59 protein-coding genes and 2 tRNA genes (1 of these 61 only partly in view) are annotated in these 54,637 nt (G+C 70.0%); 15 read left to right on the top strand and 46 right to left on the bottom strand.

Annotation, left to right across the window (positions count from 1 at the left end; translation table 11 throughout):
* From atpD to ACZ4UB_RS21070, 8 genes are all read right to left on the bottom strand, one after another.
* A protein-coding gene (atpD, locus tag ACZ4UB_RS21105; RefSeq protein WP_468072141.1) for a F0F1 ATP synthase subunit beta crosses the window boundary here: on the bottom strand, nt 1-921 show its 5' portion. The gene continues 519 nt to the left of window position 1, outside the view; the window shows 921 of its 1,440 coding nt (coding positions 1-921); the start codon lies at nt 919-921; its stop codon lies beyond the left edge, outside the window.
* Nucleotides 921-1,838 (bottom strand): F0F1 ATP synthase subunit gamma, encoded by a 918-nt coding sequence (locus ACZ4UB_RS21100; protein WP_354382866.1) that lies wholly within the window; start codon nt 1,836-1,838, stop codon nt 921-923. The genes atpD and ACZ4UB_RS21100 overlap by 1 nt, the downstream gene beginning before the upstream one ends.
* A 20-nt stretch (nt 1,839-1,858) precedes the next feature.
* On the bottom strand, nt 1,859-3,454 hold the full coding sequence (gene atpA, locus ACZ4UB_RS21095; protein ID WP_354382865.1) for a F0F1 ATP synthase subunit alpha: 1,596 nt from the start codon (nt 3,452-3,454) through the stop codon (nt 1,859-1,861).
* Nucleotides 3,455-3,583: 129 nt separating this feature from the next.
* Nucleotides 3,584-4,399, bottom strand: a complete 816-nt coding sequence (locus ACZ4UB_RS21090; protein WP_468072139.1) for a F0F1 ATP synthase subunit delta — start codon at nt 4,397-4,399, stop codon at nt 3,584-3,586.
* Nucleotides 4,396-4,941: a F0F1 ATP synthase subunit B gene (locus ACZ4UB_RS21085; protein ID WP_385774273.1), complete on the bottom strand. Its 546-nt coding sequence runs from the start codon at nt 4,939-4,941 to the stop codon at nt 4,396-4,398. The genes ACZ4UB_RS21090 and ACZ4UB_RS21085 overlap by 4 nt, the downstream gene beginning before the upstream one ends.
* Before the next feature lie 41 nt (nt 4,942-4,982).
* Nucleotides 4,983-5,231 carry an ATP synthase subunit c family protein gene (locus ACZ4UB_RS21080; RefSeq protein ID WP_351762174.1) on the bottom strand — a complete coding sequence of 83 codons (249 nt, stop codon included), beginning with the start codon at nt 5,229-5,231 and terminating at the stop codon, nt 4,983-4,985.
* A gap of 72 nt (nt 5,232-5,303) precedes the next feature.
* On the bottom strand, nt 5,304-6,155 hold the full coding sequence (gene atpB, locus ACZ4UB_RS21075; RefSeq protein WP_354382862.1) for a F0F1 ATP synthase subunit A: 852 nt from the start codon (nt 6,153-6,155) through the stop codon (nt 5,304-5,306).
* Between the two features lie 188 nt (nt 6,156-6,343).
* Nucleotides 6,344-6,757 carry a hypothetical protein gene (locus ACZ4UB_RS21070; RefSeq protein ID WP_354382861.1) on the bottom strand — a complete coding sequence of 138 codons (414 nt, stop codon included), beginning with the start codon at nt 6,755-6,757 and terminating at the stop codon, nt 6,344-6,346.
* Between the two features lie 595 nt (nt 6,758-7,352).
* Between ACZ4UB_RS21070 and ACZ4UB_RS21065 the strand changes: the two genes are divergently transcribed.
* Together ACZ4UB_RS21065 and ACZ4UB_RS21060 are read left to right on the top strand one after the other, a co-directional pair.
* Entirely contained in the window at nt 7,353-8,195 is an 843-nt protein-coding gene (locus ACZ4UB_RS21065; protein ID WP_468072201.1) for a metallophosphoesterase family protein, read from the top strand.
* 3 nt (nt 8,196-8,198) lie between these two features.
* Nucleotides 8,199-8,924, top strand: coding sequence for a 4'-phosphopantetheinyl transferase family protein (locus tag ACZ4UB_RS21060; RefSeq protein WP_354382860.1), 726 nt, complete (start codon nt 8,199-8,201; stop codon nt 8,922-8,924).
* 20 nt (nt 8,925-8,944) lie between these two features.
* On the opposite strand, the gene ACZ4UB_RS21055 is transcribed toward ACZ4UB_RS21060, so the two are convergent.
* The 15 genes from ACZ4UB_RS21055 to ACZ4UB_RS20985 form a co-directional block, all read right to left on the bottom strand.
* Nucleotides 8,945-10,291 (bottom strand): MraY family glycosyltransferase, encoded by a 1,347-nt coding sequence (locus ACZ4UB_RS21055; protein ID WP_468072136.1) that lies wholly within the window; start codon nt 10,289-10,291, stop codon nt 8,945-8,947.
* 116 nt (nt 10,292-10,407) lie between these two features.
* Nucleotides 10,408-11,640 (bottom strand): serine hydroxymethyltransferase, encoded by a 1,233-nt coding sequence (locus tag ACZ4UB_RS21050; protein ID WP_468072134.1) that lies wholly within the window; start codon nt 11,638-11,640, stop codon nt 10,408-10,410.
* A 539-nt stretch (nt 11,641-12,179) separates the two neighbouring features.
* A complete protein-coding gene (locus tag ACZ4UB_RS21045) occupies nt 12,180-12,818 on the bottom strand; it encodes an arsenate reductase/protein-tyrosine-phosphatase family protein (RefSeq protein ID WP_385774264.1) in 639 nt (212 codons plus the stop codon).
* Nucleotides 12,815-13,462, bottom strand: coding sequence for an L-threonylcarbamoyladenylate synthase (locus ACZ4UB_RS21040; RefSeq protein ID WP_283448545.1), 648 nt, complete (start codon nt 13,460-13,462; stop codon nt 12,815-12,817). Before ACZ4UB_RS21040 ends, ACZ4UB_RS21045 begins: the two co-directional genes overlap by 4 nt.
* Nucleotides 13,463-13,523: 61 nt before the next feature.
* Nucleotides 13,524-14,405 carry a peptide chain release factor N(5)-glutamine methyltransferase gene (prmC, locus tag ACZ4UB_RS21035; protein ID WP_354382856.1) on the bottom strand — a complete coding sequence of 294 codons (882 nt, stop codon included), beginning with the start codon at nt 14,403-14,405 and terminating at the stop codon, nt 13,524-13,526.
* A 46-nt stretch (nt 14,406-14,451) separates the two neighbouring features.
* Nucleotides 14,452-15,531 carry a peptide chain release factor 1 gene (gene prfA, locus ACZ4UB_RS21030; protein WP_354382855.1) on the bottom strand — a complete coding sequence of 360 codons (1,080 nt, stop codon included), beginning with the start codon at nt 15,529-15,531 and terminating at the stop codon, nt 14,452-14,454.
* Between the two features lie 135 nt (nt 15,532-15,666).
* The gene (gene rpmE, locus ACZ4UB_RS21025; protein ID WP_354382854.1) at nt 15,667-15,885 is read right to left on the bottom strand and encodes a 50S ribosomal protein L31; all 219 of its coding nucleotides are present in this window, start codon (nt 15,883-15,885) and stop codon (nt 15,667-15,669) included.
* 147 nt (nt 15,886-16,032) lie between these two features.
* Entirely contained in the window at nt 16,033-17,136 is a 1,104-nt protein-coding gene (locus tag ACZ4UB_RS21020) for an LCP family protein (protein ID WP_468072131.1), read from the bottom strand.
* Between the two features lie 321 nt (nt 17,137-17,457).
* A complete protein-coding gene (gene rho, locus ACZ4UB_RS21015) occupies nt 17,458-19,578 on the bottom strand; it encodes a transcription termination factor Rho (RefSeq protein WP_468072129.1) in 2,121 nt (706 codons plus the stop codon).
* A gap of 429 nt (nt 19,579-20,007) precedes the next feature.
* Nucleotides 20,008-20,934 (bottom strand): homoserine kinase, encoded by a 927-nt coding sequence (gene thrB / locus ACZ4UB_RS21010; RefSeq protein WP_351037667.1) that lies wholly within the window; start codon nt 20,932-20,934, stop codon nt 20,008-20,010.
* 350 nt (nt 20,935-21,284) lie between these two features.
* Nucleotides 21,285-22,355, bottom strand: a complete 1,071-nt coding sequence (gene thrC, locus ACZ4UB_RS21005; RefSeq protein WP_468072127.1) for a threonine synthase — start codon at nt 22,353-22,355, stop codon at nt 21,285-21,287.
* A 7-nt stretch (nt 22,356-22,362) separates the two neighbouring features.
* Nucleotides 22,363-23,667: a homoserine dehydrogenase gene (locus tag ACZ4UB_RS21000; RefSeq protein WP_468072125.1), complete on the bottom strand. Its 1,305-nt coding sequence runs from the start codon at nt 23,665-23,667 to the stop codon at nt 22,363-22,365.
* Nucleotides 23,668-23,817: 150 nt separating this feature from the next.
* Nucleotides 23,818-25,209: a diaminopimelate decarboxylase gene (gene lysA, locus ACZ4UB_RS20995; protein ID WP_354382849.1), complete on the bottom strand. Its 1,392-nt coding sequence runs from the start codon at nt 25,207-25,209 to the stop codon at nt 23,818-23,820.
* A 51-nt stretch (nt 25,210-25,260) separates the two neighbouring features.
* Nucleotides 25,261-26,247, bottom strand: coding sequence for an ArgS-related anticodon-binding protein NrtL (nrtL, locus tag ACZ4UB_RS20990; RefSeq protein WP_468072123.1), 987 nt, complete (start codon nt 26,245-26,247; stop codon nt 25,261-25,263).
* A gap of 10 nt (nt 26,248-26,257) precedes the next feature.
* A complete protein-coding gene (locus ACZ4UB_RS20985) occupies nt 26,258-26,752 on the bottom strand; it encodes a response regulator (protein WP_468072199.1) in 495 nt (164 codons plus the stop codon).
* 105 nt (nt 26,753-26,857) lie between these two features.
* On the opposite strand from ACZ4UB_RS20985, the gene ACZ4UB_RS20980 reads away from it, so the two are divergent.
* A tRNA-Arg gene (locus tag ACZ4UB_RS20980) sits at nt 26,858-26,929 on the top strand.
* Nucleotides 26,930-27,116: 187 nt separating this feature from the next.
* A complete protein-coding gene (locus ACZ4UB_RS20975) occupies nt 27,117-27,878 on the top strand; it encodes a hypothetical protein (protein ID WP_468072121.1) in 762 nt (253 codons plus the stop codon).
* A gap of 4 nt (nt 27,879-27,882) precedes the next feature.
* Here the strand turns inward: ACZ4UB_RS20975 and ACZ4UB_RS20970 are convergent, their stop codons facing one another.
* From ACZ4UB_RS20970 to ACZ4UB_RS20900, 15 genes are all read right to left on the bottom strand, one after another.
* A complete protein-coding gene (locus ACZ4UB_RS20970) occupies nt 27,883-29,334 on the bottom strand; it encodes a tyrosine-type recombinase/integrase (protein WP_468072120.1) in 1,452 nt (483 codons plus the stop codon).
* A complete protein-coding gene (locus ACZ4UB_RS20965) occupies nt 29,331-29,522 on the bottom strand; it encodes a helix-turn-helix transcriptional regulator (protein ID WP_354382845.1) in 192 nt (63 codons plus the stop codon). Before ACZ4UB_RS20965 ends, ACZ4UB_RS20970 begins: the two co-directional genes overlap by 4 nt.
* A gap of 224 nt (nt 29,523-29,746) precedes the next feature.
* The gene (locus ACZ4UB_RS20960; RefSeq protein ID WP_468072118.1) at nt 29,747-30,940 is read right to left on the bottom strand and encodes a DUF3631 domain-containing protein; all 1,194 of its coding nucleotides are present in this window, start codon (nt 30,938-30,940) and stop codon (nt 29,747-29,749) included.
* Nucleotides 30,937-31,296, bottom strand: coding sequence for a hypothetical protein (locus tag ACZ4UB_RS20955; RefSeq protein ID WP_468072116.1), 360 nt, complete (start codon nt 31,294-31,296; stop codon nt 30,937-30,939). Before ACZ4UB_RS20955 ends, ACZ4UB_RS20960 begins: the two co-directional genes overlap by 4 nt.
* Entirely contained in the window at nt 31,293-32,198 is a 906-nt protein-coding gene (locus tag ACZ4UB_RS20950) for a bifunctional DNA primase/polymerase (RefSeq protein ID WP_468072114.1), read from the bottom strand. The genes ACZ4UB_RS20955 and ACZ4UB_RS20950 overlap by 4 nt, the downstream gene beginning before the upstream one ends.
* On the bottom strand, nt 32,195-32,923 hold the full coding sequence (locus ACZ4UB_RS20945; protein ID WP_468072112.1) for a DNA methylase: 729 nt from the start codon (nt 32,921-32,923) through the stop codon (nt 32,195-32,197). Before ACZ4UB_RS20945 ends, ACZ4UB_RS20950 begins: the two co-directional genes overlap by 4 nt.
* Nucleotides 32,924-32,999: 76 nt before the next feature.
* The gene (locus ACZ4UB_RS20940) at nt 33,000-33,179 is read right to left on the bottom strand and encodes a hypothetical protein (protein WP_468072110.1); all 180 of its coding nucleotides are present in this window, start codon (nt 33,177-33,179) and stop codon (nt 33,000-33,002) included.
* A gap of 11 nt (nt 33,180-33,190) precedes the next feature.
* Nucleotides 33,191-33,676: a hypothetical protein gene (locus tag ACZ4UB_RS20935; RefSeq protein ID WP_468072108.1), complete on the bottom strand. Its 486-nt coding sequence runs from the start codon at nt 33,674-33,676 to the stop codon at nt 33,191-33,193.
* A 199-nt stretch (nt 33,677-33,875) separates the two neighbouring features.
* Complete coding sequence (gene traB / locus ACZ4UB_RS20930) at nt 33,876-35,942, bottom strand: plasmid transfer protein TraB (RefSeq protein WP_468072106.1); 2,067 nt, start codon at nt 35,940-35,942, stop codon at nt 33,876-33,878.
* Nucleotides 35,943-35,971: 29 nt separating this feature from the next.
* A complete protein-coding gene (gene traA, locus ACZ4UB_RS20925) occupies nt 35,972-36,625 on the bottom strand; it encodes a plasmid transfer protein TraA (RefSeq protein ID WP_468072104.1) in 654 nt (217 codons plus the stop codon).
* Nucleotides 36,625-37,164, bottom strand: coding sequence for a hypothetical protein (locus ACZ4UB_RS20920; protein ID WP_468072103.1), 540 nt, complete (start codon nt 37,162-37,164; stop codon nt 36,625-36,627). The genes traA and ACZ4UB_RS20920 overlap by 1 nt, the downstream gene beginning before the upstream one ends.
* A gap of 26 nt (nt 37,165-37,190) precedes the next feature.
* Entirely contained in the window at nt 37,191-37,529 is a 339-nt protein-coding gene (locus tag ACZ4UB_RS20915) for an RRQRL motif-containing zinc-binding protein (RefSeq protein ID WP_468072101.1), read from the bottom strand.
* The gene (locus tag ACZ4UB_RS20910) at nt 37,529-38,383 is read right to left on the bottom strand and encodes a hypothetical protein (RefSeq protein WP_468072099.1); all 855 of its coding nucleotides are present in this window, start codon (nt 38,381-38,383) and stop codon (nt 37,529-37,531) included. Before ACZ4UB_RS20910 ends, ACZ4UB_RS20915 begins: the two co-directional genes overlap by 1 nt.
* Nucleotides 38,380-38,661, bottom strand: a complete 282-nt coding sequence (locus tag ACZ4UB_RS20905) for a DUF6303 family protein (protein WP_468072097.1) — start codon at nt 38,659-38,661, stop codon at nt 38,380-38,382. The genes ACZ4UB_RS20910 and ACZ4UB_RS20905 overlap by 4 nt, the downstream gene beginning before the upstream one ends.
* On the bottom strand, nt 38,658-38,930 hold the full coding sequence (locus tag ACZ4UB_RS20900; protein WP_468072095.1) for a DUF6284 family protein: 273 nt from the start codon (nt 38,928-38,930) through the stop codon (nt 38,658-38,660). Before ACZ4UB_RS20900 ends, ACZ4UB_RS20905 begins: the two co-directional genes overlap by 4 nt.
* Nucleotides 38,931-39,683: 753 nt before the next feature.
* Between ACZ4UB_RS20900 and ACZ4UB_RS20895 the strand changes: the two genes are divergently transcribed.
* Both ACZ4UB_RS20895 and ACZ4UB_RS20890 read left to right on the top strand, forming a co-directional pair.
* A complete protein-coding gene (locus ACZ4UB_RS20895) occupies nt 39,684-40,397 on the top strand; it encodes an XRE family transcriptional regulator (protein WP_468072093.1) in 714 nt (237 codons plus the stop codon).
* A gap of 2 nt (nt 40,398-40,399) precedes the next feature.
* Nucleotides 40,400-40,873 (top strand): NUDIX domain-containing protein, encoded by a 474-nt coding sequence (locus tag ACZ4UB_RS20890; RefSeq protein ID WP_468072091.1) that lies wholly within the window; start codon nt 40,400-40,402, stop codon nt 40,871-40,873.
* Here ACZ4UB_RS20890 and ACZ4UB_RS20885 read toward each other — a convergent pair.
* The 3 genes from ACZ4UB_RS20885 to ACZ4UB_RS20875 all read right to left on the bottom strand — a co-directional run bounded on the left by ACZ4UB_RS20885 (nt 40,866) and on the right by ACZ4UB_RS20875 (nt 42,564).
* Entirely contained in the window at nt 40,866-41,429 is a 564-nt protein-coding gene (locus ACZ4UB_RS20885) for an HD domain-containing protein (RefSeq protein WP_468072089.1), read from the bottom strand. The genes ACZ4UB_RS20890 and ACZ4UB_RS20885 overlap by 8 nt on opposite strands.
* A 25-nt stretch (nt 41,430-41,454) precedes the next feature.
* Entirely contained in the window at nt 41,455-41,892 is a 438-nt protein-coding gene (locus tag ACZ4UB_RS20880; protein ID WP_468072087.1) for a GntR family transcriptional regulator, read from the bottom strand.
* Between the two features lie 165 nt (nt 41,893-42,057).
* Entirely contained in the window at nt 42,058-42,564 is a 507-nt protein-coding gene (locus ACZ4UB_RS20875) for a hypothetical protein (RefSeq protein WP_468072085.1), read from the bottom strand.
* A 790-nt stretch (nt 42,565-43,354) separates the two neighbouring features.
* On the opposite strand from ACZ4UB_RS20875, the gene ACZ4UB_RS20870 reads away from it, so the two are divergent.
* Both ACZ4UB_RS20870 and ACZ4UB_RS20865 read left to right on the top strand, forming a co-directional pair.
* A tRNA-Arg gene (locus tag ACZ4UB_RS20870) sits at nt 43,355-43,424 on the top strand.
* 143 nt (nt 43,425-43,567) lie between these two features.
* On the top strand, nt 43,568-44,029 hold the full coding sequence (locus ACZ4UB_RS20865; protein WP_468072083.1) for a hypothetical protein: 462 nt from the start codon (nt 43,568-43,570) through the stop codon (nt 44,027-44,029).
* Between the two features lie 10 nt (nt 44,030-44,039).
* On the opposite strand, the gene ACZ4UB_RS20860 is transcribed toward ACZ4UB_RS20865, so the two are convergent.
* From ACZ4UB_RS20860 to ACZ4UB_RS20850, 3 genes are all read right to left on the bottom strand, one after another.
* Complete coding sequence (locus ACZ4UB_RS20860) at nt 44,040-45,554, bottom strand: RICIN domain-containing protein (RefSeq protein WP_468072081.1); 1,515 nt, start codon at nt 45,552-45,554, stop codon at nt 44,040-44,042.
* Entirely contained in the window at nt 45,551-46,000 is a 450-nt protein-coding gene (locus ACZ4UB_RS20855) for a hypothetical protein (protein ID WP_468072079.1), read from the bottom strand. The genes ACZ4UB_RS20860 and ACZ4UB_RS20855 overlap by 4 nt, the downstream gene beginning before the upstream one ends.
* A gap of 209 nt (nt 46,001-46,209) precedes the next feature.
* On the bottom strand, nt 46,210-47,232 hold the full coding sequence (locus ACZ4UB_RS20850; protein ID WP_468072077.1) for a LuxR C-terminal-related transcriptional regulator: 1,023 nt from the start codon (nt 47,230-47,232) through the stop codon (nt 46,210-46,212).
* Between the two features lie 154 nt (nt 47,233-47,386).
* On the opposite strand from ACZ4UB_RS20850, the gene ACZ4UB_RS20845 reads away from it, so the two are divergent.
* Nucleotides 47,387-47,611, top strand: coding sequence for a hypothetical protein (locus tag ACZ4UB_RS20845; protein WP_468072075.1), 225 nt, complete (start codon nt 47,387-47,389; stop codon nt 47,609-47,611).
* 67 nt (nt 47,612-47,678) lie between these two features.
* Nucleotides 47,679-47,900, top strand: a complete 222-nt coding sequence (locus ACZ4UB_RS20840) for a response regulator transcription factor (protein WP_468072073.1) — start codon at nt 47,679-47,681, stop codon at nt 47,898-47,900.
* 73 nt (nt 47,901-47,973) lie between these two features.
* Here ACZ4UB_RS20840 and ACZ4UB_RS20835 read toward each other — a convergent pair whose 3' ends face one another.
* Complete coding sequence (locus tag ACZ4UB_RS20835) at nt 47,974-48,402, bottom strand: hypothetical protein (protein WP_468072071.1); 429 nt, start codon at nt 48,400-48,402, stop codon at nt 47,974-47,976.
* 91 nt (nt 48,403-48,493) lie between these two features.
* Nucleotides 48,494-49,255: a hypothetical protein gene (locus ACZ4UB_RS20830; RefSeq protein ID WP_468072069.1), complete on the bottom strand. Its 762-nt coding sequence runs from the start codon at nt 49,253-49,255 to the stop codon at nt 48,494-48,496.
* Between the two features lie 174 nt (nt 49,256-49,429).
* Here ACZ4UB_RS20830 and ACZ4UB_RS20825 point away from each other — a divergent pair, with 174 nt between their 5' ends.
* The 5 genes from ACZ4UB_RS20825 to ACZ4UB_RS20805 all read left to right on the top strand — a co-directional run bounded on the left by ACZ4UB_RS20825 (nt 49,430) and on the right by ACZ4UB_RS20805 (nt 54,592).
* Nucleotides 49,430-50,170: a Crp/Fnr family transcriptional regulator gene (locus ACZ4UB_RS20825; protein WP_468072067.1), complete on the top strand. Its 741-nt coding sequence runs from the start codon at nt 49,430-49,432 to the stop codon at nt 50,168-50,170.
* A gap of 46 nt (nt 50,171-50,216) precedes the next feature.
* Complete coding sequence (locus ACZ4UB_RS20820) at nt 50,217-52,757, top strand: ATP-binding protein (protein ID WP_468072065.1); 2,541 nt, start codon at nt 50,217-50,219, stop codon at nt 52,755-52,757.
* 41 nt (nt 52,758-52,798) lie between these two features.
* A complete protein-coding gene (locus ACZ4UB_RS20815; RefSeq protein ID WP_468072063.1) occupies nt 52,799-53,038 on the top strand; it encodes a hypothetical protein in 240 nt (79 codons plus the stop codon).
* A 159-nt stretch (nt 53,039-53,197) separates the two neighbouring features.
* Complete coding sequence (locus ACZ4UB_RS20810; protein WP_468072061.1) at nt 53,198-54,196, top strand: XdhC family protein; 999 nt, start codon at nt 53,198-53,200, stop codon at nt 54,194-54,196.
* A gap of 63 nt (nt 54,197-54,259) precedes the next feature.
* The gene (locus ACZ4UB_RS20805) at nt 54,260-54,592 is read left to right on the top strand and encodes a DUF6479 family protein (RefSeq protein ID WP_468072059.1); all 333 of its coding nucleotides are present in this window, start codon (nt 54,260-54,262) and stop codon (nt 54,590-54,592) included.
* Nucleotides 54,593-54,637: the final 45 nt, after the last annotated feature.

Below are 54,637 nucleotides of genomic sequence, written 5' to 3'. Positions count from 1 at the left end.
GATCGAGTGACCACGGGTCGAGGTGATGCGCTCCTGCAGCAGACCCATCTCGTCAGCCAGGTTCGGCTGGTAACCCACGGCGGACGGCATGCGACCGAGGAGGGTCGACACCTCCGAACCGGCCTGGGTGTAACGGAAGATGTTGTCGATGAAGAAGAGCACGTCCTGCTTCTGCACATCGCGGAAGTACTCCGCCATGGTCAGACCCGCCAGGGCGACGCGCAGACGGGTGCCCGGGGGCTCGTCCATCTGGCCGAAGACGAGGGCCGTCTTGTCGATGACGCCCGAGTCGGCCATTTCCTCGATGAGGTCGTTGCCCTCACGGGTACGCTCACCGACGCCCGCGAAGACCGACACGCCGTCGTGGTTGTTGGCGACGCGGTAGATCATTTCCTGGATCAGAACGGTCTTGCCGACACCGGCACCACCGAACAGACCGATCTTTCCACCCTTGACGTACGGGGTGAGGAGGTCGATGACCTTGACGCCGGTCTCGAACATCTCCGTCTTCGACTCGAGCTCGTCGAAGTTGGGCGCCTTGCGGTGGATCGGCCAGCGCTCGGTGACGTTGGCGTTCTCCTCCGGGTAGTTCAGCACCTCACCGAGGGTGTTGAACACCTTGCCCTTGGTGAAGTCACCCACGGGGACGGTGATGCCCTCGCCCGTGTTGACCACCGGGGCCTGGCGGACCAGACCGTCGGTGGGCTGCATGGAGATGGTGCGGACCACGCCGTCACCCAGGTGCTGGGCGACTTCCAGGGTCAGCGTCTTCAGTGCGCCGTCCTCGGCCGGGTCGGCGACCTGGACCTTGAGGGCGTTGTAGATCTCGGGCATGGCGTCGACGGGGAACTCCACGTCGACGACCGGGCCGATGACCCGGGCGACGCGGCCCGTGGCGGCGGCCGTCTCAATGGTCGTCATTACTTGTCACTCCCCGCGGTCGCGTCTGCCATGGCGCTGGCGCCACCGACGATCTCGCTGATTTCCTGGGTGATTTCGGCCTGGCGGGCCGCGTTGGCAAGCCGGGAGAGGCTCTTGATGAGATCCCCGGCGTTGTCGGTCGCCGACTTCATCGCGCGGCGGCGGGCGGCGTGCTCGGAAGCGGCCGACTGCAGCAGTGCGTTGTAGATGCGGCTCTCGACGTAGCGCGGCAGCAGGGCGTCGAGGACGTCCTCCGCCGACGGCTCGAAGTCGAACAGCGGAAGGATCTCGCCCTTCGCCCCGTCCTTCTCCGCAGCCTTGTCGAGGCTGAGCGGCAGCATCCGGCCGTCGACCGCGTTCTGCGTCATCATCGACACGAACTCCGTGTAGACGATGTGCAGCTCGTCGACGCCACCCTCGGCCGTGTCGGCCTGGATGGCTTCGATCAGCGGCGCCGCGACGCGCTTGGCGTCGGCGTAGGCCGGGCTGTCGGTGAAGCCGGTCCACGAATCCGCGACCTTGCGCTCGCGGAACCCGAAGTAGGCGACACCCTTACGGCCGACGATGTAGGTGTCGACCTCCTTGCCCTCGCCGCGGAGCCGCTCGGTGAGCCGCTCCGCCTGCTTGAGGGCGTTCGAGGAGTAGCCGCCGGCCAGACCGCGGTCGCTCGTGATGAGCAGGACCGCGGCGCGGACCGGCGCCTCGACCTCGGTGGTCAGGGCGTGCTTGGTGTTCGAGCCGGTCGCGACCGCCGTCACCGCACGGGTGAGCTCGGTCGCGTACGGCATCGATGCCGCCACCTTGCGCTGCGCCTTGACGATGCGCGAGGCGGCGATCATTTCCATCGCCTTGGTGATCTTCTTGGTCGCCGTGACGGCACGGATGCGACGCTTGTAGACCCGGAGCTGCGCTCCCATGAGTCAGGTCCCTTCCGTCGTCACTTGGAGACGTTGACGGCCGGCGCGTCCTCGCCCAGGAGCTTGCCGTCCGAGGTCTCGAACTGCAGCTTGAAGCTGGCGATGGCGTCGGCGATCGCCGTCAGGGTGTCGTCCGACATCTTGGCGCCATCGGCGATGGAGGTGAGGAGGTCCTTGCGCTCGCGGCGCAGGTGCTCCAGCAGCTCCGACTCGAAGCGACGGATGTCGTTGACCGGGACGTCGTCCATCTTGCCGGTGGTACCGGCCCAGACGGAGACGACCTGCTCCTCGACGGGCATCGGCTGGTACTGGCCCTGCTTCAGCAGCTCGACGAGGCGCTTGCCGCGCTCCAGCGAAGCCTTCGAGGCGGCGTCCAGGTCGGAACCGAAGGCGGCGAACGCCTCCAGCTCACGGTACTGGGCGAGGTCCAGACGCAGACGGCCGGACACCTGGCGCATGGCCTTGTGCTGGGCCGAACCACCGACGCGGGAGACCGAGATACCGACGTTCAGCGCCGGGCGCTGGCCCGCGTTGAACAGGTCGGACTCCAGGAAGCACTGGCCGTCGGTGATGGAGATGACGTTGGTCGGGATGAACGCCGACACGTCGTTCGCCTTGGTCTCGACGATCGGCAGACCGGTCATCGAACCGGCGCCCATGTCGTCGGAGAGCTTCGCGCAGCGCTCCAGCAGACGCGAGTGCAAGTAGAAGACGTCGCCCGGGTAGGCCTCGCGGCCCGGCGGACGGCGCAGCAGCAGCGACACGGCGCGGTAGGCGTCGGCCTGCTTCGACAGGTCGTCGAAGATGATCAGGACGTGCTTGCCGGCGTACATCCAGTGCTGGCCGATGGCGGAACCGGTGTACGGCGCCAGGTACTTGAAGCCGGCCGGGTCGGACGCCGGGGCGGCGACGATCGTCGTGTACTCGAGCGCGCCGGCCTCTTCCAGGGCGCCGCGAACGGACGCGATGGTCGAGCCCTTCTGGCCGATGGCGACGTAGATGCAGCGGACCTGCTTGTTCACGTCGCCCGAGCGCCAGTTGTCGCGCTGGTTGATGATCGTGTCGACGGCCAGAGCGGTCTTGCCGGTCTGACGGTCGCCGATGACCAGCTGACGCTGACCACGGCCGATCGGCACCATCGCGTCGATGGCCTTGTAGCCGGTCTGCATCGGCTCGTGGACCGACTTGCGGACCATGACGCCGGGGGCCTGCAGCTCGAGGGCGCGGCGGCCCTCGGTCGCGATCTCGCCGAGGCCGTCGATCGGGTTGCCGAGCGGGTCGACAACGCGGCCGAGGTAGCCCTCGCCTACGCCGACGGAGAGCACCTCGCCGGTGCGCTGCACCGACTGGCCCTCCTCGATACCGCTGAACTCGCCGAGGACGACCGCACCGATCTCCCGCTCCTCAAGGTTGAGGGCGAGACCGAGGGTGCCGTCCTCGAACTTCAGCAGCTCGTTCGCCATGGCGGAGGGAAGACCCTCCACCTTCGCGATGCCGTCGCCGGCAACGCTGACCGTTCCGACCTCCTCGCGCGAGGCCGCGTCCGGCTGGTACGACTGGACAAAGTTCTCCAGTGCGTCCCGGATCTCCTCCGGCCGGATCGTGAGCTCCGCCATCTGGGTTCCCTGCTCTCCTTGTTGGGCCTGAAGCTTCTTAGGGGTCTGGGGGCGACCCCCAGGAATCTTCTGCAAGTTCTGCACGGCCCAACCGGGCCGCTGGAAATGCTTCTTGTGTTGGGTGGCCGGTCAGCCGGCCATGCGGCGGGTCGCCTCGCTGAGGCGGTCCGCGATGGTGCCGTCGATGACCTCGTCGCCGACCCGCACCACGATCCCGCCGAGGACCGTGGGGTCCACGTCGAGGTTCAGGTGCATCTGGCGGCCGTACAGCTTGGCCAGGACGGCGCCGAGGCGCTGCTTCTGCACGTCGCTGAGCGGAACCGCGGAGGTCACCGTGGCGACCATGCGGCTGCGGCGCTCGGCTGCGAGCTTGGAGAGGGACTCGAGTCCCGCTTCCAGGCTGCGGCCACGCGGGTGCGTGACGAGGCGCGCGACCAGACGCTCACTGACCGGGTTGGCCTTGCCACCGAGGAGGCTGGCGAGCAGCGCACCCTTGGCGGAACCGGGGGCCGTACGGTCGGTCAGCGCGGCGCGCAGCTCGGTGCTCGATGCGACGATCCGGCCGAAGCGGAACAGCTCGTCCTCGACGTCGTCGAGCGCGCCGGACCGGTGTGCACCGGTGAGCTCGGCGGTGTCCGCCAGCTCCTCCAGCGCGTCCACCAGGTCACGCGGCCGCGACCAGCGCGAACGGACCATGCCGGACACCAGGTCGAGGGTCTCCCCGCCCACCTGGCCGTTCAGCAGACGACCCACCAGCTCGGCCTTGGCCTCGCCGGCCTGCGCCGGGTCCGTGATGACCCGACGCAGCGAGACCTCACGGTCGAGCATCGCGGTGACGGCAGCCAGCTCACCGGCGAGCTTCGCCACGTCGACGGACGTGTTGTCCGTCAGCGCGTCGAGACGCTCGCGTGCGGCGGCCAGAGCCTCGCGGCTCGCTCCGTTCATCGGGCAGCCTCGGCCTTCTCCTCGAGCTCGCCGAGGAAACGGTCGATCGTGCGGCTCTGCCGGGCGTGGTCCTCGAGGGACTCGCCGACGAGCTTGCCGGCCAGGTCGGTGGCGAGCTTGCCCACGTCCTGACGCAGCGCCTGAGACGCGGCCTTGCGGTCGGCCTCGATCTGGGCGTGGCCGGCAGCGATGATCTCCTCACGCTGCCGCTGGCCCTCTGCGCGCAGTTCTTCCTTGAGCGCAGTGCCCTGCTCCAGCGCGTCCTGGCGCAGGCGGGCAGCCTCGTGCCGGGCCTCGGCGAGCTGAGCCCTGTACTGCTCCAGCACGCTCTGGGCCTCGGTCTGGGCCGACTCGGCCTTCTCGATACCGCCTTCGATGGCCTCGCGACGCTGTTCCAGAACCTTGTTGATGTTCGGGAGGAGCTTCTTCGCGAGGACGCCGAAGACGATGACGAAGGCGATCAGACCGATGACGAGCTCGGGGATCGGCGGGACGAGGGGATTCTGAATCTCCTCGGCTGCCAGCGGTACCAGGGCGATCACATCAGTGCCTTCCGTCGAAAATGTTTCTCAGTCGCGAGAGATCAAGAAGGGACCGGGTAGACGAAGCCCATGACGAGACCGATCAGGGCGAGCGCCTCACAGAGGACGAAGCCGAGGATCTGGTTCTGGCGGATGAGGCCGGCGGCCTCGGGCTGACGAGCCAGAGCCTGGGTACCGTTACCGAAGATGATGCCGACGCCGACGCCGGGGCCGATCGCGGCGAGGCCGTAGCCGATCGCTCCGAGGTTGCCCTGGAGGTTGACCGCAGCGAGGGTCTCGAGAGCAGACATGCCGTTTCTTCCTTCTGTTTCACGTGCCGGTGGGGGTTGGCCACCGGATGTATATGGGGGGTGTCGCGACCGTCAGTGGTGGTCGGCGAGAGCACCCTGGATGTAGCTGCACGAGAGCAGGACGAAGACGTACGCCTGCAGTGCCTGGATGAACAGCTCGAAGACTGTCATCACGAGGACCATCACGAACGAGACGCTCGCGTAAGCGATACCGATGCCGTTGAGCAGGTACCAACTCGCGATGGTGAAGATCAGCAGCAGTACGTGACCCGCGAACATGTTCGCGAAGAGACGGACAGCGTGGGTGAACGGCCGGATGATCATGTTCGACAGGAACTCGAACAGCATGACCACCGGGAACACCGGCCCGAGCGACTTGTCGTAGGCGGTCAGGTTCTTGAGGCCACCGACGAAGCCGTGGCGCTTGAAGGTGAGGCTCACCCACAGCACGTACACGATCGCGGCAAGACCGGCCGGGAATGCGATGACCGACGTGACCGGGAACTGGGCCAGCGGGATGATGGACCAGATGTTCATCATCCAGATGAAGAAGAACAGCGAGACCATGAGCGGGACGTACTTTTCGCCCTCGCGCTTACCAAGCGTCTCGTAGACCACTCCGCGGCGGACGAAGTCGTAACCGGCCTCGCCGACCATCTGCAGCTTGCCGGGGATCAGCTTCGGCTTACGGAAAGCCGCCCAGAAGAACCCCACGACGATGAGCGAGCTCAGCAAAGCCAGGACAATCGGCTTGTTGACCTCGATACCGCCGACCGTGAACATCGGCTTGAACAAGAAGGAGTGCAGGCCGGGGGTCGGGAAGCCGCACCCTTCGAAGATGTGACAATCAGTCTCGAAGGCGAGCGTCGTGGCGTCACTCACCGCGAGCTCCTTCAACTTGACGCATGGGTACGGCAACCTCATTGTGTCGGCGCGGCCTGCGACCGCGGAACGGCACTGGACTGGACTGGCGGATACCTATGTGCGGCGATTGAGTACCAAGGGCCGACAACGCTCATCTGTCGCCCCTGCACGCCGCCCGCGCAAACCTGCCGCAGTTGTGGCGAGACGATAGCAAACGAGCGGAAGCCTCTTTACACCCGGCCTACACACTACGAGGGCGTGCTGGCCCCTTCTGGCTCCACATAAAGGATTTTCGACTTCATGTGCGCCCGCACTTGCGCTGCCATCCAAACGAGCGTGGCCGCGAGCAGGGTGAAGGCGGTGCACTTCGTATCGAAGACCGCGACGCGCTTGACGATGCTCAGCACGATCATCAGTACAAGGATCTGCGTCGTGTAGAGCAACAGACCCATCATCTGGAAGAGATGGGGCAAGGAACGAGCGGTCCGCTGAAGGGCGATCAGCCCTCCCCCCATGAACACGAGGACGAGTGCCGCGCCGAAGGCGGCACCCAGCGCGCCCTTGCCGCCCGCGAGGGCAGCACTGACCGCGATCCCGATACCGCCGACGACGGTCGTGGGGACGAAGCAGTACAGGAGTGTTCGGGCGTCGTTGGACTGCATGACGGCAGCTCCTCCGGCGAGGTGTTGGTGGGGTCTGGTCACCGCCAGTGGACGGATGTGACCGGGAGTAACTTGCGTGTGAGGGAAGACGGTTCGCACTGCACGGTCTTCGCGCACTCATCCCGGGCGCTTGCGAACGGTATCACAAAGTATTTGATGCAGACTTTACTCAACTATTATGCCGCTCGTCACACGGATGGGTCAACGCTCGCTCACCTGAGCAGTCGCGCGCGGGTCCAGGAGCACGACGAGGGCCTGTCCGGGACCAGTATCTACGGTCCCGGACGAGCCGCCGCCCAGGTGGTCGGGTGTCGGCGCGCACCGAACTTCGTGCGAATGATTCGGCGGGACCGTCGGCCGCACTCGATCACCCGCGCGGGGCGCCGGCGGCGATGGCCGGAAAGGGGGTGGCCGATCTCTTATCCGGCCTCTTGCCCGGCCGACCCCTTACTGTCCGCCCACTCCCCCCTGGGTATGTTGTGCGGGGGCGGGCCGGTGTTTCGGGGCCATCAGTCCCGAACCCGGGAGGAGCGACCAGCAGTTGAGTCACCAGAACCACGCCGTGGCCCCCCGCCCCGCACGCGCCGGGCGGCTGATGGCCATCAGCGACCTGCACGTGCGCTACGAACGCAACCGGGAGATCGTCCGGGACCTGCGGGCGGACTCGCCCGACGACTGGCTCATCGTGGCGGGTGACGTCGGCGAGGTCGTGTCCGACATCCGGGAATCCCTCTCCCTTTTGAAGGAACGATTCGCCCAGGTGATCTGGGTGCCCGGCAACCACGAATTGTGGACCGACCCGAGCGACCCGGTGCAGCTGCGCGGCGAGGCGAAGTACCGACACCTGGTGGACGTCTGCCGGGAGCTGGGCGTCATCACCCCGGAGGACCCGTACCCGGTGTGGCACGGGGAGAACGGCCCCGTCGCCGTCGTCCCGCTCTTCGTCCTCTACGACTACACCTTCCGGCCCGCCGGAGCCGTGTCCCAGGAGCACGCCCTCGAACTGGCCGACGAGGCCGGGGTGATCTGCACCGACGAGTTCCTGCTGCACCCCGATCCGTACCCGAGCCGCGAGGCGTGGTGCCGGGCCCGGCTGGAGGAGACCCGCGCCAGGCTCGACGCGCTGCCGCCCGACCTGCCCACGGTGCTGGTCAACCACTTCCCCCTGGTCCGCGAACCCACCCGCGTCCTGCGCTACCCCGAGTTCGCGCTGTGGTGCGGCACCGAGGAGACGGCCGACTGGCACCGCCGGTACCGCGCGGCCGCGGTGGTCTACGGCCACCTGCACATCCCGCGCACCATCCACTGCGACGGAGTGCCGCACCACGAGGTGTCCCTCGGCTACCCGAGGGAGTGGGAGCGCCGCGCGACCCCGCCGGGCCGACCGGTCCAGATCCTGGCCGGCGCCGCCACGACCGACGGGAAGAGCAAGAGGTAGGTCATGATCGAGTTGCTGTTGCCGCCGCACGTCCGGTCCTTCGATTCCTTCGAGGACGTGCCGTTCTCGTCGCTGTACCCCGCGGAGGCGGCCCTCGTCCGCAACTCGGTCGAGCACCGCCGCCGCGAGTTCGCCACCGCGCGGTACTGCGCCCACCGGGCGCTGGCCGCCCTCGGCGTCCCGCCGGCCCCCCTGCTCGCGACACCGCGGGGGGCTCCGCTGTGGCCCGCCTCGGTACGGGGCTCGATCACCCACGCCACCGGCTACCGCGCCGCGGTCGTCGCCGACGCCTCGCGGGTCGCCGCCATCGGCATCGACGCGGAACTCGACCGCCCGCTGCCCGACGGCGTGCTCGAAAGCATCGCCCTCCCGCTGGAGCAGGCACAGGTGAAGCGGCACACCGCGCTGCACCCCGGCATCAACTGGGGGAAGCTGCTCTTCAGCGCCAAGGAGTGCGTCTACAAGGCGTGGTTCCCGCAGACCGCGCAGGAGCTGGAGTTCGAGGACGCCCTCATCCGGATCGATCCGCTGGCCGGGACCTTCTCCGCGCGCCTGCTCCCGCCGGCCCTGGTCTCCGCCGAACCGGAGCTGAGCGCCTTCGCGGGCAAGTGGGCGGTGCGCGACGGGATCATCGTCACCGCGATCGTCCTGGACGCCCCGCCGTCCGACCACGACGCGCGGGCCCACGATCCGGGCCGGCCGCGCGCCGCCGCACGTTCGCTTTCCTGAGCCTGCGGGAAGCGGCCCGGTCAGGCCCGCTCGCGGTCCCTCGTACGGCCGTTGGCCGGGCGGCTGGACAGTGCGGTGGCGCCGTGCAGACCGTAGGAGGCCGGGGTCCGCTCCAGGGCCTCCTCCGACGGTCCCGAGGGGGACCCGCCGCGCACGGCCTCGACGGCGGTCGGCGCGGCCGCGCCGGCCGCCGTCGTGCGCCGACGCCGGTAGCGCGGCGGCAGGAAGGACTCGGCCCAGCGCGGCGCGCGCGGGGTGAAGCGCGGCAGCAGGAGCAGGACGAGCCCGACCGCACTCAGCGCGACGATCACGAGGACGATCAGCATCGAGGCGGAGTGCACCGAGTACGCCAGCGCCCCGAAGGCGATCAGCGCCGACCAGAAGTACATGATCAACACGGCGCGGCTGTGCGAGTGCCCGACCTCCAGCAGCCGGTGGTGCAGGTGTCCGCGGTCGGCGGCGAAGGGCGACTGGCCGTTCCAGGTGCGCCGGACGATGGCCAGGACCAGGTCGGCCACGGGGATCGCGATGATCGTCAGCGGCAGCAGCAGCGGGATGAAGACGGGCAGCATCGCGTGGGTCGCGTTGCGCTCACCACCGGCGAACAGGGCCATCGCGTCCGGGTCCACCTGCCCGGTGATGGAGATGGCGGAGGCGGCCAGCACGAGGCCGATCAGCATCGAGCCGGAGTCGCCCATGAAGATCCGCGCGGGGTGCATGTTGTGCGGCAGGAAGCCGATGCACATGCCCATCAGGATCGCCGCGAAGAGCGTCGCGGGCGCGGCCGCCTCGATCGCGTAGCCGAACCAGATGCGGTAGGCGTAGAGGAAGAAGGCGGCGGCGGCGATGCAGACCAGGCCGGCGGCGAGACCGTCGAGGCCGTCGACGAAGTTCACGGCGTTGATGGTGATGACGACGAGCGCGACGGTGAGCAGGTTGCCCTGCCACTGGGTGAGCGAGACGGTGCCGATGCCGGGGACCGGGATCCACAGGACCGTCAGGCCCTGCATGACCATCACGCCCGCGGAGATCATCTGTGCGCCGAGCTTGATCAGGGCGTCGATCTCGAACTTGTCGTCGAGGACGCCGATCAGCCAGATCAGCGCCGCTCCGGAGAGCAGCGCCCGTGGTTCGTTCGACAGCTCGAAGACGCCGTTGAGGTTCGGCAGGTGGTCGGCGACGAGCAGGCCCGCGCACAGTCCGCCGAACATCGCGATGCCGCCGAGTCGCGGAGTGGGCTCGCGGTGCACGTCGCGCGCGCGGATCTTGGGCATCGCACCGGCCGCGATCGCGAACTTCCGTACCGGCCCGGTGAGCAGGTACGTCACCGCCACCGTGACGCAGAGCGTCAGCAGATATTCACGCACGGGCTGCCCCAGATGTATCGCCGGCCATCTCAGCCCCACACATTAGCCGCGATGTCCCCCCGTAAGGGGACGCAGGCTGACCCCGAACCGGTTGCACTACCCGCTGTTCTCGCCGGTTACTCCCCGTACGGGGGAAATCCCAGGGCCAGTTCGGCGATCTCCGCCCGGACGCGGGTGGGCTCGCCCCCGGTGAGGGCCGCCGTGAAGAGGGTGGCGATCCGGGCCATCTCCGTCTCCCCCATGCCCTGGGTGGTCACCGCCGCGGTACCGAGCCGCAGGCCGCGCTGCTCCCCGTACGGCAGGGCGCAGGTGTCCAGCACCAGACCCGCGGCGGCCAGGCGGCCCCGCGCGGTGGGGCCGTCGACGCCGAGGGGCGCGGGGTCGGCCGTGATCAGGTGGGTGTCGGTGCCGCCCGTGGTGATCGCGAGTCCGCGCACGCGCAGTGCTTCGGCCAGGGCGCGGGCGTTGGCCACGACCCGGTGGGCGTAGGTGGTGAAGGCCGGGGTCGCGGCCTCGCCGAAGGCGACCGCCTTGGCGGCGATGGTGTGCATCTGCGCGCCGCCCTGGGTGAGGGGGAAGACGGCGCGGTCGATCCGCTCCGCGAACTCGGCGCCGCACAGGATCATGCCGCCGCGGGGGCCGCGCAGCACCTTGTGGGTGGTGGCGCAGACGACGTCCGCGTACGGGACCGGGCTCGGGGCGGCGCCGCCCGCGACCAGCCCGATGGGGTGGGAGGCGTCCGCGATGAGGAAGGCCCCGACCTCGTCGGCGATCTCGCGGAAGGCCGAGTACTCGGGGTGGCGGGGGTAGGAGATGGAGCCGCACACGATCGCCTCGGGGCGGTGCCTTCGGGCCAGCTCCTGGACCTGGAGGTAGTCGATGAGCCCGGTCCGGGCGTCTACCCCGTAGCCGACGAAGTCGAACCAGCGGCCGGAGAGGTTCGCGGGGGAACCGTGCGTGAGGTGGCCGCCGTACGGGAGCCCCATGGCCAGCACGGTGGCGCCGGGGCGCAGCAGCGCGGCGTAGGTGGCGAGGACGGCGGCGGAGCCGGAGTGCGGCTGGACGTTGGCGTGCTCGGCGCCGAAGAGGGCCCGGGCCCGCTCCACCGCGATGCGTTCCGCCTGGTCGGCGTACTCGCAGCCGCCGTGGTGGCGGGCGCCGGGGTAGCCCTCGGCGTACTTGTTCGCGAGTGCGGAGCCGAGGGTGGCGAGGACGGCGGTGGAGGTGAAGTTCTCGGCCGCGATGAGCTGGAGGCTCTCCGCCTGACGCAGTGCCTCGCCGGCGAGGACGTCGGCCATCAGCGGATCCTGGCGGCGCAGGGTGTCCGTCGGCTGGGTGATGACGCTCATGGCGCGGCTCCGACGCGGTGGGTGGACCGGGTAGCCCAACTCTAGGCCCGCCCCCCTGATCCCGCCTTTCCTACCCGGAGGGACGCGTCCCCGACCCCTCCGGCGGCGCCTCAAACGCCGGCGAGGCTGGATCAGCCACATCAAGCCCGCCCGGCGATTGAGGGCATCCCCCACAAGTGCCCCCGGCGGCGCCTCAAACGCCGGCGAGGCTGGATCAGCCACATCAAGCCCGCCCGGCGATTGAGGGCATCCCCCACAAGCGCCTCCGGCGGCGCCTCAAACGCCGGCGAGGCTGGATCAGCCACATCAAGCCCGCCCGGCGATTGAGGGCATCCCCCACAAGTGCCTCCGCCGGCGCCTCAAACGCCGGCGAGGCTGGATCAGCCACATCAAGCCCGCCCGGCGATTGAGGGCATCCCCCACAAGCGCCTCCGCCGGCGCCTCAAACGCCGGCGAGGCTGGATCGGTCGGATGGAGCCCGCCCGGCGATTGAGGGCGGCGCCGTGCCGTGGCGGACATGCCAGGCCGGGCGTCGGCGGTCAGTGGCGGTCGCCGACGCCCGTCAGGGCGGTGACCACCGGGTCCAGCGCCTGCTGGATCTCGTCGCCGATCGAGCGGAAGAACGTGATCGGCGCACCGTACGGGTCGTAGACCTCGTCCGCGTCGGGCGACGGCGCCAACAGCCACCCCCGCAGCGCCGCGGCAGCCCGCACCAACGCCCGCGCCCGCTCCGCCATGCCGTCATCGAGCGGCGGCAGCGTGGCGGGGTCTATCGCCCGGACCAGCCGGGTGAACTCCTTGAGCGTGAAGGTCCGCAGTCCGGCCGAGTGCCCCATCGAGATGACCTGCGCCCGGTGATCGCGCGTAGCGGTCAGCACCAGGTCGGCGCGTATGACGTGCTCGTCGAGCAGCTCCCGCCCGATGAACCCGCTCGCGTCGGCACCGAAGTCCGCCAGGACCGCCGCCGCGTTCGCCTCCATGGGCGCACCCTCGTGCCCCCAGGTCCCGGCGCTCTCGACGATGAGCCCACCGGCCGGCGCCCCACCCAGGCGATGCGTCAGGGCATGCCGCGTCAGCCGCTCGGTGATGGGCGAGCGGCAGACGTTGCCGGTGCTGACGTGGAGTATGCGGAAGGCGTCCCCTCCGGCCCTTGCTATGCCACGCCCCTCAGGGCTCACGGGGCCACCTCGAGGTCGGGTACGACCTCGCGCAGCTGGTCCGCGGTCAACGCCCCCTCGCGCAGCAGGACGGGAACCTTCCCGGTGACATCGACGATCGACGACGGCTGAATGCCGGGGGTCGGCCCGCCGTCCAGGTACACGGACACGGAGTCGCCGAGCATCTCGCGGGCGGCGTCACAGTCCTCCGGCGCCGGGTGACCGGTGAGGTTCGCCGAGGAGACGGCCATCGGCCCGACCTCGGTCAGCAGCTCGATCGCGACGGGGTGCAGCGGCATGCGCACGGCCACGGTGCCACGGGTCTCGCCGAGGTCCCAGGCCAGCGACGGCTGGTGCTTGGCGACGAGGGTCAGCGCGCCGGGCCAGAAGGCGTCGACCAGCTCCCAGGCCTGCTCGGTGAAGTCCGTGACCAGGCCGTGCAGGGTGTTCGGGGAGCCGATGAGCACGGGCGTGGGCATGTTGCGGCCCCGGCCCTTGGCGGCCAGCAGGTCGCCGACGGCCTCCGCGCTGAAGGCGTCCGCACCGATCCCGTAGAGCGTGTCCGTCGGCAGCACGACGAGTTCGCCGCGGCGCACGGCGGATGCGGCTTCGCGAAGGCCCGTCTTGCGGTCCGTCGCGTCGTTGCAGTCGTATCGCCGGGCCATCAGGGGGCCTCCTCGTGCGGGGTGATCGTGGCAGGGGTGTGCACCGGGCGGGCGGGGCTCGTCACGGCATGGCCTTGCGGGCGGTGGCGAAGCGCGGCCGGTTGTTCAGGTCGGGGTGGTCGGCGGCATCGGCCCAGCCCCGCTCGTCGGCGAAGATCCACGGCACCTGGCCGCCCTGGGTGTCGGCGTGCTCGATGACGACGATCCCGCCGGGACGCAGCAGCCGGTGGGCGGTGCGTTCGATGCCGCGGATGGTGTCGAGGCCGTCCTCGCCGGAGAAGAGCGCCATCTCCGGGTCGTGGTCGCGGGCCTCGGGGGCGACGTACTCCCACTCGGTGAGCGGGATGTACGGCGGGTTGGAGATCACCAGGTCGACCTGGCCGTCCAGCTCCGGCAGCGCGCTGAGCGCGTCGCCCTGGTGGACGGTGACCCGGGACCCCTCGGCGTTCTTGCGGGTCCACTGGAGGGCGTCCTCGGACAGCTCCACCGCGTGCACGCGCGAGCGCGGGACCTCCTGCGCCATGGCGAGCGCGATGGCGCCCGAGCCGGTGCAGAGGTCCACGATCAGCGGTTCGACGACGTCCATCGCCCGTACGGCCTGTATGGCCCAGTCCACGACGGACTCGGTCTCCGGTCGCGGGACGAAGACGCCCGGCCCCACCTGGAGCTCCAGGTAGCGGAAGAAGGCGCGGCCGGTGATGTGCTGGAGCGGCTCGCGCGCTTCGCGACGGGCGATGGTCTCCCAGTACCGGGCGTCGAAGTCGCCGTCCTTGACCAGGTGCAGTTCACCGCGCTTGACGCCGTGCACGAAGGCGGCGAGTTCCTCCGCGTCGAAGCGCGGGGAGGGTACGCCTGCGGCGGCCAGCCGCTGGGTGGCCTGGGCCACCTCGGCAAGCAGCAGACTGCGGGGGCCTGGGGGTCGCCCCCCAGATTGTGGCTGCACGCTGGTCCTCCGGGCTGCTGTCGTACGGGTGGGACGGACGGAAGGGTTACTGCGCGGCCGCGAGCTTGGCGGCGGAGTCCGCGTCGACACAGGCCTGGATGACCGAGTCGAGGTCGCCGTCGAGCACCTGGTCCAAGTTGTACGCCTTGAAGCCGGTCCGGTGGTCCGAGATCCGGTTTTCCGGGAAGTTGTACGTACGGATCTTCTCGGAGCGGTCGACGGTGCGCACCTGGCTGCGGCGCACGTCGGAGGCCTCCTGCTCGGCGGCCTCCTGGGCGGCGGCCAGCAGGCGCGACCGCAGGATGCGCATGGCCTGCTCCTTGTTCTGGAGCTGGCTCTTCTCGTTCTGGCAGGACGCCACGACACCGGTCGGCACGTGCGTGATGCGCACGGCGGAGTCGGTGGTGTTGACGGACTGGCCGCCGGGGCCGGAGGAGCGGTACACGTCGATCCGCAGGTCGTTCATGTTGATCTCGACCTCGACCTCCTCGGCCTCCGGGGTGACGAGCACGCCGGCGGCGGAGGTGTGGATGCGGCCCTGGGACTCGGTGGCCGGAACGCGCTGGACGCGGTGCACGCCGCCCTCGTACTTCAGGCGGGCCCAGACGCCCTGGCCGGGCTCGGTCGCGCCGTTGCCGCCCTTGGTGCGCACGGAGACCTGGACGTCCTTGTAGCCGCCCAGCTCGGACTCGGTGGCGTCGATGATCTCGGTCTTCCAGCCCACGCGCTCCGCGTAGCGCAGGTACATGCGCAGCAGGTCGCCGGCGAAGAGGGCGGACTCGTCGCCGCCCGCGCCCGCCTTGACCTCCAGGAGCACGTCCTTGTCGTCGCTGGGGTCGCGGGGAACGAGCAGCAGGCGGAGCTTTTCGGTCAGCTCGACGCGCTGGGCGCTCAGTTCCTTGACCTCCGCGGCGAAGTCGGGGTCGTCGGCCGCGTACTCCTTGGCCGTCTCGATGTCCTCCGCCGTCTGCTTCCACGCCCGGAACGTCGCGACGATCGGGGTCAGCTCCGCGTAGCGCTTGTTGAGCTTGCGCGCGTTGGCCTGATCGGAGTGGACCGACGGGTCGGCGAGCTTCTTCTCAAGATCGGCGTGCTCGCCGATCAGGTCCTCGACCGCCTCGAACATCGGGGGCTCCTGGGGTGAAAGTACGAACGGGCTGCGGAAGGGCTCTGGCGCCGCGTGGGGCCAGGACGACAAAGGCGCCGGTCCGGCCGCCCCCGCGCGTGGTGGGGGCGGCCGTAGACCGGCGCCGTGGGCTCGCTACTTGGAGCCGGCAGCCTTGCCGAAGCGGGCCTCGAAGCGGGCCACGCGGCCACCGGTGTCGAGGATCTTCTGCTTGCCCGTGTAGAACGGGTGGCACTCGGAGCAGACCTCGGCACGGATGGTGCCCTCGGTCAGGGTGCTACGGGTGGTGAACGACGCGCCACAGGTGCAGCTGACCTGGGTCTCGACGTACTGGGGGTGGATGTCGCTCTTCAAGGTGTCTCCTAGATCGGGAGGGCGCCGGGTCGCAGGGGCCGAATTGCGCGCTGCGTGAACCGGGGCCGACGGACCAGTCTGCCAGGACCGGGCCGCCTGTCAAAATTCAGGACGCCAGCCATAACGGGCACGGGAGCTCCGGTATTCCTACTGGACGATCGAACCCGCCCCGCTCTTGTCATTGGCGGAGTTCTGGGTGGCCTCTTCGGGTATCGGCTGGTCACCGCGCAGGGCCTCCCAGACCTGCTTGGACTCCTTCTCCAGCGGGACGACCCGGTCCTTGTCCTTGGGGTAGTCCATCACCGGCAGGGTGACCATGTGCATGTTCTCGGCCCCGAGGCCCTGCAGGCCGGCGGCGAAGCCCATGAGGGACTTCACGTCGCCGAGGCCCTTGTCGGTGGTGATCGCCTTGGTGGCGGTGTCCGCGACGGCGAGCAGTCTCTTGGGGTTGTCGAACACCCCGATGCTCTTGACCTGCTTGATCAGCGCCTTGATGAAGGCCTGCTGGAGCTGTATTCGACCGAGGTCGCTGCCGACGCCGACGCTCTTGCGGGTGCGGACCAGGCCGAGGGACTGCTCGCCGTTGAGCTTGTGGGAGCCGGCCGGGAGGTCGAGGTGGCTGCCCTTGTCGTCCTTGATCGGCTTGGTGGTGGTCAGCGGGACCCCGCCCAGGCTGTCGACGATCTTCTTGAAGCCGGTGAAGTCGACCTCGATGTAGTGGTCCATCCGGATCCCCGACATCGATTCGACGGTCTTGACCGCGCAGGCGGCCCCGCCGACCGTGTAGGCCTCGTTGAACTGCTCGAAGGTGGCCTTGGCCGTCTTCCCGTTGCTCGTCGTGCAGGCCGGCCGGTTGATCATGGTGTCGCGCGGGATCGAGACGATGCTCGCCTGCTTGTGGCCGTCGTAGAGGTGGACGACCATCGCGGTGTCGGAGCGCGCCGAACCGCCGTCGTCGGCGCCGTACTGCGCGTTGTCGCCGCCGCGCGTGTCGGAGCCGAGGACGAGGATGTCCATCGAGCCGTTGTCCACGTTCTGCGGGCGGTCCTTGCCGAGCGCGGCGTCGATGTCCACGCTCTTCAGGTTGCCGTTGTACTTCACGTAGAAGTACCCCAGGCCCGCCCCACCCAGCAGGACCACCCCCGCCGCGGTCCAGGCGGTGATGGTCAGGGCCCTGCGGCGCTTCGTCGTCGGTTTCCGGCGGCTGCGCCTGGCGGCACGCCTGCCGCTGCCCCTGCTGTCCTGGCTCATGCTCTCCTCAGTCCTGATGTCCCGGCGACCCGGTCCGGACGCCACCCCCGTTGCCGAATGTCCTCTCCTTCAGACGGTCCAGCGGACCCTAGGGTTCCACGCCGAATGTGACCATTCGGTGATGAACGTCCATCCGATCATCCTGCGGACGCCCCGCGCAACAACCCCGTCACCTGCACCTTCGTAGGGCGGGCGGGGCTCCCCGGGCCCCCCGGCCCCTGTGGTGAAGGTCGCACGGCCCCCCGACGCGAAAACCGCCCCCGCCGGTGACCCGGCGGGGGCGGTTTTCGTGTGGCTGCCCGTGGTGCGGCGGCGCGGAGATCAGTCGTCGTTCTTGCCCGACGGCGTGGTCTTCGCGATCTGCATCAGGAACTCGGCGTTCGACTTCGTCTGCTTCATCTTGTCGAGCAGCAGCTCGATCGCCTGCTGCGAGTCGAGCGCGTGCAGCACCCGGCGCAGCTTCCAGACGATGGCGAGCTCCTCGCTGTTGAGGAGGATCTCCTCCTTGCGGGTGCCCGACGGGTCGACGTCGACGGCGGGGAAGATCCGCTTGTCCGCGAGCTTGCGGTCGAGCTTGAGCTCCATGTTGCCGGTGCCCTTGAACTCCTCGAAGATCACCTCGTCCATGCGCGAGCCGGTGTCGACGAGCGCGGTGGCCAGGATGGTCAGCGAGCCGCCGTCCTCGATGTTGCGCGCGGCACCGAAGAAGCGCTTCGGCGGGTAGAGCGCGGTCGAGTCGACACCACCGGACAGGATGCGGCCGGAGGCCGGGGCCGCGAGGTTGTACGCGCGTCCCAGACGGGTGATCGAGTCCAGCAGGACGACCACGTCGTGACCCAGCTCGACGAGGCGCTTGGCGCGCTCGATGGCCAGCTCGGCGACGGTGGTGTGGTCCTCGGCCGGGCGGTCGAAGGTCGAGGAGATGACCTCGCCCTTGACCGACCGCTGCATGTCGGTGACCTCTTCCGGACGCTCGTCGACCAGGACGACCATCAGGTGGCACTCGGGGTTGTTGACCGTGATCGCGTTGGCGATGGCCTGCATGATCATGGTCTTGCCGGTCTTCGGCGGGGCCACGATCAGACCGCGCTGGCCCTTGCCGATCGGCGCGACGAGGTCGATGATGCGGGTCGTCAGCACGCCCGGGTCGGTCTCCAGACGGAGCCGGTCCTGGGGGTACAGCGGGGTCAGCTTCTGGAACTCGGGGCGGCCGCGGCCCGATTCGGGCGCCATGCCGTTGCACGAGTCGAGGCGCACGAGCGCGTTGAACTTCTCGCGGCGCTCGCCGTCCTTGGGCTGGCGCACGGCACCGGTGACGTGGTCGCCCTTGCGCAGACCGCTCTTGCGGACCTGGGCGAGGGAGACGTACACGTCGTTCGGGCCGGGCAGGTAGCCCGAGGTCCGGATGAACGCGTAGTTGTCGAGGATGTCGAGGATGCCCGCGACGGGGATCAGGACGTCGTCGTCGGCGACCTGCGGCTCGTTCGGCGTGAACTCGTCGCGGCCGCGACGGCCACGACGGTCGCGGTAGCGGCCGCGACGGCCGCGCCGACCGTCCTCGTCGAAGTCGTCCTGCGGACCGTTGTCCTGCTGGCGGTCCTGACGGCCCTGGCCCTGGCCGCCCTGCTGCTGGCCCTGGCCCTGACCCTGACCCTGGCCACGGCCCTGACGGCCGCCCTGCCGGTCCTGGCGGTCGGCGCGCTCGGCGCCGCCCTGCTGCTGGCCCTGACCGCCCTGCTGCTGGCCCTGACCCTGCTGGCCCTGCTGGCCCTGGTCGTCGCCCTTGCCGCGGTCGCGGCGCTCGCGCTGGCGCTCCGTACGGTCGCCCCGCTCGCCGCGCTCGCCGCGGTCGCGGCGGTCCCGGCGGGTGCGGCCCTCGGCGGCGTCCTGACCGGAGACGGCCGTGGCCGCCTCGGCCTTGGCGTCGGGCTGCGCGGTGACGGCCGCGGTGGCGGTCTCGGGCTTGGTCTCGACCTGCACGGCCGCGGCGGGGGCCGCGGACTCCGGGCTGCCGGAGGGGGCCGTGGCACGGCGGCGACGGCGCTCGACCGGCTGGTCGTCGCTGGCCGGCTGCCCGGGGATGTCGATCTGGGCCTGCGCGGCGGGCTTCTCGGCGGGCGCCGCGGCGGCGGCCTCGCCCGTACGGGCCTTGCTGGTGGCGCGACGCTTCGGCTTGGCCTCGGCGGTCTCGGCGGGGGCCGCGGCCTTGGCGGCGGAGGCGCCACCGGCCTGCGTCTCCTTGATGACCTCGATCAGCTGGCTCTTGCGCATCCGCGCGGTGCCCCTGATACCGAGGCCCGACGCGACCTGCTGCAGCTCGGCCAGGACCATGCCCTCGAGGCCGGTGCCGGAGCGGCGACGCTTGGGTGCGGCGCCCGCGGCGGAGGCACTGGTGTCGACAGTGGTGTCGGCAGCGCCCATCAGATCGGTGGTGTCGCTCACGAAGGGTCCTTCCCTGGAGCGGACGTCGGCCTGTCTGGCTCGGCGACCGGTTGTGCTGTCCGACAACGGGCCATGACTTGATGGGTCGTGGACCGCGGCCGGGGCGGTGGTCCGCCGGCAGAGATACCGCGGCGGAGGGAAACGTGCATGGGTTCCGGCGAGAAGCCCCCGAGCTGGAAGCGTGGGAATGTCACGCCGATTCCGGAGCGTGCTCGAAACTGCTTGGCAATGATCAAAGCAGTTGGGGAGGCTCCCGGAAGAAAAGTGGTCCCTGATGGGGACACTGAGCACCGAGCCATGGCGGCTTCGGATGCGCACTTGAGACTAACACTACCGGATCCAACAGATATTCCCCCTCTCAGTCACCGGCAATAGCGCCCGTCCGCGGGGGCGGCCTGCCCGGCCGCCCCGCCCCCTGGCGGCCGTGTTCTAGCCGCCCTGGCTGCCCAACGGAAGGACGCTCGCGCCCGCGGCGTCGAGGGCCAGCCGGTTGGCCGCCCACCCTTCGCCCGCGAGCTGCGCGACCTTGTCGGCCGCGTCGTTGTCGGCCAGCGCGAGGACCGTGGGTCCGGCGCCGGAGATGACCGCGGGGATCCCGTCCGCCCGCAGCCTGTTGACGAGTGCCACGCTCTCGGGCATCGCCGGGGAGCGGTACTCCTGGTGGAGCCGGTCCTCGGTGGCGGGGAGCAGCAACTCGGGACGCCTGGTCAGGGCTTCGACGAGCAGGGCCGCGCGGCCCGCGTTGGCGGCGGCGTCCACGTGCGGGACGGAGCGGGGCAGCAGGCCCCGGGCGGTCTCGGTCAGGACCGGCTTGGAGGGGACGAAGACCACCGGAACGATGGAATCCGCGGGCTCCATACGGATGGCCTTGGCGCTGCCCCCGTCCATCCACGCCAGGGTGAACCCGCCGAGCAGACAGGCGGCGACGTTGTCGGGGTGGCCCTCGATCTCGGTGGCCAGTTCCAGCAGGGCGGTGTCGTCGAGGCGCGCCTCGCCGCCTATGGTCACGGCGCGGGCGGCGACGATGCCCGCGCAGATGGCGGCGGAGGAGGAGCCAAGGCCGCGACCGTGCGGGATGCGGTTGGCGCACACGACCTCCAGGCCGCGCGGCTGACCGCCGAGCAGGTCGAAGGCGGTGCGCATGGAACGCACGAGCAGGTGGCTCTCGTCGCGCGGCAGGTTGTCGGCGCCCTCGCCGGCGATGTCGACGTTCAGGCCGGAGTCGGCGACGCGGACGACCACGTCGTCATAGAGCCCCAGGGCGAGTCCGAAGGCGTCGAAGCCCGGGCCGAGGTTGGCACTGCTGGCGGGAACGCGCACCCGTACGGCGGCGGCGCGGAATGCTGGACCGGCCACGCTCGATGACACTCCTTGTGACTGTGCGAGATCTCTAACCGTGGATCTCTAACCGTGGATCTTCAGCTGTGAATCTTCGCTGCGAAATGTACTGGAGAACGTACGACACCCGAAGGCCCTCGGGGCAGCACCGCGTCACGTGCGCGATGGCGGATGTCAGTACAGCGTATCGAAGGAAGGTTCTTCTCCGACATAGGGCGCACAGGAGGCGCACGATGCGTGTCGCGGTGCTCCGTCACGCTTTTGTGGCTCTTCGGGCCGACTTGCCTGATTCCGGAAGGCCCTGACGAACCTTTCCGGAACCGGGCGAGGGCCGCGGCGGGGAGGCGATCCCGGCCGCGGCCGTCGGATCAGACCAGGCCGAGTCGTACGGCGGCGGCCTCGGCGTCCACCGGAACGGTGACCGGCTGCGGTGCGCCCGCGACGGCCCAATCGGGGTCCTTGAGGCCGTTGCCGGTGACGGTGCACACGATCTTCTGCCCCGGGTCGACCAGACCCAGCTCGGCGGCCTTGAGCAGACCGGCGACGGACGCGGCCGAGGCGGGCTCGACGAAGACGCCCTCCTGCGCGGCCAACAGGCGGTAGGCGGCCAGGATCTGGCGGTCCGTCACCTCGTCGATGAAGCCGCCCGACTCGTCGCGGGCCTGGAGCGCGTAGTCCCAGGAGGCCGGGTTGCCGATGCGGATCGCGGTGGCGATCGTGTGCGGCTCCTTGACGATCTCGCCGCGCACGATGGGCGCGGAGCCGGAGGCCTGGAAGCCCCAGACGCGGGGGGTGCGGGAGGCGAGGCCGTCGGCCTTGTACTCCTTGAACCCCTTCCAGTACGCGGTGATGTTGCCCGCGTTGCCCACCGGGAGGACGTGGATGTCGGGCGCGTCGCCCAGCGCGTCGACGATCTCGAACGCGGCCGTCTTCTGGCCCTCGATGCGGACCGGGTTGACGGAATTGACCAGCGCGACCGGGTAGTTGTCGGACAGCGCGCGGGCCAGGTCCAGGCAGTCGTCGAAGTTTCCGTCGACCTGGAGGATCTTGGCGCCGTGGATGAGCGCCTGACCCATCTTGCCGAGCGCGATCTTGCCCTGCGGCACGAGGACGGCGGACACCATGCCAGCCCGCACCGCGTAGGCGGCGGCGGAGGCGGAGGTGTTGCCGGTGGAGGCGCAGATGACGGCCTTGGCGCCCTCCTCCTTGGCCTTGGTGATCGCCATGGTCATGCCGCGGTCCTTGAAGGACCCCGTCGGGTTCGCACCCTCGACCTTGAGGTGGACTTCACAGCCGGTGCGCTCGGAGAGCACCTGCGCGGGGACGAGGGGCGTGCCGCCTTCGCGGAGCGTGACCACCGGGGTCGTGTCCGTCACCGGAAGCCGGTGCCGGTACTCCTCGATGATGCCCCGCCACTGGTGGGTGCCGTTGTCGGTCATGGGTCCCTTACTCCCCTTCAACACGCATGATGCTGGCGACACCGCGCACGGTGTCCAGCTTCCGCAGCGCCTCGACGGTCCCGGAGAGGGCGGCGTCGGGCGCGCGGTGGGTGACGACGACGAGGGAGGCTTCATTGCCGACCCCGTCGGGACGTCCTTGCTGCCTCACGGTATCGATGGAGACACCGTGTTCCGCGAACGTGGTCGCCACCTGGGCGAGCACGCCCGGCTTGTCGGCCACGTCCAGGCTGATGTGGTAGCGGGTGACGACCTCGCCCATGGTGCTGACCGGCAGCTGCGTGTACGCCGACTCGCCGGGCCCGGTCACCTCCGCGAGCTTGTTGCGGCAGACGGCCACCAGGTCGCCCAGGACCGCCGACGCGGTCGGCGAGCCGCCCGCGCCCGGACCGTAGAACATCAGCCGTCCGGCGGCCTCGGCCTCGACGAAGACGGCGTTGTACGCCTCCCGGACCGAGGCGAGGGGGTGGCTGAGCGGGATCATCGCCGGGTGGACCCGGGCGGTCACGGACTGGCCGTCGGCGGCGCGCTCCAGGATGGCGAGCAGCTTGATGGTGCAGCCCATCCGCTTGGCGGAGGCGAAGTCGGCGGCGCTGACCTCGGTCATGCCCTCGCGGTAGACGTCGTCGAGGTGGACCCGGGTGTGGAAGGCGATGCCGGCCAGGATCGCGGCCTTGGCGGCGGCGTCGTAGCCCTCGACGTCGGCGGTCGGGTCGGCTTCGGCGTACCCGAGGGCGGTGGCCTCGTCGAGCGCCTCCTGGTAGCCGGCGCCGGTGGAGTCCATCTTGTCGAGGATGAAGTTCGTCGTGCCGTTGACGATGCCCATCACGCGGTTGATCTTGTCGCCGGCGAGGGACTCGCGCATCGGGCGCACCAGCGGGATCGCACCGGCGACGGCGGCCTCGTAATAGAGGTCGCGGCCGTGCGCGTCGGCCGCCGCGTGCAGGGCGGCGCCGTCCTGGGCGAGCAGCGCCTTGTTCGCCGACACCACCGAGATGCCGTTCTCGAAGGCGGTGGTGATCAGGGTGCGGGCGGGCTCGATGCCACCGATGACCTCGATGGCGACGTCGATGTCACCCCGTTTGAGGAGGGCGGTCGCATCGGTGGTGATGAGCGCGGGGTCGATGCCCTCGCGCACCTTGGAGGGCCGCCGCACGGCGACGCCGGCCAGCTCGACCGGGGCGCCGATCCTCGCCGCCAGATCGTCGGCGTGCGTCGTCATGATGCGCGCCACCTCTGAGCCGACCACTCCACAGCCCAGCAGCGCCACCTTCAGCGGACGCGTACGCATCATTCGACCCAAACCTTTCGATCCACGGATCGATCTCTGCATCGATCCGTCCATCAGCCCCCGCTGCGCGGTCTTGCGCACCAGGTGTGAACAAGTCTCACTCAATGGACAGAACTTTCCATCCTTGGTCCATTGAGTGAGACGGTTATTTCATTATCCGACGTCGATGCGCAGGAGATCCTCCTCCGTGTCACGTCGGACGATCACGCGGGCGGCGCCGTCACGCACGGCGACGACCGGCGGACGCAGCGCGTGGTTGTAGTTGCTCGACATCGAGCGGCAGTACGCGCCGGTCGCGGGCACGGCGATCAGGTCGCCGGGCGCCAGGTCGGCGGGCAGGAAGGCGTCGCGCACGACGATGTCGCCGCTCTCGCAGTGCTTGCCGACGACGCGCGAGAGCATCGGCTCGGCGTCGGACCGGCGCGAGACCAGGGCCACGCTGTATTCGGCGTCGTAGAGGGAGGTGCGGATGTTGTCCGACATCCCGCCGTCGACGCTGACGTACGTCCGCAGGCCCTCCAGCGGCTTGATCGTGCCGACCTCGTAGAGCGTGAAGGCGGTGGGCCCGACGATGGCGCGGCCGGGCTCGACGGAGATGCGCGGCGCGCGCAGCCCGGCGCCCTCGCACTCGCGCGCGACGATCTCCGTGAGCGACTTGGCGATCTCGTGCGGCTCGCGCGGGTCGTCGCCGTCCGTGTAGGCGATGCCGAGGCCGCCGCCGAGGTCGATCTCGGGCAGCTCGACGCCGTGCTCGTCGCGCACGGCGGCGAGCAGCTGCACCACGCGCTTGGCGGACACCTCGAAGCCGGCCATGTCGAAGATCTGCGAGCCGATGTGGGAGTGGATGCCGATCAGTTCGAGGCTCTCGTGACCGAGCACCCGGCGCACGGCCTCGGCGGCCATCCCGTCGGCGACCGCGATGCCGAACTTCTGGTCCTCGTGGGCCGTGGCGATGAACTCGTGCGTGTGGGCCTCGACGCCGACGGTGACGCGGATCTGCACGCGCTGGCGGACCCCCAGCTCGGCGGCGACGTGCGCCACCCGGACGATCTCCTGGAAGGAGTCGAGGACGATCCGTCCGACGCCCGCCTCGACGGCGCGGCGGATCTCGGGGACCGACTTGTTGTTGCCGTGGTAGGCGATGCGCTCGGCGGGCATCTCGGCGGCGAGCGCGGTGACCAGCTCGCCGCTGGAACACACGTCGAGGTTGAGCCCCTCTTCCTTCAGCCAGCGCACGACGGCCTTGGAGAGGAACGCCTTGCCCGCGTAGAAGACGTCGGCGCCCGGCCCGAAGGCGTGCGCCCAGGCGCGGCAGCGGGCCCGGAAGTCCTCCTCGTCGAGGAAGTAGGCCGGGGTGCCGAACTCCTCGGCGAGTCGGGTGACTTCGATCCCGCCGACGCTGACCACGCCGTCGCCGTCGCGGGTGACGGTCCGGGACCACACCTTCTCGGGGAGCACGTTGAGGTCGGCGGCCGGCGGGGCGTAGTGGCCCTCCGGCAGGACGTCGGCGTAACGGGGACCGGCGGGGTGTGCGGAACGGCTCATGGCGCTTCTCTTTCTCCTTCTACACGTCGTGTGGGGGGCGCACCCGGCTTCTCACACCACTTCGGGTACGCCGATGCCGAGCAGGGTCAGGCCACCGGCCAGCACCGTCCCGGCGGCGTCGGCGAGTGCCAGCCGGGAGCGGTGGGCGGCCGAGGGTTTCTCGTCCCCCTTGGGCAACACGTCGTACTGGAAGTCGAGGAGGGCGTCGGCGACCACGACGAGGTGGCGGGCGAGCCGCTCGGGCGCCCGGTGGTGCGCGGCGGCCTCCAGGACGAGCGGGTACTCGCGCAGCGCACCGAGCAGCGCGGTGGCGTCGAACCCGCCGGGAGCGGTGGACTCGGGTGTCGCGGGGGCGAACCCCAACTGCTCGGCGTTGCGGACCAGCGCCCGGGCGCGCGAAACGGCGTACCGCACCCGGAAGAACTCGTTGGCCTCGCCCTGTACGAGCAGGCCCGGACCGAAGTGCGGCGGCTGCGCGGGGTCGGTGGCGAGCATGCCCCAGCGCGCGGCATCGGCCCCGAAGCGCCGGACCACGTCCCCGTCGGCCCGCGTCGGGGGCACGACGCGCTGCGTCCCGGGCCCGTCCGACGCGCCCTGGCAGGCGAGCAGCCGCCCGACGGCCTCGCGCACGGCGCGGGTACGGGGCTCCTGGTCGGTGGTGGGCGCCGCAGCGGTGTGGGGGTGGTCGGCGAACCCGTACTCGCTCCCCCGTGCCCGCACCGACCGCACCACGTCAGCGGCATCGTCCGTGGCATCAAGGGTGAAATTGAGGAACCCGGGGCCGGTGACGTCCACCTGCCGGATCCCGGCCACGCCACCGAGCCGTCGGGCCAGCAGACCGGCCACCTCGGCGGGGGCGCGTCCGCTCGTCCTGGCCAGCTGGAGGGCGACGGGGCTGGCGTACTCCCCCACGCCACCGGGCCGGGTCCGCTCGACGACGATCCGCTCGGGCACGACCGCCCCGGCGCCCAGCTCCCCGTCCTCGACGGCGCAGCGCACGGCGCGCACGACGGTACGGGAGAGGTCAGCGGGGGTCACGGGACCCACCCTAGGGGAGAAGGTCCCCCCTGACGCGAACCGGTTTCGCCATGTGAACTCCCCGCCCCCCGCCCCCGCCGCGCCTGCGCTCGATGAGCCGCCGCACGACCCGCACCAGCTCGGCCGGCTCGAAGGGCTTGGCGAGGAACGCGTCCACCTGCGCGGCGGTCCCGTACTCCCCCTCGTACTGGTTACCCGCACTGACGATCGCGACGGGCACCAGCCGCGTCCGCGGATCGGCCCGCAACCGGGCGACGGTCCCGAATCCGTCCAGCCGCGGCATGACGACGTCCAGGGTGATCACATCGGGACACACCCGGTGCACCACGTCCAGGCACTCGGCACCATCGTTCGCGGTCACGACCTCGAAGCCCTCCAGCTCGAGATTGACCTTGATCAGCTGCCGGATGACCTTGTTGTCGTCGACAACAAGCACCCGACCCGAGGCGCCTGACACAACTCGAGAGTAGGTCGCCCTAAGCCCCCGCGTCCGGGTTTTTGCCACTTCCACCCCGTCCGGGCGACCCACCCCTCCTCCCCCGCAAACGGGTTCCTGATCACCCCGCGGAAGCTGGTAGTGTTCAACCCGTCGCCGCACAGCGGATGACACGCCCCCGTAGCTCAGGGGATAGAGCAACGGCCTCCGGAGCCGTGTGCGCAGGTTCGAATCCTGCCGGGGGCACTTCTGCCGGACCAGCATCAACACCTGCTGACCTGCACAAGTGCCAAGCATGAAGGCCTGGACCCAGTCCCACTGGATCCAGGCCTTTGTCGTTGTTACGCACTGGTCGCGATAGACCTGCGATAGACGCCCTGCCAGCCTGGTTGAAGGCGGTGCGAGCTGGCCAGCCGAGATCTACCGTGTCGCCATGGCATCGCAACCAGACAACCCAGCCGCGCGCCTCAGAGAGGTGCTGCTCGCCGTTCACACCGCGTTCCCTGGACCGCGCGAGCAGGATGCGGTGACAGCGTGGATCGCCTTCGCCCAGACTCTCGGGCTCGGCGAGCATTCTCCTGATGGCGTGCGTGCCATCGGTGGCGTGATCCAACTGCCCACGCTGATCAGTGAAACCGTCCGAGCCCTCGGCGAAGAACCAGAGGAAGAGGAGCATCTACTCCTCAACCTTGACGCCCTTGAAAACGCTATGGCGGTGCTGGCCTCTCGCCAGAACCTGTCCCAGATGTTCGCTACGTTCGCACCCGGCGGACAGGTACCCATGAGCGCGGCCATCCATGGGCTCGTTTACGTGAGCCGGGTCTTGCACCGCGCCAACCCGGTCCACCACCTCTCGATAGAGGACACCGTCCGGCTCGAAGATCTGATCACCGAGATGATGCGTGAGATTAGCGCTGCATCATTGCCCGCCTCTGTGAAACTCCTTCTCCTGTCACACCTTCACTCGATGCTCCAGGCCGTGCACCTGGCGCGAGTGACGGGACGCGACGAAATCGAGGGGACATTCGACGCACTATTCGGCTCCGTCCTTCGCCGGCCAGAACACGTAGAAGCGATGCACGACTCGGCGTTCAAAGAGAAGCTTCGCGACTGGATCACATCCGTCAACGGCATCATCAGCATCGGCACCGGTGCCACCGGGCTAGGGCAGCAAGTGATGCGCATGCTTGGCTAGCCAATTAACCCTGCCAGTCCAACTCTGCCTCAATCTTCGAATTCATAGCCGCTTCCTGACCATAGATGCACCCCTCATACACACGGTGGATAACCTCAGGCGAGTTTCCTACGCGCCGAGCAACCTCGGCCACGGGAACACCCGCGTTGAGCCACATGGTGATACACGTGTGCCGGAGGTCATAGGGACGCCCTCCGAGAACCGAGACCTGAAGATCTGGAGGAAGCGCGTACTCCCGGGCATCCTTCCAGACCCGCCAGTACGTGCTGCTGCCGACGAGACCGAGCCGCTCATTCGTGAAGAGTCGGCCGTCCTTGGCCGTGCCGAACTCCTTCAGGTGGGCGCGGAGTATGGCGACCAGCGGCGGCGGGATCGGAACCGGTCGGTCGTCCTTGGCCTCCCTGGACTTCAGCCCTCGCTTGTCGTGGCGCTCCCCGCTGTCCGTCCACTGTTTGCCCGACACGGGGTGCGTGTCCCGGAGGGTGAGCGTCCCCCATCCCTTCTCGGGGAGGTAGCAGTCCGACTTCCTCAGCCCCACCGCCTCGCTCGGGCGGAGGGCCGCGAAGTACATCACCGCGTAGAACGCCACCAGACGGCGACCCTTCTTGCGGTCCCACGTCCCGACGTACGAAACCGCGGCGAGCAATTGAGCGGCTTGTGTCTTGTTCACGAGAACGCGCGGGTCGACACGATCCGATGAAGAGACCTTCACCTTCTTGAGCGCGGCAAGAGGGTTCTCGACCAAGAGCTTGCGCTCGATCGCGTATTCCACGGCGGTGTTCAAGGCGCGGCGCCTGCGGCGGGAAGTCTCCCCCGCCGCAGGCGTGCCGTCCAGCTTGAACGAAAGCCGGTACTGGACGTCTCGCAGAATCTTCGGATCTTCCAACGCGGAAACGAGCAGCGACTTCCTCGAAAGCCACTGATGGGCATCTTCAAGTTCAGCCGGCGGCTTCAACTCGGCATTTGCCGGGACAACGGCCCAGCGAAGGGCGAGGCGCAACTCCCCCACCTCGGGCAGGTGCTTGTCCTGCTCCACCATGGCCAGGGTCACCGCAGCGAGACCATCCGCAATGCCCTCGCGTGTCTTCGCAGCAGCCGTGAGCCAGCGCATGGCCATGTACTCACGGCAGAAGGTGAACCAGGAAAGCTCCTCGCGAGCATCCGCGGGGGCTGCGGCCTGCGTGGCGGCACGGACCTCAGACTCGGGCAGGCCGTCCGTGATACGGAACGCTTCGCCGCGCTTCATGGCCAACCACAATTCGGAACGCCGGCTCCCCGCCAGCGCCACGGTGGCGAACGTCTTGCTGCTGACCTTGCCCCCGACAATCCAGCGGAGCTGATACGGACGGGTCTTGCTCTGCGCCTTGGTCACATTCCAAAGGCGGACGTCGAGGGAAAACCCCTCCGGGTCCGAGCCATTGTTCTGCTCAGACCCGGAAGCGACACTGCTCGTCACGCGGCTTCCTCCCGCATCTCCAGCCAACGGTTCAACTCGGACCGTCGGATCCGAACGGAACCGTTCGGGAGCTTGATCGCCTTGGGTCCCTTCTTGCACTGCCTCCAGCGGTAGAACGTGGCTCTCGGGACACCGATTTCTTCGACCACCTGCGGGATGGTCAGCATTTCGTCGCGGGGCTTGGCCACGGCGAGACTCCTTCATCGCGGGAGAGTTCGGTGACGGGTCGGCCCTCATGGGCCCTCGTCAGGTCCGCTACATCCGCTACATCCGCTACACCGCAGGTCAGGGGGCCTTCGGGTGTAGCGGATGCGCGCCCGTGTAGCGGATCGGCCCGCTACACGAGCGCGTGGGGTGTAGCGGATGTAGCAGATGGGACGGGCGGGTGTAGCGGATCGCTGTGGCGAGCCGACTAGGTGTTGTTGCTGGTCAAGGCCGTGTCGAGGGTGGGCGTAGCGGATGTAGCGGATGTAGCGGACTTCTGAGGGGGGCAGTACCGGGTCCATGCATCGCGGAGGTCTTCGGCGTAGTAGCCGCGGACGACGTCGGCGCCGGTGCGGACAGGGCGGGCAGCGACGGGCTTGTTCCCGCTGGTGCTGTACTCGCGAAGCATCCGGGCGATGCCACGGGAGTCGAGCGGCTTGCCACCCATGTCGGCCCAGGGGGCATCGTCGAGAGCGTTGAGGCGGGCGAGGATGTTGACGGTGGGCAGCTTGTCCGCGTCGCCGAAGACCTGATCACGGAGGTCGGTGAGGAGACGAATGCCGATGCTGCCTTTGTCGTCGGCGGCCAGGGCGTGAACCATCTCGGCGCAGGCGGTACGGGCCCGCCCGGGCCAGGCGCCCCCGGCGGCCTCGGCGATGGCGAGGAGGGGTTCCCATACGTCGGCGGGACGGTCGGTGACGCCTTCGGGCATCTGTGGGAAGGCGCCTTCGACGAGGTGCCGGACGCTGTCGGCCCAGGTTGCGAGGCGGTCGCGGAGCGCGTGGCCTTCCTTCTCGTGGAAGCGCTGCCGGAAGGGCTCGACTTCCTCGTTGGGGGCCCTGCGCCGCATCCGGACGATGATCGAGCGGCTCAGGATCGTGTCGGGCAGGGAGCCAAGTCCGGCGACGGCGACCGCGCAGAACGACGGGAACTCCTGGACCTGCTGGTTGGAGCCGTCGCCGACGCACCGGTACATGACGCCGGAGCGGCGGTGCCCGGCGTTCAGGAAGCCGCGGAGCTGTTCGTTCTCACCGGCCTTGGGCCCGAAGACGGTGTCGATCTCGTCGAAGAGGATGGTGGGGCGAGCGTCCATGCCGGATACGGCACGGAAGAGGGCGGATGCGGAGGCGTTCACCGCGACCATCGGGTAGGGAGCGAGGGTCTCCACGATCTCCAGAGCCCGGCTTTTGCCGCTCGCAGGTTCCGGGGAGAGGAACGCCAGGCGGGGCGTGGCGTCGAAGCAGTCCAGTAGGTGCGCGTGCGCGTCCCAGAGGGTCACGGCCACGTAGGCGGCCTCCACGGGAAAGATGTTGAAGCGGCGGTGGAAGGCCTCGATCTCGTCCAGCAACTGGGTGCCGTCCGGGCCGGTCCCCTTGGGCGCACCGTCGGTGGTGGGGTTCATGCTGCCTCCCTCTGGTCGTTGGCGGTGCGGCCCAGGGGGCACACGGAGCGGTGGTGGCCGTGGTCAGCGATCAGGGCAAGGGCGCGGGCCTGTCCGGCGGCGAACAGGTCCCGCCCGCACTGGCACCAGGACCGGACGGTCGGGGTGACGCCGCGGCCGGGGGCGACGATGTGGAGCCAGGCGACGGGCCGGCGCCCGTCGTCCCGGCCCGGGTCCGGGCGAACGGATGAAAGGACGCCTTCGGCGACGACCTTCGGCGCGCTACTGCCGTCCGGGGTGGGGGCGGGTTCGGCGGGGCTGGGGCCGGTAGGTGTGGAGGTAGGGCTGTTAGCCGGGGGGTGTTCGCGGCTGCTCATGCGATCTTCCGGCTGCCGCTGTTGTGGCGGATGGACCAGTTGAGGGCGCTGGTGATCGCGGAGCGGTACTCGTACGGCTTGAGGCCGGCCGCTTCCGCCCCCCGGCTAAGAGCTTCTTGGACCGCCGTGTGGTCGAGGTCGCCGGACGCGATCAGCCTCCCCAGGGCGCGGGCGGCCCTGACGAGCGCTTTGTTCCGGTGCCCTTCGGGCGCGTCCGCGACGTTCTTCTTCTCGTTGCGCAGCGCTGCGTGGGCGTAGGCGGCCCTGCGTCCGCCGCCGTCCGGCCGGATGGAGGCGCGGACGGGTGCCGCGATGATCCGTGGCGGGGCGGTGAGTTTCACCTGCAGCCAGCCCGGAAGCGAGGCTAGGGGCCGGTCGTCGCTGACCGTGTAGGTACCAGCGGGGGTGGTGCTGCCAGGGGCGACGACGTACCCGCCCCAGGCCCGGGTGTCGATGTGCCGTCCGAGGATGTCCTGGGTGCTGCGCATGGTGACCCCGGGTGGGGCGGCGAAGTACAGATGGGTCCCGCCGGAGGGCGTGGTCACCGTGTAGGTGGGCGGTAGGTGCTCCCTGGTCACCTCGCGGAGAGCGTCGAGAATCTGTGCGCCGCTGTGGGTGCCGGGCGGGTCTGTGGGCTTGGGCGGGTCGAGGTCGATGACGACCAGCCCCGCCGGGCCGGTGGCCAAGCCGACGTTGTACGGGGCGCCGGCCCAAGCGGTCCGGATCCGATCGGGATCGATGGTCGCGCGTTGCTCGGGCTTCGCGTGCCCGTCGGCGCACGCACCGGTGCGGGGGCATTTCGTCTCGCCATGCAGAGCGGGGACCTTGGACCCGGGCCGGAGTGGGAAGACCGGCCAGTTCCGCGCCGCCGTCGCGAGGGCGGCGTTCAGCAACGCGTTCATGCCGCGACCGCCCCGGTCAGGGTGCGGGAGAGGAAGGTACGGCCGATCCACTCGCTGTAGGCGGGCGGGATGGCCTCTGTCAGTTCCTCGCGAGCATCGGTCCAGTCGATGCCCATCGCGGTCTGCATTTCGCGGATGGTGGCCTTACCCCCGCCCGCCCCGTAGGCGGCGACGTACGGGCCATCGCGGTAGACGCCGTGCCGCCAACCGCGCACGTAGCCGCGGTGCTTAGGGTGCACCGGGCGAGGTGCGGTCCAACCGCCGAGTTCGAAGTTCCGGTGGCGCAGAACTCCGAGGCCGAACGACTCCCCGCACAGGGTGATGTCGCGGCGGACGGGGGCTTTGCCGTTGGGCTGCTCGATCACGTACGGAAGACCGGTCGCGTCAAGCAGCACCCGGAGTTCGGGGATGAGCTGAACGTGGGTGCGGCCCCAGCCTTTGGCGCGGTTGGTGCCAACGGTGAGAGCGCATCCGTCCTGGCACGGCGGCGAGGCATGGATTGCCGAGTAGGTGGCGATCTCTCCGGACTCGATCAGCTCGGCGAGGACGGTGAGGGCGTCGCCCTGTCGGAAGGGGAACGGGTAGTTGGGGCGGGGGGCGATGTCGACGCCCTCGACCGCGAACCCGGCCCGGTGGTAGCCCATCGCCGCGCCGCCGGCGCAGGAGAACAGATCCAGTAAGGCCGGGCGGTCAAGGTCTCGCGGGATGTCGGTGGTGTGGGTCATGCTGGATTCCTCCAGTGTGATCTGGAAGAGAGCGGCCCCGGTTCATTGGCGTGAGTGGGGGGCCGCTCTCGTCGTGTCAGTGGCGGGTGTGGTCGGTGGCGACGTCGATCAGCCGTTTGGCCTCGTCGGGGTTGACGTGGCGGTAGCGGATGCTGACGCGGCAGTCGGGGTGGGGGCAGCGGATGGTGTGCTTGCCGGTGAGGAGCGCGGCCGCGTCGGAGATCAGCTCCGACAGCGGGGGCCAGTCCTGGTTCATGGGGTGGCCTTTCAGCGGTTATTGAGAGTGCCGGAGGCGCGTCCGAACATGCCGGACGCGCTGATGTGTTGGGTGACGTGCTGGACCGGGGCGGTACCCCGGCTCGGTCCGCGTCCGGCGCGCAGGAGGAGCGGGGCGAGGGTTCCGGCAGCGATGAGGGCGATCGCGGCCCAGAGGGTGTCGGCTATGGCGATCAGTCCCGGGGCGGCGTAGGCGATGCCGAATCCGGCCGCGGCGACGCCTCCGCCGAGGGTCGGGGCGAGGAGCGCGGTGGTCTTGGCCCATGCCGGGATCGGTTGGGCAGCCGGGGCGGGCGCGGGGGTCTGGGGCTGGGTGTAGGCGAGGGTGCGGATGCCGTCGGGGAGGGTGACGTACTGAACGCCGGGCGGTATCTCGGCGGGCAGCATGCGCGGTTCGGGGGTGGCGGGCGGGTAGAGGATCGCGTCGCCGTACCGGACCGGCGCGGGGACGGCGGGAGGGGTCAGGTAGTCGGGCATGGCGGGCTCCGGGGGAAGACCGACAGGGCCCCGGCGCGGATGGCCGGGGCCCTGTCAGGGCGGGGTGTCAGGGGTGTCAGGCCGGGTGTCTGGTGGGGGTGTCAGACGCGTCAGACACCCGTCTGACACCCCTCGCGCACGCGTATGACCTGTGTTTGGGGCTCTGTGGCCGTCAGGGGTGTCAGACGCGTCTGACGCGTCAGGCCGCCATCCGGTACGGGACGATCCGGTAGCGGCCGACCTCGTTGGTCTCGGCGAGACGTCCGGCCATGACGAACGTGGCGACCTGTCCGGAGACCCAGGAACGGCCCCGTCCGTGGCGGTCGCAGTGCTCCATGAAGTCGGCCGGGCCGACGACCTCGCGGCCCTCGTCCTCGAACTCCTCCAGCAGGTCCTCCATCGCTGCCCGGGCCTCGGCGGTGGTGAGCTTCACCGCGGGTGCGTCCGGCGGCCGGGTCGCGAACTGAACGACCTCTTCGACCTCGGGCAGCTCCTCCTCCGCGTCGATGAACTCCCCCTCGTCGTCCTCGTCGTCCTCGTAGCGGAAGTGGGGGCGCCGGTCGTAGGCCTCTTCCTCGGGCCCGTAGTCGTCCTCGTCGTCCTCGTCCGGCCGGTATCCGTTGCTCATGGCGGTCTCCGGCTCGCCGGTGGTGCCGGGCAGGGGGTAGCGGGTGCGGGCGGTGAAGGCGCGGTCGACGGCGCGAGCAGCTGCCCCGGCGGTCACCGGGTCGATCTTCGACCGGATGTCGGCGAAGGTGACGACGACCCAGTGGAGGTAGTCCACGCTGGTCAGGTAGTCGCGGAGCGGGGTGGCCCACAGGTCATCGGGAACACCGTTGGCGACGAGGTAGGAGTAGCCGGGCTTCTTGTCCTTCCACACGTGTGGGGCCGCCCCGGCGTCGAGAACCTCGTCATCCAGGGCGAACCGGGCGTCGCCCTCGCTGCGGACCCCGTGGACCCACGCGGACCCGAAGGAAGCGCGGGTGTCGGTGGAGACCTGGTTGCCGGACGCGCGCTGCATGGAGATGACCAGAGAGACACCGGCGGAGCGTGCTTCCTGGGCGATGCCGGTGAACACGTCGTCGTCGGTCTCACGGATCGTCTTGGCCGCTTCCTCGAACCACGCCACCAGGTAGGGCATGCCCGGGGATCCGTCGGCCTGGACCTCGGCGCAAGCCGGGACCCACTGCTTGTACCCGTACTTCGCCATCCACGCGGTGCGGGCCGGGATGACAGCCTTGAGAGCTTCGATCATGGCCTTGGTCGAGGGCAGATCGAGGGCGGCCCAGTCGATCGCCGGAAGGAGCGGGCCCAGGGTCTGTTCGGCCTTGGACGGGTCGGACGCCCAGACGATGACGTCCTTGCGGCTCAGGACTTCCGCGAGAGCGGTCAGACCGCCTTCGCTCTTACCTGAGCCGGTCATGCCCATGAGGAGGAGCATCATCGCGTTGCGGGCGGCGTCCGGGTCCCCGGGGAACCACATGGTCACCGGGGTGCCGTCCTCGTAGATCCCGACGACCACGGGGAACCTGATCGACTCCCCGGGGGCGCTGGGTCCGGGGCAGGGGACGGTGTTCTTGAGGAGGTCCAGCGGGACCACGGTCAGCATGACCCGCGACGCCGAATCAGGATTCTCCTGGATCCGGATCGCCGTCTTGGGGACGTCAAGGGCACCCGCGATACGGGTGATGTTCTTGCTGACGTCGTCCGGAGTCAACTCCCCACGCGGCAGCTGCAAGTCGAACGCCGCCTTGTTCGGACCGACCTCGGACCGCAGCACCTGGGTCTTGGCCAAGCCGACCTTCTCCAGGAACCCGCCATCCGCGCTGGCGGCGGGGCCTTCGACGTTCTTGCGGAGGATCTGGCGGATGTTCCAGGACAGGGCCAGGGCCGGGGCGCCGATGAAGTACAGCTCACCAAGCGGCCCGGCCGACGGGCCCGCGATCGCGGCGGCGGTGAACCACGTCGAGGCCGCGGCGACCGTGACCGCCGAGTGCAGGCGGCGCTGCTGGGTGGTGGAGCGTCCGGCCCACCAGGTCAGCCCGGTCAGGGCGACGGAGGCGAGGGTGAGCCCGGCGGTGACGCCGGGCTCACCGGACCAGAAGTAGTGGGCGGGCAGGGAAGCCAGGCCGGTCCCGGCCCCCGCCAGCCACGGCGGCAGGTGGGGCTTGGCGCGGTGCAGCAGGTACTCACCGATCCCGCCGCCCTCCCCCTGGGCCTCGAACTCCTGCTGCCGGGTGTCGTGGGTGGATTTGGTGTGGGGCATGCTCTGACCTCCCTACGATCAGATGTCGGTTAGGCGTTGAAGTCGAACGAGCGGCCCTGACGGGGGCGCCGGGCCTGCGGGGCGAGCTGCGGGTCGAACTCGCGCTGGAACGCCGCGTAGGTCGCGGCGAGATTCTTCGCGGTCCCCAGGGCCTCCTCTGCGGCCTTCTTCATCCGCCGCGACACCCGCCGGGCCCGCGCCCTCGACCCGAACGGGCGGCCCTCGGGGTCGGGAACCTCTTTGAGGACGGCGTTGAGCATTTCGGCGGCGTTGGCCAGCTCGAACGACATCTGCAGGAACAGGCCCCGGCCCTGCTCGCAGTAGTTCCGGATGTCCACGTTGTTGAAGAACTCCGGGTCCCCCAAGGGGGAGTGCATGCGCCGGCCCCCGGAGCCCTGCCCACGCCCGCCGCCCTGCTGCTGGCCCCGGCCGTTCTGCGGACCGAAGTCCCCTCCGGCCTGCGGGCGGCCGGGGTCGTTGATGTGGAAGTGGTACTCCCGGGACCGGTTCGAGGTCCGCGAGCGGCTCGTGCCGCCGTTTGCGGGTCCCGGGCCGAAGGGGCCGGGCTGCTGCCAACCGCCCTGCGAGTCCCCGGGCGGCCAGGCGCCCGGCTGACTGCCGCCGTTGGGGTCACGGCGGGGGCCGGGGGTTCCGATGTTGTTGTTCGGCATCCAGTCGGACATCAGATGGTCCTCTCAGGGGTGGTGACGGTGGGCTTGGCGGCAGGGGTGGTGCGGCGCCCGATCAGCCACATGACCTGCGCGGCCAGGGCCGCCAGCGTCCACAGACCCATCAGGGCCGCGCTCGCGGGACCGAACCACAGGGCCAGGCAGAACCAGGCGAGCGCGGCTAGGGCGAGAGCGGCGACGGCGGTCCGCCAGGCGGAGACGGTGCGGGAAGGGGCGGGGCCGGTCTTGGCCCTCCAGCCCCAGAAGCCCAGCGGGGCGAGGCCGGCCGGGGCGGCGATGAGCGTCGCCCACGGTGCGAACAGGTGGACGATGCCAGCGGCGGCCAGGAGCAGGACGGCGAGGCCGGTGGGGGCCCAAGCGCGGCGGTGCTTCCACACCCACCGACCGGATGCGGCGGTGGCGCGGGCAGTCAGGGTCGGCTGCTCGGAGACGACCACGATCACCTGCGGGCCCTGCTTGCCGCGCTGACGCGGGATGTGAACGGTGCGGGGTGCGGCCGACTGCGCGGCCGTCGTACGGATGCGGCGGGACACGGCGAACTCCTTCGGACGAGAGCGGTTCAGGCGGCGCGCTGTTCAGTTCGGTCGTGGCAGGGCACGCACATGCCGAGCGAGGCCGGGATGACGTACCCCGCATCCCGTCGGCAGATCGGGCACCGGCGGCGGGCGGCGTTCGCTTTGGCGAGCGCGGCCCGGCGGGCCGGGGTCATCGGCCGGACGGGCTTGGCGAGGTCGAGCCGGTAGAGGTAGGCGACCAGCGGGCCGCGTCGCCGGCGGGGCCGCTCCAGTTCGGCGGCGACGTCCTGACCACCGGGCCGGAGCCCGGCAGCGCGGAGCTGCCTGCGGGTAGCCAGACCATCGGGAGCCAGGCGCCATCGGTACACGGGCAGCACGGCCATCAGCCCAACCCGACGATGAGTTCATCGGGACCTCGACGGTCGTCGTTGAGGCGTTGGTAAAGCTTGTGGACGTAGGAGGTGGAACGGGTGGAACGCCGGGCCGCCTCGGGGATCGACACGCCTTCCACCCAGCACTCACGGATCACGTTCGTCGCCTCGTCGGCGGGCAACCGAGCAAGTACCAACTCGGCCCGGTGGACGGGGGTGGACGTGAGGGGGAAGACCGGGTGGAACACCTGCTGGTCACCGCAGATGACCAGCGGCGCCCGGTACTGGGGTGGGGCTGTCGGCTCCGCCGGGCCATCCACCACGGCCGGGCTTGCGGCCAGGGTGGAAGCCGGGTGGACGGGGGTGGCGTCCACCTCGTCCACCGTGGCGTCCACCAGGTCCCGGAGTTCGGCGATCTTGGTGAGGATCTGGTGGCGGTAGTGGTTGATCGCCTCGGCAAGGACGATCAGGAGGACTGGGGGGATGGAGTGGAGGACGAGCCCGGCCGGGTCCACCGCGCGGGGGATCCCGAAGGCGGTTCCGGTGGGCCACAGGGAGGTCCAGCAGTTCATCACCCAGGTGCCCACACCGGCGAACCAGCGGAGCACTGCTGCCCACCCGGACGGGTAGAGCCCGTACTCGGAGAGACGGCCGTCGAAGATGAGGACCGTGCCGAGCGCGACGGCGACCATCGGATCGAGGAGCCAGGCGATCCACGGGGAGACGTGGTGATCGATGGCGAACATCGTCACGTTCGACGCGGTGAAAACCAGCGCCACGAACGCGACGGCCACCAGGACCCGCGTCAGCTTCGACACCATCCCCTCAAGGGCCTCGATCTGCCCCAGCGGCGACCGCGCCTTCACCGGTCCGCCTTGCGGCCGATCCGGTGGACGTCGACCGCGGCGAGGAGACGGACCGGGTCGGTGCCCTCATCGTCCATCTCCTGCCAGTCCCACTTCGCGCCGTTGGCCACCTCGTAGCCCAGGACAGCCAGAGCGGCCGCGCGTTCGGCGAGGGTGGGGACCGGCGAGGTACGGGCGAAGGAGTGGTCCGGCCAGTCATCCGGGGAGGCGCTGCCGGTGACCACGTACACCTCCCAGTGGCCGAAGATGCTGTTCGCGAGGCGGGCACTGTGCGTCATGCGGCACCGCCCGGCACGCTCACCGCGGCGGCGGCCTGGTTGGTCAGGTCCCGGCGGACGGCCAGCATCCGCCGGCGGGCCCGGCGGATCCGCTGCTCGTCCAGCTCAGACGGCGTCCGGTCCAGGACGGCGATCTCCGCGTCGAGCAGGTCGACGTCCGCCAGGATCAGCGGCATCTCCCACTCGATCGCGTCCAACTCCGCGTCCGACGGCTCCAGACCGTCCGACCACGGGGTAACAACGTCGTGAAGTGCAACGATGGACTTCATGGGTCTTGCTCCTTCGAGAGAGGAACGGGACTCAGCAGCCCCCGGCGTTCCAGCGCCGGGGGCCGCACAGCGTTTGGGGGTGGAGCGGATCTACCAGCTCCCCTCAACTCCGCACGTAGAGCGCCGAAGCGCCGGACGTGCGGAGGAGGCAACCGCCGCAGCCCGAAGGCGCGGCCCTGAGCGGCGAGTCACCAGCTATCCCGGTGCGTTGTCACGGCGGCTCAGGGGATGACGCGAGGGGCATGCTCGTCCGCACAGGTCCAGCACGATCGAGGCCCGAATTCTTAAGCGGATCATGGTGTCCTCCTACGTCGTCTCAACTGGGATGCAGCACTGCAAGGGGGATCCAGTCCCCACTCTCCGGCCGTTGCTCGCGGTCGCCGGGCCACCTCGCCAGTCAGGCGCCAACCGCTCGCCCTATCCCCTGGCCTTTGGCGGGATTGCAGCGTCCCCGCCCTTAGCTGTACGTCGCTCGTCGCAGGCATTCATGCAGGTCAGCGCTAGGTAGCCGCGTCGACCGCATGAGATACATGCTTGAACGTGTATCCCACATTGGCGGTTCTGGTTGAGGCTGTCAAGCTCTGCGCCTCAGCCGGTCCGTCTTGTGGTGTGGCATCAGAGTGCCGTCGAAGGGCGGGACGAAGTCACCGCGTCCCTGGACGACTTGGGACGTCCTCGATAGCGTTCTGGGGGGCGACTACGTCCCTGGACGTCCCTGGGGGTGGGATGCCGAACGAACGGTTAAGGTCCGCGATGCTGACGCAAGGCGTCGCCGTAGATGCCCTTGCGGAGCAGCTTGGGGTCGACCCCAAGACCGTGGAGCGTTGGATCACCAAGGGGCGAGCGCCCTACCGGAAGCACCGTCTTGCCATCTCGGCCTTCCTGCGGGAGGACGAGGGCTACTTCTGGCCGGACGGCCTGCCGGACGGGCAGCGCAAGGACGCTGCTGATGCGGAGGTTTTGAAGGTCTACCCGCACCGCTCCTACGTGCCGGCCGACCTATGGCTCCAGCTGTTCGGGCGGGCGGAACGGGAGATCGGAGTGTTGGTCCACGCGGGAGTCTTCCTCGCCGAGAATCCGCGTTGGCCGCAGCTTCTCAGGCTGAAAGCGGCTGGCGGTGTTCGGGCCCGCATCCTGCTCGGAGACCCGGAAAGCCCAGAGATCCGACGCCGAGGGGACGAGGAGGAAATCGGCGAGGGCGTGGCCTACAAGGTTCGCGAAGTGATGAAGCTCTACCGCCCCCTGTACTCGGTTCCAGGGATCGAATTCCGGATCCACCGGTCAACCTTGCATAACTCGCTCTACCGGTCGGATGACGAGTGGTTGGTGAACACGCAGGTGTACGGGGTGAGCGCGCCCCTGACTCCGGTTCTCCACCTGCGCAAGGTCGCCGGTGCTGAGCTGGTCTCCACATATCAGCAGAGCTTCGAAAAGGTCTGGTCCGAAGCAGTCCCCATTGAAGGGTGAGCATGAGCCGCCGTACTGACTATTTCGACGACCCCGACGCACCGAAGGCGAACAGCATCGTGCCCGCAGTGACGGCGTTCGTCGTCAACGATGCGGGCGATGTGCTGATGGAGCGGCGATCGGACAACGGCCGTTGGGGCATGCCGGGGGGTGTCCAGGAGATCGGAGAGAACATCGCAGGAACGGTAGTCCGCGAGGTCCTGGAGGAAACCGGGATTCTCGTCGAGGTCGTTGGCCTGGTGGGAATCTTCACCGACCCAGGACATGTCATCGCGTTCGCGGACGGAGAGGTGAGGCAAGAGTTCTCACTCTGCTTCCGGGCCCGACCGGTCGGCGGCGAGATCAAGGTGAGTTCGGAATCCCTGGAGGTCCGGTGGGTTCCTCAGGCAGAGATCGAGTCCCTTGGCGTATCGCCCACCACCCGCCGGCGGCTCACGGAAGGTTTCCTCGACTCGCCGGTTCCCCGGATTAGCTGAGCTTGGACCGCTCTGTCTCGAAGCTGCGCTGACGCACGCGGCCAACCCGGGCCAGCAGCTCAGGCCGAGCCGCGGATACGGCCCGGAACACGACGTGATCCGGGCCGTACCGGTCGAGTACCTCGGTCAACCGCTCTGCTGGATCCATCAGCGAGCCCACGGGGCTGCTGGTCAGGTCGCAGTAAGTGATCGCATCCACCAGCACGGGCTCTGCGGGGCCGAACTCGGCGAGAGCCTCGCTCAGCCCCAGCTCAGAGGCCTCCCAGGGAGATGACGTGTGGAAGGCCACGACACTGCATAGCCTGGGGTCGGCGCCCACCACGTCACGCAGGTAGCGCGCTCCGTCGATCATGTGCTGCCCCGTGTCCACGGCTGCCGGCGCGTACCCGACGTCGTGCGCAATGGCCGCTGCGGCCAGAAGTTCAGCATCCTCGCCGAGTGCCGGGGCCAGCGTCAGGGCCTGTGAGTAGACGCGCCGAGAATGAGCCCACCGGGTCGGCAGGGTCTCGGCAAGCAGGGACTCCGCGAGATCGTGAGCCCACTTGGCCAACTGCATGTGAGTGCCCCCAAGGCGTTGAGAATCAGGACGCTGGGCCCACGAACCGCCCGACTCCGTGCTGAGCGTGAACGTGCCCTGCGCCTTCGAGTTCGTGCACGGCACGACGGACGGTCCCGCGTGCAACGCCGTAGGATTCGGAGAGTTCTGCCTCGCTTGGGAGCCGAGCGCCGGCGGGCAGCTCGCCCGTCCGAATGCGCTCCAGCAGGTCCGTCATGATCCGCTTGTATGGCGCCACCTGTGACCCGCCGCCGACCTGGCGGCCGACCCCGGCGACGGTGGTCACGTCGCCGGCTTCCTCCAGGGCGCGAAGCGCACGACGGACGGTCGTGCGGGCCACGCCAAACTCCCGCCCGATCTCTGCTTCGGACGGAAGGCCATCGGAGTAGGCTCCCTCGGCGATCCTTGCCCGCAGCAAACCGGAGACCGTCAAGTACGTTCCCCGCGGGCTGGGGTTGGGCACGTTTCCTCCTTGTTCCGGTGCGCGTGGTGGCTTAGGCCTCCCGTGAGGTCCAGCTTCGCACGTCTTGCCTGGGCGGAAAAGGATGGATGCGCGCACTTCAAGTTGCCCGCAGCACCTGCAGTGTTTCGTGAGACGTGGATCGGGTCCGTGAAATGGACCTCAAAGCTAGGCTGCGACCACTAGGGCAATAACACCCCAGGTGGCACATGCAATCCCAGCAATTTCAGCAGCGATCGCCGCTAGCAATATTCTCGCCCGGACGGTATTCAGTTTCCGGGCGTCGACAAGCACGGCAACCTGGTCGAGGGCGATCCCTCGCGTGACCTCCTCTGGTGAGGCGTTCCACAGCTCGGGGGTCAACGCCTGATCCAAACTGGCGAAATTAAGCTCAACGGTCTTCCTGAGTGGAGAATTTGCGATGAGTCCGATTATCGCTGCAACGACCAGGAGGATTGAAGCGAGTGCCAGCGGGAGCTTCAAATCAGGGGGAAGGGTAAACGTTTGAGCTTTCTTGGTGGCCAAGGCGGCGAAGGCGAGAAGCAAGGTCACCAAGGTGCCGGAGGTCGTAATAACCGCCAAACCGCGCGCCTGCGCCGAAGACCTAACGGCTCGCTCATCGTCCAAGAACTTGTCAATCAGCTTCGCTACGTCCGGTCCGGCAATTTCGTCCATGCCAACTCATCTCGAATTCGAAGCATCGCTCGAAGCGCTGAGGGCCTTTCACCTCTCGACCTCTTCGCGCGAGTGGGGTGTCGGCGCTGGCGTGGTGGTTTTCTTGGTGCCAGGTCGATAAACCTCACCCTCTTGCCCTTTGATGACATTTGGAGGCGCAGGAGATGGGGCGAGCACTGACCCGGAGCCGGGTCGGAACGGTTCCGTATCTCCTTTTTTGCCTTTTTTACTGCCTTGACGCTTCCTCTCAACCGGGCGGTTTTCCCGCGCTCCACTCCCACTCATAACACTCCCCTGTCTGCGAGTGTGTCGGCTTCTGTGACATCAATTATCGGACACTCCTGATGGATTGTCCTGTCGGGAGGGGTATACATGCGGACCAGGTTGATCTTTCCGGCCCGAAGACCGGAGAGGTGCCGACACGTCCCATTGCAAGCCGCGCGGCGACGACTTCGGGGTTATCTGCGTAACGCGACGCATCTTCACCGTGGGGCATGACGACCTCAGTTGGGGCCCGGACCTCAGTCGGGACGAAGAGGATCATGGGTTCAGCGATGTTGCAGCACCAGGGCATCTCTGATCCTCCGATGAGATCCAGCTGCTTCCACCGAAGGCTGCCGCCTGGATCCGTGCGGCTGCCGCAGCAGGCGTGGTCGTCCACAGAGCGTCGGCCTGGCCCGCGTCGGTCGGCGCACTTGGTCTGGGGGCTGCGACTCCGCGACACCCATGCACGGTATGCGATAGAGATCAGCCCCCCTCAGCGCATGGAGGCAAGAAACACCAGGTCAACGCCTGTTTCGCAGCGGCCCGTGGCACGGCCTCCGGAGCCGTGTGCGCAGGTTCGAATCCTGCCGGGGGCACTTCGCAAGGAGTGCCCGAAGACCCCGCCATCAGCGGCAACGCTGAGAACGGGGTCTTCGCGTATGTGCGGCCAAGTGCGCACCTCAAGGGCGACGTGCCAGGATCAGGCGCCGGCCCTCTCGCGCGTCAGGGAGATCAAGCAGTGACTCGACAGGTCGATCTGACCCATCTGCCGGTGCACTTCGCGCGGCCGGTCCGGCTGGTCACCTACATCATCGGGCACAGTCAACTGCTGCTCAGAGGGCACCAGAACGACGATCAGGGCTTCTCGACGACGCTGGAGGTCCTCTTCAAGAACGTCAGCGCCCTGTCCGTCCGGGCGCACTACCCCGCATTGACCATCCGCGACGCCTCCGGCGAGGAGGAGGCCGAGCTGCGCGAGGCGGTTCCAGACCCTTGGTACGACGCGCGGCCCTTCGTGCTCGGTGAGCACTTGCTGGGCGGGTTCGTCGTCGCCGGCGCCGTGTACTGGGGCGAGTCTTCCGCCCCGGAGACGTACGACAGCTTTCTCGTTCCCGAGTACGAACTGCCGCGGCTTGGCATGGACCAGCCACGTCCACCTGAACCTCGGACGATCTGCGCGCCGTACCGGCGACGCCGGTAGCCGTTCCGGGTCAGTAGAGGTAGCTGCCCCACTGCTGGTTGTCGGCGCCGGTGCAGGGTTCGATGGTGACTTGGTTGCCGCGGCCGTTGTCGGTGAGGCAGTCGTTCCGCTTGTTGGCCGAGTAGACCTTGTACCAACCGTCACCCGTGCCCAGGAAGAGCCACTTGCTGTTGTTGGTGTCGTCGTAGCGGTAGAGCTGTGCGCTGCGGTTGTCGGCGCCGGAGAGGTTGAGGACCTGGGCGTCCTTGGTCCGACTGGTGAGGGCGTAGACCGTCATCCCGTCCGCGGTCCCCTTCGGGTCGAGGCGCCAGCCCTGCGCGGGTTCGTTCTGGTTGTGCTGGTCCCAGGTCTGGATCTTGTTTCCGTTGTCGGTGCCGCCGCGCTCGTCGTCGATGGCGCGGCCGCTGCCCTTGTTCACGAGGGTGATCCAGGAGCCGTCGGGGTGTCCGCCGCGTTGGCCGTTGTTGCCGGCGCCGTGCGCCCCGCGGTCCCCGCCGCCGTCGCTCCCGCCCCCGCCGCCGGTGGTCTGGGGCCAGCCGTTCGGGTTGACGGCCCACAGCACCGAGCTGTCGGACTTGTGGAGCACGAGGTTGCCGTCGTCCTGGATCTGTAGCCAGGCGTCCCGGTTGTTGGGGGTGCCCGTGGACCAGAGCGGGGTGTTGTTGGCGGTGGCCAGGATGAGGTTGCCGTCCCAGTTCATCGTCAGGTGGTCGCCCCGGCCCACCGTGTTGCTGGCGTGCAGGACCTGCGTGCGGGCACGGTCGGCGTACTCCACGAGGTTGCCGTCGTCCTGCATGGCGAGGGTGTGGCCGTTCGGGGAGGCGATCTGCCTGCCCTTGGAGAGGGTCTGGCCGGCGCCGAGCATGGAGTCGCCGCCCGTCGGGCCGGACCTGCGGCTGTCGAAGCGGAGGTGGTCCACCATCGGACCGAAAACGCTCGGCCCGACGCCGGTCGCGTTGCCGTGGAGGCCGCCGTTCGCCGAGGTCGACGCGGTGACCGAGGTGCCCTGCTGCCAGATCAGGGTCCGCTGGAAGTCGGCGGTGCCGTGGTCGAAGATGTAGACGCCGTAGGAGTAGCCGTTGACGGAACCCGCCCGGAAGTACGGGGTGTTGTTCACGCCGGGGCCGCCCTGCAGGGCGCCGGTGTCGACGTTGGCCGCGCCGAAGTCGTTCTCCAGGTAGACCACGACGATGTTGTACTTGCGGTTGGTGTCCTGGTCGACCTGGTTCAGCATCGAGTTGACGAACGACTTGTACTGGCCGGAAGCCTTGAACTCGTCGAAGATCTTGTCGATGCCCCACTGGACCGCGCCGAGGAGATCGGCCCCGCCTGCACGCGGATTGGCCCGCACGCCCGACTGGTCCTGACCGAGGATGGGGTTTCCCGCCCCGGAGGTTCCCGGGATGTTCGGGTCCGCCATCGCCGCGGGGGCGGATATCGCCACCGCTCCCGCGATGGCCATGGCGACGACGGTGGCCTTGAAAGCGGTCCTTTTCGTGCGCGTCGCAATCGTGTTCTTGGTCATGGTGTTCTCTCTTCTCTGGTGGGGGTACGGGGAACGAAGCGGGGTGCGCCGGGGTCGCCGAGGGCGAGGAGCAGGGCCTGGGAACGGGAGCCGTGGCGCGGGGCGCAGACGGAGCCCGCCGGGGCGTAGAGCACTTCCCCGGCCTGTAGTCGCAGGGCCAGCGCGGCCCCGGCAGGAGGGGCGACGTGCCAGGTGTCGGCCCCGCTCAGCTGGCAGACCAACAGGTCCTGTGCGGTGCTGGTGGAGCGGGGCACGACGGTGACCGGTCGGCCCAGCCGGTCGGCGAGGGCGCTCGGCAGGAACTCCTCCAGGACGCCCGGGTTCGAGGGCTCGTGCTCCAGCCACATGAGGCCGGGATTCCGGCCGAGGTGGACGGAGAGGAACAGCATGATTTCCTCGACGAGGAGAATTTCCGTTTCGTCGGGAACGTGGGCCGTGCGCGGCATCGGAAACGGCCTTCCTGAATTCCGGCCGGCGCGGCGGTAACTGCCTGCCCTTTTGGCCCGGTTGGTGGTCGGGGTGACAGGTGCAATCCTGTGCCGCACGACGCTTTCGCGAAATCCGCGACTAACCGGTACCGGAATTCCGCCTCGCCCCCGCCCACCGCCTCACCTGCGCAGGCAGGGGCGGGGCGGGGGTCGGGGGCCGGGGGTGCTCAGGCCCCGTCGGTGAGCAGGCCCGCCTGTGCGGCGGCCGCTCCGGCCTGGAAGCGGCTGTCGGCGCCGAGGCCGTCCATGATGTCGGCGATGTGGCGGCGGGCCGTGCGCAGGGACATGCCCAACCGGCGGGCGATGGCCTCGTCCTTCAGGCCCGCGCCCAGCAGCCGCAGGATGGTGTGGTCGATTTCGCGGGCGACCTGTTCCAGGCCCTGGCTGGCGGCGTCCGCGAAAACGGCGGCCTGCTCCCAGGCGTGCTCGAACAGTTCGCAGAGGTAGGCGACGGTGTGCGCCTCGCGGATGACGACCGCACCCCAACTGCCGTCGCTCATCGGCAGGAACGCCGTCTCCCGGTCGTACACGACGATCCGACCGAACAGCTCGTGCGCCGTGCGGTGCTCGGCGCCCAGCTCGGCCGCGGCGGCGACGTACGCCTGGGTCGGGGCGTGGAAGCGGGAGGTGTGGGGGTGCAGGACGCGCAGCCGGATGCCCCGCTCCAGCAGCGGACGGTCGCGCTCCAAGGTGTCGCGCAGGGTGTCGGGCGTGCGGAAGCCGCTGGCGGGCTGGCAGGTGAAGACCTCGCTGCGGCAGGCCGCCGCGGCGCGGGTCATGAGCGTACGTACGGTGTGCATGCCGGAGACGACCTCCAGCGCACCGCCCGCCGCCTGCACCCCGCGCTGGTAGGAGGGGGTGAACTGCTGCAACTGCCGGCGCATGTGCAGCAGTTGCTGCTGGCGGGCGCGTATCTCCGCCTCGACGGGGGCGGCGAGCTGGGCGGCGGCCACCTCGGGAGCCACGGCGTAGCCGGTGCCGGGTTCCTGCGGATCGGCGTGGACGAGCCGGGCCGCGGCCAGCCGTTCCAGTGCGGCCCGGGCCTGCGCCGCGTCCAGGCCGATCGCCTCGGCCGCGGCCGCCGCATCGAGGCGGCGGTGCTCGGCCACCCACTGGTAGACCGCCCGATCCGCTTCCTCGGCCGCCGACGCGTCGGCGGCTATTGCCCCACCGATCAGCTCTTTGTCCACTTCGTCCCCCACTCCCCTTGCTGCCAGGGAACTTTAGTGACAGGAGGAACCGTGGCTTCACAGAACGCGCCGTGGTCATTCTGGAGTCGTCCCCGGCATCCCGGCACGACAACTCCACCGGGCCCTTTCGGCCCCGCATCCGGACGGAACCACCATGAAGCGCTTCACCCTCGCCGCAGCCACCGCCTTCACCGCCGCGCTGCTCGCCCTCGCGGCCCCCGCACAGGCCGACGCGCCCGCGCAGCGCACGGCCACCACCGTCACGGACGTCAAGTGCAAGCCCACCACTCCCCCGGTCCAGCTGAGGTTCGTGGCGCGGCCGGCAACCATCGGGGGCATCGGCATCGACAACCCCTGCGGCAACGGATGGGGCCCGTGACCACCCGCTCCTTACCCCGCACGCCCGCCCATCGCCGCACGGCACCGGAAGGACCCGAGGCCAGACCATGACGCTCCCCGCGGCGCAGCCGCCCACCTTCACCGCCCGCGAGCGGGAACTCCTCACCCACCTCACCCAGGGAGCCACCGACCGGGCGATCGCCCACCGCATGGCGCTCAGCCCCCACACGGTCGACACCTACGTACGCCGCCTGCGCCACAAGACGGGCACCAGCAACCGCATCCAGCTCGCCATCGTCGCCCACACCGCCCTGCACCCCACGCACTGACGCAGTACCCGAAGACCCCGCCGTCAGCGACCACTTCGCTCGGGCGGGGTCTTCGCGCGGCCGCGGCGCACCGTCATCGCGGTGCGTCCGGATCCGGGGACGGGTACGGGGGCGCCGCGTGGACGGGGTACGTGCCGTACTGGACCGCGTACAGGGTGGCCGAGTCGCGGGCCGTGTTCGTCATGCTGAAGGTCTGGGGGGCGGGGGCCGCGGCGCCCAGGTGGCTGACGGCCGGTCGGGCCGACGGGTGTTGGCGCAGGAGTTCCGTCAGCTCCAGGGCCCAGTAGGCGAAGAGCGTGCGGCGGACCTCGTCCGGGGCGCCGGCCGCGCGGACCAGGGCTTCGTTGCCGTCGAGTTGGGCTTCCACCGCGGCCCGCGGGTGGTGGTCGCAGCGGCGGAAGAGGTCGAGGGCCCTGGCCCGCGTCGCCTGCCACAGGTCGGTGGCCATCGCCGCGACCAGGGCGGCGGCGCCCGCTTCTGCCAGCGCGGTCAGGTCGTCCACGGGTGCTCCCTCGTGGTGGGCATGGTCGGTGGGGTGGGCACGGTCGGCTTGGTGGGCATGGTCGGCGTGGTGGTCATGGTCGGCGTGGTGGTCATTCCTCGTGCGTGTGGACGTGCAGGGCGCCGTGCTGGTTCGCGTAGAGGGTGGCGTGGCCCGAAGCCCGGTTGATCATCCGGGAGCCTTCCGGGCGGGGAGGCGGTACGGGCTCCCGCGCCGCGGCGGGGGGCTGGGCGAGGCCCGGGAGGTGGAGCCAGGCGTGCGCCGTGTGTTCCTTCTCGGTGAAGGTGACCTCCTGGAAGGTCTCCGGGTCGATGCCGGGGTAACCGTGGCGCACGGTCTCCTCGTGGAAGTGCCGCGAGAGCAGGAGCGAGGTGGTCACCGCCTGTGGAGCCGCCGCCAGGGCCGCGCGCGCCGGGGGCGCGTCGAGCAGCCGGGCGAGGACTTCCAGCGGGCGGCCCGCGACCTGCCCCGAGGGGCCGACGACGACGTCACCGGCGTGCAGTGCGGCCCGGATGCGGATCCGGGTGTCGGGCGCGGCCGCGCGGTTGTGGATGCGCAGTCGGGCCGCGAGGTCGCCGATCAGGGGGTGGAGCAGGCGCGCCTTGCGCACGCCCGCCGGGGCGGTCACCCGGACGCCGTCCCCGAGGTCGTCGCACAGGCACGCCTGCCAGTCGATGCCGCTCACTTCGAAGGCGGCGCGCAGCGCGGTCGTGAGCACCTCGCGGATCCGCAGGAGCGGCACGTTCCCGCGGCCCGCGGAGCGTTCGATGTCGACGGCCAGGAGCGCCCGGTATTCCATGTCCGGCTCGTCCCGCTCGTCTCGCTCGTTCAGCTCGCCCCACTCGGTGTCCATGTCCCCGAGTCTGCCCACCCCGGGGCGCGGAGATCTCGTCGGATTACGGGATTCGGAGAACGGGCGTACGTTTCAAGCCAGTTGGGGAATCCGGGGCGTGCCGACGGCGGGGGCGGGACGCACACTGGGCGCACGGAGCCGGGCGGGCCGGACGGGGAAGCGGGGCGCGCGGGCGTGGGTGACGGTGTTCCCGGTCGGGGTCACGGGCGGGGCCGGCCGCGCGACGAGTGGGCCTGGCCGTCGGCCAGTCTGCTGGGCGGGCTCGGCGCGGCCTCGCGCGACCGGCTGCTCGCACTGGGCGCGCGGGCGCGCTATCCGGCCGACCGCGTGCTGATGCGCGAGGCGGAGCGGACCACCTTCGTGGTGATCCTGCTCGACGGGGTGGTCAAGGCGACCGCGCGGACCCACGACCACCGCGACGCCCTGCTCGCCGTACGGATGGGCGGGGACCTGGTCGGCGAGTTCGCGGCGGTGGACGGTCGGCCCCGGTCCGCGACGGTCACGACCTGCGGGCCCGCCGTGGCCCGGATGGTGACCCGCGAGGACTTCCTCGACTGCATGCGGCGGGATCCGCGGATCGCGCACGCCGTCAACGGGTCGATCGTGGCCAAGCTCCGCGTGGCCAACGGCCACCGGGTCGACTTCACCGGCTGCGACGCCGCCACCCGGCTGGCCCGGGTGCTGCACCAGATCGCCATGGCGTACGGGGAGCCCAGCGGCGCGGGGGTGGTGATCCGCTGGCCGATCACCCAGCCGGAGCTCGCCACCCTGTCGGGGGCGTCGGAGCCCACCGTGCACAAGGCGCTGCGGCGGCTGCGCGAGACGGGCGTGGTGTCCACCGGGTACCGGGCGATCAAGGTCGAGGACCTCGCCCGCCTGACCGCCGTCGCCTTCGCCTCCGAAACAGTCGTATGACGGTATTGCCGCACCGCGCCGTGGCTAGCGTGGCCACAGGCAGGCCATGCAGAGGACGGTCGCACGCCGCGGCCGGGAGGGCGGGGCGATGGACGGGGCGATGGACGGAACGGACGGGGCCGGGAGCCCGGTGACCGGACCCGGGCAGGAGGCGCCCGGTGCGCGGGCGGGTACGAGTGCCGCTGCCGGCGCGGGCAACCGTACCGAGGTGTCCGTGGGCCGCGACGCGGGCACCGTGATCGTGGGCGACCACAACATGGTCGTCGACGCCCAGCACGGTTCGCGGGTCACCGTGGTCATGGAGCGCGAGCGGCCCCGCCCGGTGCGCCGCGAGCAGGTCGCGCTGCTGCCCCGGCGCGTGCCGGAGCCGGTGGGACGGGCCGCGGAGAGCGCCGCGCTGGCCGCCGCCGTACGGGCCGGGGGCCTGGTCCAGCTGTGGGGGCCGCCCGGCGTCGGCAAGAGCACCCTGCTGCGCCACTCGGCCCGGCAACTGGATCCGGGCCCGGCCGGGGTGGTCTTCCTGACGGCGGCCTACCGCGACGTCACGGACCTCGCCCAGGAGGTGTTCGAGGCCTGTTACGAAGCCTCGGGCTACGCGCCGTCGCGGGCCGAACTGCGGCGACTGATGGCGGGGGTGCGGGTGACCGTGTACCTCGACGACGCCGACCTGACGTACGGGCAGCTGCTGGACCTCGCCGACGCGGCGCCGGACGCGACCTTCGTCTTCGCGGGCCCCGACCGGTCCCTGTGGAGCGACGGCACGGCCCTGGAGATCAAGGGGCTGGACCGGGCCGCGGGGCTGGAACTGCTGGCCCGGGAGCTGCGCCGGCCGCTGCTGGAGAGCGAAATCGGCTCGGCCACCGACCTGTGGCAGGCCGCGGCCGGTCTGCCGCTGTCGCTGTTGCGCGCGGCCGGCCTGGCCCGGACCGGTCCGGCGGGCCGGGTCCGGCTGCCCTTGCCCGGCGAAGTGGCAGGAATCCTGCCGGAGTTACTCGATCGGCTCGGCGCGGCGGAGCTGAGCGTGCTGCACCTCCTGGCGACCCTGTACGGGGCCGAGGTGGACCCGGTGCACATCGGCGCGCTGACCGACGTACCGGATCCGGCCGGGCTCTGTGACCGGCTGGCCGGTCTCGGGCTGATCGTGGCGGCGGAGCACGGGTACCGCTTCACCGGCGACCTCGGCCCGGCGCTGCGGGCCAAACACCCGCGGCCCTTCCCCGCCGACCGCCTGTGCGGGTACTTCGCCGCGTGGGTGGAACGGCCGGAGACGGCGCCGGCGCAGGTGGCCGGGCACAGCAGGGCCCTGGAGATGGCGGCCGAACTGGCCGAGGCGGCGGGCCGTCCGGACCTCGCCGTACGGGTCGCGCGCGCCGCGTCCCCGGCGCTCGCCCGTTCGCTGCGGTTCGGCGTGTGGGGGCGGCTGCTCGGTCGTGGCTGGGTCGCGGCCCGCACCTCGGGCGACCGGCAGGCCGAGGCCTACTTCACGCACGAGGAGGCCATTCGGGCGCTGCTGACCGGCCAACGCGTCATGTTCGCGGTGCTGTTGGGCGAGGCCGTCTTGCTGTGGCAGGCGCTGAACGACGGCCCCGGCGCGGCTGCCGCGCAGCAGTTGCACCAGCTGGCGACGGTGCCGGGGGCTCCCGGCGGGGCGGCGGTCACGTCGCCCACGGTGCCGGGGGCCCCCGGCGGGGCGGCCGTCACGACGCCCACGGTGCCGGGCTCGGCCCATGCGGCGGCCACGGGCGCCGCCCCCAACGCGGCGAGCGGCACGGCGCACGGCGCCGCCACCGGCGCCGCGCATTCCGCCACCGCTCCGGCCCACAGCGTGAGCACCCACATGCTGAACCTGGCGGGGCACACGAGCACCGCCGCCCCGCACGCGGCGGCCGTGGTGCCCGGGCACGCCGCCATGGCGACGGGTGGCAGTCCGTGGGCGGTCGCGGCGGGCGACGGGGCGCACACCGGAGCCGCCGCGAGCGGGGCCGGCGGGGCAGCGAGCGGGGCAGCGGCGGCGGGCGGGGTCGCGGCCGGCGCCTCCATCGCGACCCTGGTCTTCTCCCTGGTCGCCGTACTCGTGGCGGTCGTCGTGGGGGGCATGGCGCTCAACCAGATGCAGGACGCGGATACCTCGGCCGACGAAGCAGCCGCACCTACCTCGTCATCCGTCATGACGCCCGCCGTCACCCCCTCGGCGACTCCGTCGGCCGGCGCCAGCACCGCCAGCACCCCGTCCACCACCCCGTCGGCGGACCCGACCGGCCTGGTCGGACGGTGGCGGGACGCCCAAGGCGTCACGATCGCGTTCGTCAAGTCAGGGACCGACTCGTACTCCGCGACGGCGCCCACCGATTGCGGACCGATCGACCTCAAGATGACGGGCAGCGGCGCCAAGTACAGCGGCACCCAGAGCGCCTACGCGGTGGGGCCGGACGGCTCGTGTTCCGGATCCGGCGTGGCCGGATCGCTCGCGATGTCGATCACCATCTCGCCCGACGGCTCCACCGCCCAGGTGGTCAAGGGAACCGGATCCGGGGGTGAAGCATGCGTGAGCGGCTGCCAACCGTTCACCTTGACCCGCGTCCCGTGATCCGCCCGCCGACCGCTCCCCTCCAGCAAAGGATCCCCACCATGCCCGACACACCTCCTCGCCAGGTCACCATCCGCATCGGCCGCGACGCGAAGGGCCCCGTCATCGTCGGCGACGACAACCGCGTCGGGACCGGCACGCCGGCCGAGCCGGCACCGGGATCCGAGCAGTCCAACAGGGCGAACGACCACGGCACCGTCTACGCGGTCACCGACGGCGACATGCACGTGCACCACGACAACACCCCCGCGCCCGCCCCGCAGGAGCCACCCGGGCGGTGATCGGGTTCCGGCGGGACGTACGAGGGGGGTGGGGGCGGATCGGCGGTTTTGCGGCTTGGGGTGGCGGGGCCGGGTCCCTAGGATCTGGGGCAGGCCGCATCGTGCCGCTGACCTGGCACTTTGTGGATCGGGAGTCTTACGGCGATCGAGGTGGCAGGCATGCGTGAGCTGGCCGAGACGGCACGGCAGTGGATCTCGGAGGGGCGGGCCGGTTTTCTGGCGCGGCCCGTCACCGAGCAGGGGTTCGGGCCCCGGGACGCCGGTGGGGCGGTGCTCGTCGATCCGCGCGGGGAGTGCGTGGGGGCCCTGTACCGGGGGGTCTTCGACGCCGAGCTCGTCGCGGAGGCGGCGGCGGTCGGGGCCGGGGAGAGCGCCCGGGTGTGCGAGGTGTCCGTCCGCGGGGCGGAGGCCGCGCAGGCGCGGCTGACCTGCGGCGGGCAGGCGGAGATCCTGCTCCAGCCGCTCTCGGCGGTACCGGCCGCGTGGTGGGACCTGCTGGCCGAGGGCGTCGGGGTTGCGCTGGTGACGCGCCTGAACGAGGCCGCCGACCAGGCCGTCAGCGAGGTCGTACGGGCGCTCGACGCCCCCGCCACCGATGCGGAGCGGCGGGCCTCGGAGCTGCTGGGCACGCACCGGGCGGGGCGCGACGCGCTGTACGGGGAGTCCGGGCTGGTGCTCGTCGAGGCGTACCCCTCCGCGCCCTGCCTGGTGATCGGCGGCGGCGGCGAGCTGGCGGGCGTCATCGAGCGCCAGGCCCTGCTGCTGGGCTGGGACGCCGTGCTGGTCGACGACGCCGCCGGGGCGGGCAAGGTGCTGCGGGCCCGCCGGGACGGCGCGTGCCTGGTGATGCTGAGCCACGAGCCGGACTTCGACGTCCCGACGCTGCGGGGCGCGCTCGCGAGCGGGATCCCGTACGTCGGTGCGCTCGGCTCCCGCAAGACGCAGGCGCGGCGGCGCGAGGGGCTGCTGGCGGACGGGGTGGGCGAGGCGCAGCTGGCCCGGGTGCACGGCCCGATCGGGCTGGACCTGGGGGCCCGGACGCCGGCCGAGACCGCGCTCGCGATCTGCGCGGAGATCCTGGGCGTGCTGAGCTCCCGGGGCAGTGCGGCGCGGGGCACGGGGGCGCTGCGCGACACGGAGGGGCCGATATATTCATAGTTTCTACTGTTTTGTCATGATTCCTTGGGTATGGCGAGGGCCGGGCGCGGGTACAGATCCGACATGGAAACGACCCTGAGCGACATCGCGTGGTTCCTGGTCGTCGGGATTGCCGTAGTCGGCTTCCTGATCGGCGCGTTCTGGCTGGGCAAGAGGGTCCGGGCGCGGGAACCCGCGCCACCCACGCCCGAGAGCCAGCCGCACCTGCCGGACGGCGGCGCGGTGTACGAGCTGCTGGAGGAACGGGAACCGGTCGAGATCCCCGAGGGCGGCCTGCGTCCGCACGAGATGCAGGGGTACGGGAACTTCGGCTCGACCACTTCCAGCCATCCGGACGAGGTCAGGGCGGCGCGCGACGCCGATTACACGACCTGGCACCGCCCCGCCACTCCCTGAACGTGGAACGTGGTGGTGGGCGGCCCCGACCGCGGGCCGCCCACC

The sequence above is a fragment of the Streptomyces sp. NPDC028419 genome, assembly GCF_055565515.1.
This window is presented reverse-complemented; position numbering and strand designations above follow the sequence as displayed.

Bases quoted from the DNA above. Each gene is read 5' to 3' on its own strand.
- ACZ4UB_RS21100 (WP_354382866.1), bottom strand. From the start codon at position 1,838: ATGGGAGCGCAGCTCCGGGTCTACAAGCGTCGCATCCGTGCCGTCACG.
- atpA (WP_354382865.1), bottom strand. From the start codon at position 3,454: ATGGCGGAGCTCACGATCCGGCCGGAGGAGATCCGGGACGCACTGGAG.
- ACZ4UB_RS21090 (WP_468072139.1), bottom strand. From the start codon at position 4,399: ATGAACGGAGCGAGCCGCGAGGCTCTGGCCGCCGCACGCGAGCGTCTC.
- ACZ4UB_RS21080 (WP_351762174.1), bottom strand. From the start codon at position 5,231: ATGTCTGCTCTCGAGACCCTCGCTGCGGTCAACCTCCAGGGCAACCTC.
- atpB (WP_354382862.1), bottom strand. From the start codon at position 6,155: ATGAGGTTGCCGTACCCATGCGTCAAGTTGAAGGAGCTCGCGGTGAGT.
- ACZ4UB_RS21070 (WP_354382861.1), bottom strand. From the start codon at position 6,757: ATGCAGTCCAACGACGCCCGAACACTCCTGTACTGCTTCGTCCCCACG.
- ACZ4UB_RS21065 (WP_468072201.1), top strand. From the start codon at position 7,353: ATGGCCATCAGCGACCTGCACGTGCGCTACGAACGCAACCGGGAGATC.
- ACZ4UB_RS21060 (WP_354382860.1), top strand. From the start codon at position 8,199: ATGATCGAGTTGCTGTTGCCGCCGCACGTCCGGTCCTTCGATTCCTTC.
- ACZ4UB_RS21050 (WP_468072134.1), bottom strand. From the start codon at position 11,640: ATGAGCGTCATCACCCAGCCGACGGACACCCTGCGCCGCCAGGATCCG.
- ACZ4UB_RS21040 (WP_283448545.1), bottom strand. From the start codon at position 13,462: ATGGCCCGGCGATACGACTGCAACGACGCGACGGACCGCAAGACGGGC.
- prfA (WP_354382855.1), bottom strand. From the start codon at position 15,531: ATGTTCGAGGCGGTCGAGGACCTGATCGGCGAGCACGCCGATCTTGAG.
- ACZ4UB_RS21020 (WP_468072131.1), bottom strand. From the start codon at position 17,136: ATGAGCCAGGACAGCAGGGGCAGCGGCAGGCGTGCCGCCAGGCGCAGC.
- thrC (WP_468072127.1), bottom strand. From the start codon at position 22,355: ATGACCGACAACGGCACCCACCAGTGGCGGGGCATCATCGAGGAGTAC.
- ACZ4UB_RS21000 (WP_468072125.1), bottom strand. From the start codon at position 23,667: ATGATGCGTACGCGTCCGCTGAAGGTGGCGCTGCTGGGCTGTGGAGTG.
- lysA (WP_354382849.1), bottom strand. From the start codon at position 25,209: ATGAGCCGTTCCGCACACCCCGCCGGTCCCCGTTACGCCGACGTCCTG.
- ACZ4UB_RS20975 (WP_468072121.1), top strand. From the start codon at position 27,117: ATGGCATCGCAACCAGACAACCCAGCCGCGCGCCTCAGAGAGGTGCTG.
- ACZ4UB_RS20960 (WP_468072118.1), bottom strand. From the start codon at position 30,940: ATGAACCCCACCACCGACGGTGCGCCCAAGGGGACCGGCCCGGACGGC.
- ACZ4UB_RS20955 (WP_468072116.1), bottom strand. From the start codon at position 31,296: ATGAGCAGCCGCGAACACCCCCCGGCTAACAGCCCTACCTCCACACCT.
- ACZ4UB_RS20950 (WP_468072114.1), bottom strand. From the start codon at position 32,198: ATGAACGCGTTGCTGAACGCCGCCCTCGCGACGGCGGCGCGGAACTGG.
- ACZ4UB_RS20945 (WP_468072112.1), bottom strand. From the start codon at position 32,923: ATGACCCACACCACCGACATCCCGCGAGACCTTGACCGCCCGGCCTTA.
- ACZ4UB_RS20940 (WP_468072110.1), bottom strand. From the start codon at position 33,179: ATGAACCAGGACTGGCCCCCGCTGTCGGAGCTGATCTCCGACGCGGCC.
- ACZ4UB_RS20935 (WP_468072108.1), bottom strand. From the start codon at position 33,676: ATGCCCGACTACCTGACCCCTCCCGCCGTCCCCGCGCCGGTCCGGTAC.
- traB (WP_468072106.1), bottom strand. From the start codon at position 35,942: ATGCCCCACACCAAATCCACCCACGACACCCGGCAGCAGGAGTTCGAG.
- traA (WP_468072104.1), bottom strand. From the start codon at position 36,625: ATGTCCGACTGGATGCCGAACAACAACATCGGAACCCCCGGCCCCCGC.
- ACZ4UB_RS20915 (WP_468072101.1), bottom strand. From the start codon at position 37,529: ATGGCCGTGCTGCCCGTGTACCGATGGCGCCTGGCTCCCGATGGTCTG.
- ACZ4UB_RS20905 (WP_468072097.1), bottom strand. From the start codon at position 38,661: ATGACGCACAGTGCCCGCCTCGCGAACAGCATCTTCGGCCACTGGGAG.
- ACZ4UB_RS20900 (WP_468072095.1), bottom strand. From the start codon at position 38,930: ATGAAGTCCATCGTTGCACTTCACGACGTTGTTACCCCGTGGTCGGAC.
- ACZ4UB_RS20895 (WP_468072093.1), top strand. From the start codon at position 39,684: ATGCTGACGCAAGGCGTCGCCGTAGATGCCCTTGCGGAGCAGCTTGGG.
- ACZ4UB_RS20890 (WP_468072091.1), top strand. From the start codon at position 40,400: ATGAGCCGCCGTACTGACTATTTCGACGACCCCGACGCACCGAAGGCG.
- ACZ4UB_RS20885 (WP_468072089.1), bottom strand. From the start codon at position 41,429: ATGCAGTTGGCCAAGTGGGCTCACGATCTCGCGGAGTCCCTGCTTGCC.
- ACZ4UB_RS20875 (WP_468072085.1), bottom strand. From the start codon at position 42,564: ATGGACGAAATTGCCGGACCGGACGTAGCGAAGCTGATTGACAAGTTC.
- ACZ4UB_RS20860 (WP_468072081.1), bottom strand. From the start codon at position 45,554: ATGACCAAGAACACGATTGCGACGCGCACGAAAAGGACCGCTTTCAAG.
- ACZ4UB_RS20855 (WP_468072079.1), bottom strand. From the start codon at position 46,000: ATGCCGCGCACGGCCCACGTTCCCGACGAAACGGAAATTCTCCTCGTC.
- ACZ4UB_RS20845 (WP_468072075.1), top strand. From the start codon at position 47,387: ATGAAGCGCTTCACCCTCGCCGCAGCCACCGCCTTCACCGCCGCGCTG.
- ACZ4UB_RS20840 (WP_468072073.1), top strand. From the start codon at position 47,679: ATGACGCTCCCCGCGGCGCAGCCGCCCACCTTCACCGCCCGCGAGCGG.
- ACZ4UB_RS20830 (WP_468072069.1), bottom strand. From the start codon at position 49,255: ATGGACACCGAGTGGGGCGAGCTGAACGAGCGAGACGAGCGGGACGAG.
- ACZ4UB_RS20820 (WP_468072065.1), top strand. From the start codon at position 50,217: ATGCAGAGGACGGTCGCACGCCGCGGCCGGGAGGGCGGGGCGATGGAC.
- ACZ4UB_RS20815 (WP_468072063.1), top strand. From the start codon at position 52,799: ATGCCCGACACACCTCCTCGCCAGGTCACCATCCGCATCGGCCGCGAC.
- ACZ4UB_RS20810 (WP_468072061.1), top strand. From the start codon at position 53,198: ATGCGTGAGCTGGCCGAGACGGCACGGCAGTGGATCTCGGAGGGGCGG.
- ACZ4UB_RS20805 (WP_468072059.1), top strand. From the start codon at position 54,260: ATGGAAACGACCCTGAGCGACATCGCGTGGTTCCTGGTCGTCGGGATT.